Consider the following 57671-nt stretch of genomic DNA (forward strand, 5'->3'; position numbering starts at 1 on the left):
TCGAACTCACGTTATTTATAACTCTAACTAACTCCTAATTCCTAACCCCTAACTCCTGACATCTCACCAAATAGACCCAAGTGAAACAGCTTCCTTTTTCTGAAACACCACCAAAAAACGCCGCTCAAAAAGATACAGCCCAAAACGGAAGAGAGATAAGGATAAAAGTTGAAACTTAAAATTTCAGGCAAATTTCTCAGAATTGTTTTTTTTATATATCTTTGCAAACTTAAATATTTAACCGGGACGAGTTCCCATAACAATCAAACATTATGTCAGTAAAAATCAGATTACAAAGACACGGTAAAAAAGGTAAGCCTTTCTTTCACATCGTGGTTGCAGATTCCAGAGCAAGAAGAGATGGTAGATTCATCGAAAAAATAGGAACTTACAACCCAGTTACTAACCCTGCTACTATTGACTTGAACGTTGATGCTGCTGTAAAGTGGTTAAACAACGGAGCTCAGCCAACTGATACGGCAAGAGCTATTCTTTCTTACAAAGGTGCTCTTTACAAGAAACACTTACAAGGTGGTGTTGCTAAAGGTGCTTTTGATGAAGCTGAAGCAGAGAAAAGATTCAATGCTTGGCTTGATGCGAAAGATGCAAAAGTACAAGGTAAAGTTGATGGTTTGGCAGCTTCTAAAGCTGATGCGAAAAAATCGGCTTTAGAAGCTGAGCAAAAAGTAAATGAAGCTAGAATTGCTGCTGCTGCACAGGCAGAAGCAGATGCAAAAGCTGCTGAAGAAGCTGCTAATGCTCCAGCTGAAGAGACTGCTGAAGGTGAAGCTCCGGCTGCTGAAGCAGAAGGAACTGAAGAAACTCAGGCTTAATCTTTTTAAGAAATACAAAAAAGGCACGATTATTTCGTGCCTTTTTTATTTTAAACTTTCAGATTCACAAAAAATTTGATCGTTTCTCTTATATTTGCAATATGAAAAAAGAAGACTGCTATTTACTAGGAAAAATAACCAGAAGACATGGTCTTGCCGGAAATGTAATCCTAAAACTTGATACAGATCAACCAGAAATTTATAATAAACTTGATTCTATTTTTATAGAAATCAATGGGTTGCTGGTTCCTTTTTTTATTGCTAAATCTTCCTGGAGCAAAAATGATGCGTTGAATATTGCTTTTAAAAACTCCACTGAAGCATTGGTAGACCAGTCTTTAGGAAAAAATGTCTACCTACCCTTATCTACCCTTCCAAAACTTACCGGAAAGCAATTTTATTATCATGAAATTATTGGCTTTGAAATTTTGGATGATGCCGGAAACAATTGTGGCGTGATAAGATCTGTAAACGATCAGACTGCTCAAAACTATTTTGTAACTAATCTGGATGGAAAGGAATTGGTAATCCCGATCATTAAGGACTGGATTCTTGAAGTGAACAGAGAAGAAAGATTCATCAAAATGCAGCTTCCGGAAGGTCTTATTGATGTTTTTTTGGCTCCTTCTAAAAAGGACGAATAATTCAGTAATCTAAAACCACATTCCAGTTAATAATTTTTGTTCTAAAGCCTCAATCTGACGATACATTTTATTAAAGAATATTTTACGGTCGCGGTTGCCGGAGGTATTCAGCGATTTTGAATTTTTGATCTGGTGTTCAAAATAATTATGAGTTTCCTTACAGGTTTTCTCGTCATTAATTAAGAGATAACCAAACATATTTGTTGGAATTGCAAAAAGTGACCGTTGCGGATGATGAAAAAAAATGTCATTGGACAGATGCATCAGCTCATTTTCGTACAACTGGAATTTTGGATTGTTTTCTATTTTGTCTTCGATATATCTTATAAGTTCTTTCAGCTCAAAAAGGATAACTTGTGCTTCGTTCGTTTTCAGATGTCCCGTTTCCGCATAGAATATAATCTGTTGTAAAATACTAGACACCGTCATATCATTCCATAATTCAACAATATTCTGTTCTTCATATTTTTTCTTTAACTCCTGTGTGTCCAATTCAAAATCAGGTGGCGAAAATTCCAGAAAAGGAATAAAAACCTGCTTCGCATTCAGCAGATTCATCCATACATAAATTTTAAAACGGGAAAGCATGGAATCTGAAAGTGTATAAAAAAACGGAATGTCTTTAGCAGAATAATAAATCGTCATCTCTTCGGAAAGAGGAAGACTTTCAAAAACATTCAGATTATTCTGAAAAAAAGACTTTAGATCTTCTGTTCGTTTTACAGCTGTTGTTCTTTTAACCAAAATATGATGATAAGAATTTTGAAACTGATCCAGAGAAATCTGGAAATATCTTGCAAGTTCCAAAGCTTCTTCAAGACTGAACTTAGCCTTCAAAGATGTTCTTCTGTGTGCCGCATCATAACTGATATTAAGAATATTCGCAATTTCATCATTAAGAGATTTGCCGCCTATTTTTCTTCTAATTTCTTTAAGTAAAAGCTCCTGAAACACAATTTGTGATTTTCACAAATTTAGGCATTTATTTTAATTTTTTATCGCATTCATTTTTGTGCTTTCTGCCAATAATTTTGACTTATAAAATTTTAAAATTCTGAACTATGAAAAACTTTTTTTTAATTCTACTTCTTGCACTGTTTTTTAATTCCTGTGTTTCTTTTGATCGCAAATTGATTAAAGATGATATGACAACACTTAAAAAAGAAAATGTTTCATTGATTAATGGAGAGTTTGAGTTTAAAGGATATGAGCACATTAATGCAGGAAACCAGAAATCTGACAGACTGCGAACTGTTGCGGAAATGCTTAATATAAAAAATCCCAATATTTCAGAATCTGATAAAGTATCTGTAAAAGCTGTTTCAAATTTAAAGGATAAAAGCTATGAAGTACAATTCAGGATCTTAAAAAATGACTCACTCAAATATTCATTTAAATATGACGCAAAACTTAAGAAAGGAGTATTGGTATTAAAGAATCATACTGTAAAATGTCACGGAATCCCTTATTTGCTGGGCGGTTGTCTGGGATTTAAATCACGAATAGGACTTACCGGTAAGAACGATTTATTTATACAGGATTATTATAATAACGACGGAGCCTTTCTCTTAATTATGGGATCGGGATATAGCATCAATTATGTAGAAAAATATAAAAGAATCCAATAATGTTATTTTTTAAATAAAATATAAAACATGAAAAATATACCTTATATTCTCATTGCCACACGTTTCATTTTAGCCCCTGTTATACTCTTATTAGCTTATTTCCAGAGTGAAGATTCCCAATTTTTAATTTTAGCTTTAATGTACTTCGGCTTATTAACTGATATCTTTGATGGAATTATAGCCCGAAAAATTGGTGTTTCATCCGAAAAATTAAGAAGACTCGACAGTCAGGTAGATTTGTTTTTCTGGCTATCATTAGGTTTTGCAGCCTATTTCCTTAATCCGGAAATAATAAAAAACGAATGGAAAGGAATTGCTTTAATTTTCTTTATGGAAGCACTTTGTTATATCATAAGCTGGATAAAATTCGGAAAGGAAACCTGCACTCACGCATGGCTTTCAAAGTTATGGGGATTGAGTTTACTTTTAGCAATAACATATTTAATAGGGATGCAAAAAGCCGGCTGGACTTTCACCTTAACAATAATTCTGGGATTTATCTCTCACCTTGATGTTATTCTGATTATTTTAATTCTTCCAAAATGGCAATATGATGTTCCCAGCTCTTATCATGCATGGAAAATCAGGAAAGGAAAAGAGAGAAAGAAGTCTATCTTCTTCAACTGATTCATATTGAGAGCATAGTTTTTTCATCAAATAATGGATAAATAAATTGAATTAAAACAGCCTAATCCTCAAATTGCGCTGTTTTTTTGTAACTTTGCGCACATTAATTTTTAGACAAAAAATTTTATCATCAACAAATGAAAAAGCAGACAATTAAGGAAATCCTGCAGGATTACAAAAAAGTATTACATCATGACATTACGGTTTACGGCTGGGTAAGAGCTTTCCGTTCTAATCGCTTTATTGCGCTAAATGATGGTTCTACAATTAATAATTTGCAAATTGTTGTTGATTTTGAAAATTTCGATGAAGAAATAATTTCTAAAATCAGTACAGCAGCTTCTCTCAAAATTGTTGGTGAAGTTGTTGAGAGCCAGGGAGCGGGACAAACCGTAGAGATTCTGGCGAAAAAAATTACCATTTTAGGAGATAATTTTACCGAAGAAAGAGATAAAACAATTCTTCAGCCTAAAAAACACTCATTGGAAACTTTGAGAGAGCAGGCGCATTTAAGATTCAGAACCAATTTATTCGGAGCTGTTTTCAGAGTACGTCATGCGGTGAGTTTTGCCGTTCATTCTTTCTTCAACCAAAACCAGTTTTTCTACATCAACACACCAGTTATTACAGGAGCCGATGCGGAAGGAGCCGGAGAAATGTTTGGAGTGACCAACTTTGATCTAAATAATATTCCGAGAGATGAGCAGGGAGATATTGATTTTTCTCAGGACTTTTTCGGAAGAAAAACCAATTTGACGGTTTCCGGACAGCTTGAAGGAGAAACAGCAGCAATGGGATTGGGAAGAATTTATACTTTCGGACCGACATTCCGTGCAGAAAATTCAAACACAACACGTCACTTAGCAGAGTTCTGGATGATTGAGCCTGAAGTGGCTTTCAATAATCTGGAAGATAACATTGATCTTGCAGAAGATTTCTTAAAATATGTAATTCAATATGTTCTGGATCACTGCAAAGATGACCTGGATTTCCTAGACAAGCGTTTCGCAGAAGAACAAAAATCTAAACCTGAAAAAGAGAGAGCAAAAGAAGGTCTGATTGAAAAGCTTGAAAATGTAGTTTCTAAAAGATTCAAAAGAGTTTCTTACACAGAAGCTATTGAGATCTTAATGAACTCAAAGGAGAATAAAAAAGGAAAATTCCAGTTTCCGGTTGAAAATTGGGGAACCGACCTTCAGTCTGAGCATGAAAGATATCTGGTTGAGAAACATTTTGAAAGCCCGGTAGTATTATTTGATTATCCGAAAGAAATCAAAGCATTCTACATGAAACTGAACGACGACAATAAAACGGTTGCTGCAATGGATGTACTTTTCCCGGGAATTGGTGAAATCATCGGTGGTTCCGAAAGAGAAGCAAGATTAGATGTTCTAAAAACAAAAATGGCAGAAATGCACGTTGATGAGCATGAATTGTGGTGGTATTTAGATACCAGAAAATTCGGTTCTGTACCGCATGCCGGATTTGGATTAGGATTAGAAAGACTAGTTCTTTTCGTAACGGGAATGACGAACATCAGAGACGTAATTCCGTTCCCAAGAACACCAAAAAACGCTGAATTTTAATTTTAAAAATATACAATGTCTCTGAAATTCCAGAGACATTTTTATTTGCTGATTATTGAAATTAAATTAATTTTACTTTTTATTGTTAAATAAATTCAAACTTTGCTGGATAATTATAATTAAATTTTTACCAAATATTTAATGATCGGATTATTCAGCACTTGACCTATCGAAAGAATGACCAAAAACGAAACCTTCAGAAACTGGATTGATCAGTATTCGGCTCCTTTACTGAAACGTGCCGTTTTTCTACTTTCAGACAAAACAGAGGCAGAAGACATTGTACAGGAAGTTTTTGTTGCTGCCTTTCATTCTTATGAATCTTTTGAAGGCAAAAGCAAGCCTTTAACGTGGCTTATGGCAATTCTGCAAAGAAAAGTTTCTGATTTTTATCGAAAAAAATACAAATCTGAACCTCATATCAGTTTTGATCATTATTTCGATGAAACAGGCTCCTGGAGAAATGACGATGTATTGGCAGATTGGAATATTTCAGATAAAGAAAACGAGCTGCTAAATGATTCTGATTTTAATCAAATATTTGATAGTTGTATAGAAAATTTACCGGAAAGATGGAAAATTCCCGTAAAATTGTATTATCTTCAAGAAAAAAAAGGAGAAGAAGTCTGTCAGGAATTAAAACTTTCTGCGACTAATCTTTGGAAGATTCTACAAAGAAGCAGGCTACAGCTAAGAGAGTGTTTGGAACTCAATTGGTTTTTGTCTACATAAATGAACTGAAAATGCTAAAAAAACTAATTCATAAACTCTTTCTACCATGCAGCACCGCTACCCTGCTTATGGAAAAAAGTATTGCAAAAACCATCTCTTCCAAAGAACAAAAACAGCTCAATATTCATCTGAAAATATGCAGATGGTGCAGATCTTATCAGGAAAAATTAAAAATCCTGGATGATATTTTAAAAAGAAAAATTCAGTCTGAAAACTCAACTGATTCAGTTGACATTCAGAATTTTAAAGAAAAAACGATGAAAAAACTGAAAATATAGAAAAAAAACTGTCAGGATTTTATTCTTGTTCCGACTATACTTTTAAAAATAAAAGTATTCATTTAAAAACTAAAAAAAATGAGCGGAACAACATCAGTTAAAAACAAAACGTACCAAACAGGCTACACTATTTCCTTATTAGGAGCTTCTTTAATCTTGCTGTGGATAGGGCTTTTTAAATTCACTCCTACAGAAGCCAACGCAATAAAACCCTTATTGGAAAACCATTTCCTTACTTTTTTCGTTTATGATTATATAAATGTTCAATCGGTATCAAATGCTATCGGAACGATAGAAATTATCATTGCAATTGTATTAATGTTTAGTGCGAAATTTGCAGTGCTGAAAAGGTTTGCAGGAATCGGAATGATTGCAGTGTTCACCGTAACACTAAGCTATCTCTTCACAACTCCCGGAATATGGAAAGTTGTTGACGGATTTCCTGTTACAGATTTTTTCATTCTGAAAGATTTGATGCTCTTGGGATTTGGATTAATGATTTTAAATGATAAATAATGAATTTAAATAATAAGAGAAAAATGAAAAGTATATTAATGTTATTCGGATTAAGCTTCGGAATAGCTGTGTTTGCAGGAGGTTGTGGAGATGCAAAACCAAAATCCACAGAAAATAAAAAAGAAAATAACACCATTATGAACAGTAAAAACTTAAAAGAAATCTATTTTGCAGGAGGATGTTTTTGGGGAACCGAGCATTTTTTTCAACAAGTTCGAGGAGTGGTAAAAACTGAAGTAGGATATGCCAACGGAAATACTAAAAATCCTACTTATGAAGAAGTCGTAAGCCACACTACGGGTTTTGCCGAAACGGTAAAGGTACTTTATGATCCTGAGCAGGTAGATCTTAAACTTTTAATTGATCTGTATTTTAAAACTATTGATCCTACAAGTATAGACAAACAGGGAAATGACAGAGGAAACCAGTACCGGACAGGAATTTACTCAACAGACAAAGAGACTGAAGCGATTGTGAAAACTGAAGTGGAAAAACTAGCCAAAAACTACAGCAAACCTGTAGTGGTGGAAACTATTCCTTTGAAAAATTTCTATAAAGCAGAAGATTATCATCAGGATTATCTTGACAAAAATCCGGGAGGATACTGCCATATTGAGCCGGGTCTTTTTGAAATGGCAAGAAATGCAAACCCACTGCCTAAAAAAGAGGTAAAATACCAAAAGCAAGATAAGAAAGTTTTGAAAGAAAAATTGACTGCCGAACAATATAATGTAACGCAGGAAAACGGAACTGAAAAACCATTTCAAAATGAGTATTGGGACGAAACAAGAGAAGGAATTTATGTAGATATTACCACCGGAGAGCCTTTGTTTATCTCAACCGATAAATTTGAATCAGGCTGTGGATGGCCAAGTTTTTCTAAGCCTATTACCAAAAAGCTGATTGATGAAAAATTAGACCGTTCTCACGGAATGACCAGAGTTGAAGTAAGAAGCAAAACAGGAGATGCACATTTGGGACATGTATTTAACGATGGTCCTGCAGATAAAGGCGGACTTCGCTACTGCATCAATTCAGCGTCGCTGAAATTTATTCCGAAAGCAGAAATGGAACAGAAAGGATACGGAGAGTATATTTCGCTTTTAGACAAAAAATAATAGAGCTAAGATATTTAAAAAATTCGGCGCGCCTCTGCGAGGCGCGCCGAATTTTATTTTGTTCGCGGAAAAATTATTTCTCTTTTGATCTGTGTAAAACCTCATCTACCATTCCAAACTCTTTCGCCTCGGAAGAAGTCATCCAATAATCTCTGTCAGATGCTTTCTCTACCCATTCGTACGTCTGTCCGGAATGTTCAGAAATAATATCGTACAATTCTTTTTTTAGCTTAAGCATTTCTCTCAGATTAATTTCCATATCCGAAGCTACACCTTGTGCACCGCCGCTTGGCTGGTGAATCATCACTCTGGAATGCTTCAAAGCAGAACGTTTTCCTTTCTCACCGGCAACCAAAAGAACCGCTCCCATAGAAGCTGCCATTCCGGTACAGATGGTTGCAACATCAGGCTTAATGATCTGCATGGTATCATAAATTCCCAAACCGGCGTAAACACTTCCGCCCGGAGAATTGATGTAAATCTGAATATCTTTATTAGGATCAGAACTTTCCAGGAATAATAACTGCGCTGTTACAATATTCGCAACCTGATCATCTATTCCTGTTCCAAGGAAAATAATTCTGTCCATCATCAATCTGGAAAAAACGTCCATCTGCGCTACGTTCATTCTTCTTTCCTCCATAATGTAAGGTGTAAGATTGGTAGGATTGAATGCTCCCATATATTGATCGGTTACCAAACCGTTGTTTCCCAAATGTTTTACTGAGAAATCTCTGAATTCTTTTTTAATGTCCATATCTATTGGTATAATTTCTTAAAATTTACTGATACCTAAATTACAATTTTTATTCCTAAAATTTTATAGGACTTTTTGTCACAGGCGACCATCCTAACTTATCAATAATATGTTTAGAAAATTCTGTAAGCATCATGATTTTTTTAATGTTCTCAAAATATTTCTGCTGATCTGTATCACGGTACTGTTCCAATTCCTGTGTCATTTTTTTAATTATAAAATGAATATAGTAATATTTATGAATCAGAATATCAGCTTCTACTTCAGTAGAAATAAAATCACCGATATTTGGCGGAAAAATATTCCGGGTTGTCCAGTCACTCAGCTCATTTGGAATCATAAGAGCATCTGCAACCTTATGAGTAATATTTTCATCCATCATTTTAAGGAAAAAATTACCTGAACGCAGTTCTTCATTTTCAATTCCTTCTTTGATGGACTCAATAATTTTTTGGTTGATTTCTATTTGAAATTCATAGTTTTCCTCTTCAAAATGATGGAGAATTTCTTCAATCACCGTAATCTCGTACTCTTGTTTTTCTTCATTGGTGCGTTGCAGGACAACATCCCCAAACATCATCATCAGATTAATAAGTTTATTTTCCTGATGAAAAATATTAAACTGAACAGAATCAACTTCCAGCTCAGGCTTGGGAACAATTTCAAGCTTGGCAGGTTTTTGCTCTTTCTGCTGAACTCTTTGGTTTTGATTCTCGGTAACTTGCCGCTGCACATCCAGCTCGTTGAATAGACTCTGCTCAGACAGACCAAACTTGCTGGAAACTTCTTTTAAATAAATTTCTTTCTTTAAAGCATTCTGTACAAAAGAAACAGATTTTACGATATTTCTTATTGCTTCCGCTTTTTTGATCGGATCATTTCCAGCATCTTTCAGAAGAATTTCAGCTTTAAAATCTATAAAATCTGTAGCTTCGTTTTCGATAAATTTTTCCACATAATCCTGCGGATGTTTTCGGGCAAAAGAATCCGGATCATCGCCTTCAGGAAAAAGCAAAACACGAATATTCATTCCCTCTGCCAAAAGCATATCAATACTTCTGAAACTCGCTTTAATTCCTGCATTGTCCCCATCAAAAAGGATGGTGACATTTTCTGTCAGTCTTTTGATCAGCTTAATCTGTTCCGTCGTGAGAGAAGTTCCTGAACTCGCCACTACATTTTCAATTCCTGAAAGATGCAGAGAAATCACATCCATATATCCTTCCACCAAAAGGCAGACATCTTTTCTGGAAATCGCCTGTTTACTTTGGTTTAAACCATACAGAACATTAGATTTGTGATAAATTTCTGTTTCGGGCGAGTTGAGATATTTGGCAGTTTTTACATTGCTTTTTAAAATTCTGGCTCCAAAGCCTAAAACTCTCCCAGAAAAACTGTGAATCGGAAAAATCACTCTTTCCCTAAAACGGTCGATACCGCCGGGAGAATTTTCAGGAAAAATAGAAAGTCCGGATTTCTCCAGAACCTCTTTGGCATATCCTTTTTCGAGTGCAAATTCGGTAAAAGCATTCTTTTTTTCGGGAGAATATCCGAGCTGGAATTTTTTGATGATGTCGTCTTTCAGTTCCCGTTCTCTGAAATAAGACAAACCAATTGATCTTCCTTCTTCATTTTCCCAAAGAATATTCTGGAAAAACTCGTTGGCAACTTCATGAATTTTGTAGAGTAAATCTCTTTCCGACTGCGCTATTTTGGCTTCTTCAGAAAATTCCCGTTTGTCTTCTTCAATTTCAATTCCGTATTTTTTAGCTGCATGGCGAAGCGCTTCCGGATAAGTAAAATTTTCGATTTCCATTAGAAATGAAATCGCCGTTCCTCCTTTTCCTGTTGAGAAATCTTTCCAGATCTGTTTGCTGGGAGAAACGATAAAACTGGGTGATTTTTCATCATGAAACGGACTCAGCCCTTTAAAGTTGGATCCTGCTCTTTTCAGCTGCACATATTCACCAACAATCTCTTCTACCCTGATTGTGGAAAATATTTTATCTATCGTCTGCTTGGAGATCATAACCGCAAAAGTAGTGAAAATAGGAATTAAAGTAACAAATATGACAGTTTTGTTATAATTTTGCAACAAATAAAATCAATGAATTTCAGCATAAAAAACATCAACGACTGGCAAAAGGTCACAGATGCAATTTTACCTGAGCTGCAGCATAATATTCTTTTGTTAAAGGGGAATTTAGGAGCCGGAAAAACAACTTTTACCCAGTTTTTACTTAAAAATCTGGGGAGTACAGATGAAGTAAGCTCACCTACCTACTCTATCGTCAATGAATACAGTTCTCCGAAAGGAAAGATTTTTCATTTTGATTTATACCGTCTCAAAAATATTGATGAAGTTTATGACATTGGAATTGAAGAATATCTGGATAATTCTTTTTTGTGCATCATAGAATGGCCCGAAGTATACGAGGATGAACTTTACGGTCTGAAGTTTCACTCAATGAGCATACAGAATACCGGCGAAAGCAGAGAAATCACATTCGATTAAAAATTATATCTTTGCTGAACAAAATGGTAAGTCATAATTGAATAAAAATGAGTACTACAAATATTTTTACGCCTTTTTCAGAAGAAGAACTGATGCCGAAAGAGGAAAAGCTGGAAGTAATCAAAAAGGGCAAACAATTCAGTATCGGAATTCCAAAAGAAACGTGTCTCAACGAAAGGAGAACATGTATAACTCCCGATGCAGTGCAGGTTCTTATAGAACATGGCCACGAAATCATTGTAGAATCAGGCGCAGGACAAGGCTCATTTTTTACAGATTTACAATACTCAGAGTCAGGTGCCAAAATTACTCAGGATCCCAAAGAAGCATTTTCACAGGACCTTGTTCTTAAAGTAAATCCTCCTACTGAAGAGGAAATAGAATATCTGAAACCCAGTTCGTATCTTGTTTCTGCACTTCAGATCAATCTCCGTGACAAAGATTATTTCATGAAGCTTGCCGAGAAAAAAATCAATGCTATTGCTTTTGAATTTATTGCGGATGAATACAAACAGCTTGCTTTGGTAAGATTAATCGGAGAAATTGCAGGAAGCGTTTCTATTCTTTATGCATCAGAACTATTAGCTTTATCCAACGGATTGATGCTTGGCGGAATCACCGGTGTAAGACCAACCGAAGTTGTGATTCTGGGAGCCGGCATTGTCGGCGAATTTGCAACCAAAGCAGCCATCGGATTGGGAGCCAGCGTAAAAGTTTTTGATAATTCACTTTCCAAACTCAGAAGATTACATACTTTGGTAGACAGCCGGGTTCCGACTTCTATTATTGATCCTAAAGAACTCAGCAAAAGCATCCGAAGAGCTGATGTAGTAATCGGAGCTTTACCAAGACTCAACATGCAGCCTATCGTCACAGAAGAAATGGTGATGAAGATGAAAAAAGGCAGCGTAATTATTGATATTGTTATTGACAACGGTAAAGCGATAGAAACTTCCGAACTTACTACGATGGAAGATCCTTACATCATCAAGCACGGTGTTATCCACTGCGGACTTCCGAATCTTACTTCTAAAATGCCAAGAACTACAACCAAAGCGATTTCAAATTTCTTTTTATCATATATCCTGAATTATGACGAAGAAGGAGGTTTTGAAAATATGCTTTTACGAAAAAATGAAATGAAGCAAAGTCTTTATATGTACAAAGGCAGACATACTAAAAAAGTAATCTGCGACCGCTTTGGACTTACTTATCATGACATCAATCTTTTAATTTTCTAATGAAAAAGCTAAAATTCTTTATGATTGGTCTTGTTCCGGGGCTGATTATTGTTTTTTTCGTACTTAATAAAAAAGGTGTAAGCTGCAGCGGATATCTTCCTAACAGCCGTGTTATTGCCGAAACACTTTCTAAAGACTTTGAATATTCTGATCAGTTTAAATCTGAAATGAATGCTTTGAAAATAGATGAAAAGTTTTTGAAAGACAGCATCATCACGAACGGAAAAATTGATTTTGACCGCAGTAATGCCCAAAAGAAGCCATGTCCGGATTATCTTCTGTCTTATCCTGAAAAAAAACCTTCTTTTGAAATTACATTTGAAAAATGTGAAGAAAAGGCGGTTTTACTTTCCCTTAAAAAACTGAAATAACTTGAATTAAATCATTAACATGGTTAATCTCTATGCTAAATATTGGGAATTAAGTGTGGTTTTAAAATGACAAACAGTAAGTTTAAATTTTCTTTTACAGGATTGAAGTTATACAACCCTGTTCTGATCAGTTTAAAATAAAATTTATTCCGAGATCTTAATTCGGTAAATATCTGATGTATTTCTTTTAATCGACTTAACAAAAAAGCCACCTTCTTCGGGAATAACTTCCTTGAAATCAAAACTTTTACAATCCTTAGGTAAGCCTGAAAAAACCAATGTAAACCAGAAGTCTCTCATAAAAGGAACGGGAGTCCAGCTGGGATAAATGCTGATATTTTCTGCATGAATAAGCTTGCTTCTGTGTCCGGAAGTCTCATCAATAAGATAAGTGGTATTCCAAATTCTGATAAGATTTCCCCAAAAGGGAGATGCGGGAAAGCAACAGTGTACAATGACCTGTTTCTCCTCCTCTATTTTTGTCTGGAGAGATTCCAGCAGTTCTCTCGCAATAATTGGTTTTGTGATAACTTCTTCCATAGCAATGGGCAGTGAGTAATAATGTAGTATCACAAAATTACTCATTTTTTAAAACTACATCTTTACTCATCTTAGTATTTTAATTCTAATTTTTCCTTACTGTAGCTATCATTTGATTTGTCAACTCACTATTCTCGGAGAATTTTGTCCATAAAAAAATCATTTCAAATGCCAATATATATCAAATTTATATTTGTTTAACTTAACCGAAAATTCATAGTAAGGACTTCAAAGCATTTTTCTAAAAAGAATTGAAACAAAATTTTGCTGAATTCAAAAAGATGATGACAAACTATGCGACCAACTTAAAGAGTAGAAATTTAGTACACTATTCCTTTTGCTTTTTCATTCTATATTCATAGCCCCAATCAGCCATTGATTGCATGATAGGTGATAAGGTAAGTCCAAATTCAGTCAAAGTGTATTCTACTCTTGGAGGAATTTCTGCATAGATTTTTCGGTTAATAATTCCATCATCTTCTAACTCTCTCAGTTGAGAAGTGAGCATTGATTGGGTTATTCCTTTTACACTTCGCCTCAATTCTCCAAATCTTGCAGGAGAGGTATGATAAATAGCATTAATTAATATTGCTTTCCATTTTCCACCCAAAACTTTCATTGTTGCTGTTACGGGACAAGACTTTTCATCAAAAATGATTTTTTTTTCTGACTTATCTTCCTTGTTTTCAGCAATAGTACTGTTTTTCATACTTACACGTTTTATATGTCCTACTTTTTTTATTTAACTTAACTATGCATATTTGCAATACAAAAATAAATAAAACTAAACAAAATAGAAAATCAATTACTTCATTTCAATTCTTTTTATCATGACTAACAACTCTCACATCCGCCCTCTTGAAATTCTGCGCTTAGACAGCAGCTCGCGTTATGCCGATTCAGTGTCCCGACATCTGACCGACCACTTAGTCACTCGCTTGTTGCGGGAATATCCTGAGGCCAACGTTACGACCCGAGATTTAGCGGCAGGCTTACCACTCCCAAATGAGGCTTTTGTTGATGGAAGTCTGTATTCCATGCAAAACCCAACTTCAGTCATGCAGGAGGCTATGCAGATTTCTAACGAGATGGTTGCCGAACTTATTACCGCAGACGTAGTGGTGCTTGGCATGCCACTCTACAACTGGACTGTTCCTTCTACTTTTAAATCATACATCGACCATGTCAGCCGTCTCAATACGACCTTTGAATACGTAGACGGTGTTTCGCAAGGTCTACTCCGAGCCCGCAGCGTTTACATCCTGTTTACCAGCGGCGGTACTGGCATAGGCAGCGAAAAGGATTTCGCAACTCCGTATGCAAAGTATTTATGGCAGACATTGGGTATTCAACACGTCCAAATTATTGATGCTTCCGGACTTTTGTTTAATCCTGAAGAGAAAATACGCAATGCCAAGACCCAGATTGATCAGTTGGTGTTACCTGTATTTGAGTGATTTGTCAGCGAATTAAATCCTAAAAGGCATTTTCTTCCTAGAAACCCCATCATTTTCGTGCAAACTTTTAAAAGACTCCGCCGAAACACATAGACAATGCAGAACAGTTAAACTATAAGTAAACTTTACTAATTCTTAACAAACTAAAAAAATAAAAACAAATAAAATTTATAAAAATGGTCAATACTCTAAATTGGTTTGAAATCCCTGCAATAGATTTCGCTAGAGCAAAAACATTTTATGCTACAGTGTTAGATGCTCAAATTCATGAAGACCCTAATATGCAATATGCATATTTACCGTCTGATCCACAGAAAGGCGGATTTGGCGGAGCAATTGCTATCGGTGAGAACTTCGTTCCTTCAATGACTGGCACAACCGTATACTTAGATGGGGGAAACGACCTTTCGATTCCGTTAAGCAGAGTAGAAAGTGCTGGTGGCACAATTATTCTTCCGAAAACTAATATTGGTGAAAACAGAGGTTTTATTGCGCTTTTTATTGATACAGAAGGAAACAAAGTTGGATTCCATTCAATAGGATAAAACAGAATTCTCACTCATCTTTGTAATATAGCTGATAGAAGTGTTGTTCATTGATACTTTTATCAGCTTTGTGCTATATCCATAAAGACATTACTAAACATCAACAACAATATCGACAGACAAAACAATAGCACCAAAGGTTTTGTGGCAGTTAAAATACATTTATAGCACGAAGTTTAGCCCCAATAAAAAACATCAGCAATAATTTACTGATGTTTTTATTAAATTAAGCTAAAAGCTACTCTTGCAAACGATCTTTTAAACCGTGGTCTTCGCTTTCCAGCCAAGAGGTTTTATAAGATGGATCTTCAACTTTCAATGCTTCCTCAGTAATTTTTAATGGTTTGAAAGGATCTACCATTACGGCATATTCTTCGGTAAATTTCTTTCCGATACTTCTTTCCATTGCTCCCGGATGCGGTCCGTGAACAATTCCTCCAGGATGAAGCGTAAAATCCATCAGATCAATATGATTCCGGCTCATAAAATCACCCTCGGTATAAAACAAAACCTCATCAGAATCAATATTTGAGTGATTATAAGGCGCAGGAATTGCCTGCGGATGATAATCGTACATTCTTGCACAGAACGAACAAACTACATAATTGTGTCCTTCAAAATTCTGATGAACCGGAGGCGGCTGATGAATTCTTCCTGTTATCGGTTCAAAATTTTTAATATTGAATTTATACGGATAAAAGTATCCATCCCAGCCTACGACATCAAACGGATGTGTTGCATAGATGAAATCTGTAATCTGATTTTCTTTTTTAACCTTAATCAAAAATTCACCTTTTTCATCTTTTGGTTCAACAAATGTAGGTGCAATAATGTCTCTTTCGCAAAAAGGCGAATGTTCCAGCAGCTGACCAAACTCGTTTCTGTACCTTTTCGGGGTATAAATCGGAGAATGACTTTCCAGAACAAACAATACTGTATCATCAGAATTCAGCTCAACCTGATAAATCGTTCCTCTCGGGATAATCAGGTAATCACCTACAGAAAATTCCAGATTTCCGACAAAAGTTTTCAGAATTCCTGCTCCTTGATGTACAAACAAAAGCTCATCGCATTCTGCGTTTTTATAGAAATAATCCATTGACTTTCCCGGTTTTGACAGTCCCATCTTCAGGTCGTTGTTGACCATCAGAAATTTACGGCTGTCCAAAAAGTCGTCTTCAGGAGTTACATTCATTCCCTTAAACATCCTTGGAGTTACATTCTTCTCAATTGCAATTTTCGGAGCAACATCTTTTGCTTCCCCAATTGATTTGATCTGGGTGGGACGGTGAATATGGTATAAAAGGGAAGAAATTCCGTGAAAACCTTCCGTTCCGAAAAGCTGTTCGTAATAGAATTTGTCTTCTGGTGATTTGAAAATGGTATGTCTTTTTTGAGGGATATTTCCCGACTGATGGTATCTCATTTTACTTGCTATATGTGATTCTCAAATTTAACATTTTTAAATGAAATGAATGAAAACAATTTAAATCACATTTTTTAAGCATCAATTTCTGTAAAATTAATTTTGACAATATTTAGTTTTTATATTCTAAAAATAATTGTTAGCTTTGTCTAACAATTTTAATTTTATGAGGCAAATATTATTTCCATTTATGTTTTTGTCTTTATTTTGTTTCTCTCAGGAAACAGATAGCTTAGCTGCTCAACAATTAAAAAAAACAGATTCGGCTGCAATTCCTAAAAAGAAAGAGCTACATACTAAAGACATTGATGATGTTGTCATTACGGGAACAATAAAACCTGTCAGTAAATCAAAAAGTCCTGTTGCGGTAGAAATTTATTCCCAAAAATTCTTTCAGAAAAATCCGACTCCTAATATTTTCGAAGCCATCTCAATGGTAAATGGTGTGCAGCCACAGCTGAATTGTTCGGTCTGTAGTACTGGAGACATCCACATCAATGGACTCGAAGGACCTTACACGATGATATTAATTGACGGAATGCCCATTGTAAGCTCACTTTCCACCGTTTATGGTTTAAGCGGAATTCCAAACAGTTTAATAGACAGAGTTGAAGTTGTGAAAGGTCCGGCTTCATCTATTTACGGCTCCGAAGCAATGGGCGGAGTCATCAATATCATCACTAAAAATGCTTTGACAGCACCCAAATTAAGCATTGATATAATGACTACAAGCTGGGCAGAAAATAATCTTGATCTGTCTACTAAATTTAATTTGGGTAAAAATACAGCTTCATTACTAAGTCTGAATTATTTTAATTTCACCAAAAGATTTGACGAAAACAATGACAACTTTACAGACGGAGCTTTGCAAAACAGAATTTCGGTTTTTAACAAATGGAATTTTAGAAGAAAAGAAAACCGACAGGCAAGCTTTGCGCTGAGATACTTATATGAAGACCGTTTTGGAGGAGAAATGCAGTGGAACAAATCTTACCGCGGCAGTGACCAAATCTATGGAGAAAGCATTTACACAAATCGTTTTGAAGCTTTTGGTATTTACCAGCTTCCCTTTAAAGAAAATATTATGACGCAGTTTTCATATAATTTTCATGATCAGAATTCATTTTATGGGAACAACTCCTATCTCGCTACACAAAAAACAGCTTTCATTCAGACTTATTGGGATAAAAAAATACAAAATCATGATTTTATTGTGGGACTGACCTACAAAAAAACTTTTTATGATGACAATACACCCGGAACTTTATCTTCGGACGGACTAAATAATGAACCGATGAATTCACCAATTTTTGGCGCTTTCATTCAGGATCAGTGGGAAATCAATGAAAAAAATACGTTGCTTCTCGGGTATAGATTTGATTATGACAAAATACATCAGAGTGTACATTCACCAAGGTTTGCCTGGAAACTTTCACCCAATCCTTTTCATACATTGAGATTTAATTTCGGAACGGGTTTCCGGGTAGTTAACCTGTTTACCGAAGACCATGCTGCTTTGACGGGTTCCAGACAGGTAATAATTCAGTCTGATCTTCAGCCGGAACGATCAGTAAACGGAAATTTGAATTACATGTGGAAAATTCCTGCCGGAAATCAGCTGATCAATCTTGATGCATCGGCTTTTTATACCTATTTCAGCAATAAAATTGTGGGTGATTTTGACTCAGATCCTGAAAAGATTATCTATGACAATCTCAATGGCTACGGTATTTCGAAAGGCGTTTCTCTAAATGCAGATTTTGCCCTGAACTTTCCTTTGAGCATTAATCTGGGAATAACGTATCTTGATGTTTACCAAAAATTTGATGATGAAAGGCAAAAATCGCAGCAGCTTCATGCACCAAAATGGAGCGGAACTTACAGCTTAACGTATAAATTTAAAAATAATCTGACTGTAGATTTTACGGGACAATTGTATGGTCCTATGAGACTGCCGATTTTAGAAAATGATTACAGACCGGAATATTCTCCGTGGTATTCTTTAGCAAATATTCAGGTTTCAAAAAGTTTCAGATCTGGGTTTGAAGTGTATTGCGGAATTAAAAACTTATTCAATTTCACCCCAAAAGACCCTATTATCAGACCGTTTGATCCATTTGACAATCAGATAAACGATCCAATAAACAACCCGAACCGATATACATTTGATACAACTTACGGATTTGCGCCGATGCAGAGAATCAGAGGTTTTTTAGGCGTCAAATATAATTTGAAATAAGTTTTTAATGTAAAGATTCAATTTTGCAGCAAAGAAACTTCAATAACTAAAGTAATTGAGTTTTATTAAAGTTAAAAATATTGCTTTAAATAAGGTATGAAATTAAATATCAGTCAACATGAAATTATCACTCATTATAATGATAACCATTTCAGGATTTTATTTTTCACAGCTAAAAAAACATTCTTTTTCGGAGGTAGAGACTCTTCAAAAGAATAATCCCAAACCTGTAATTATTCACATTTATACCGACTGGTGCTCGGTTTGCAAAATTGAATCATTCAAACTCAATAAGGATAAAGAATTAACTCAGTTTATTAATGATCACTTTTACTTCATCAATTTTGAAGCAGAAAAAACAAAAGAAACAATCAGTTTTCAAGGAAAAGAATTTACATATTTACCCAATGGAAATTCAGGAATTCACGAGCTTGCCATGGCTTTAGCTAAAAACAAAAATCAGCCTGTTTACCCTTTGTGGATTATATTAGATAAAAATCAGAAACTTATTGATTACCATGAAGGATTGCTTACCCCTAAAAATATGGCAGAAAAACTGAAAAAGATTCTGTTACCTTAATTCATAAATTTTGATCCATTTGAATAATGATTCTGAACAATATTCAACTAATTTATTTTAAAAGCACAGCAATAATTGCTACAATTGCGGGCAGCGCCTGAACAAAGAATATCTTTTTTGTCGCAGAAACAGCACCATAAATTCCGGCTACCGCAACACATGCCAAGAAAAATAATGCAATGTTGGTTTGCCATTTCGGATCTTCAATAAAAAATGACCAGATCAATCCGGCAGCCAAAAAACCGTTATACAAACCCTGATTTGCTGCTAAACCTTTTGTTGGTTTAAACAATTCTGCCGGTAACGCTTTTTTAAAAACTTCCTTTCCTTTAGTTTCCCATGCAAACATTTCCATCCAGAGAATATAAAGATGTTCTGCAGCTACAACTGCAATCAGAATTTGGGCGACGATTTCCATTGTTGAGTGTTTTTGAACTGTAAAGCTAAAGAAATAAAATAAATCCGTTTCAAAAAATTTAGAACTTATTATTCAGTTTAAATATGAACCTATTCCTACAGAACAGAAGTAAAAATAGCTTTTCAAAAACTGAAAAGCTATTCCCTAATATAAAATTTAACTGATTTAAAATTATCTTACAGGAACACTGCTGAAATTGAGTGTTACTTTGATATTCATGTCTGAAGAAGTCTGATTCTTCAATTCATAAACCGTTCTTACAGAAAGTCCGGAACTCTTTACAATGCTGTCTAAAAATCCTGTTTCGCTGTTAAGATCTAAGTTTAAACTGGATGAATTGGTAGAAATATCATTTCTTGAAGCAACCAGTCTTTCACTTGTTCCGGTAGAAGAAATGTATACTTTTACTGATTTTAATGCGCTTAAATTTCCTCCTGTAGGAGAAACTACCGAAATTTTTGCATCAGAAATTCTTACATCTTTAATCTGAGCATTATTATTGCCTCCTACCCAAGTCTGCACATTGGAAGCCGTAGAGGTAGACGAAACTTCTTTATTGGCAGGAACTCCCGTTGATATAAGAACATTGGTTGTATACGGAAATGTATTCTGAACAATAGACTGTACTGCACCACAGCTCGTCAAAAAAACCGACGATACAATGGCTATTGAAAATACCTTTTTCATAAGTAGATTTTTAATGATTTAAATTGCGTGGAATTGTTTATGACGATTTATATCGCAAAGACCTATCCCTATTTTTGATTAAAATTCTAGTTACAGAAATTATACCAATTACTCTACCGTTACCGAAAAATCTCCTTCAACTGCTCCTTCAGCCATCAGATTTTTGCCAATGATCAGCCAGACTTCACCTTTATTTTTAATCTGGTAAGAAATTTCTTTTCCAAAGGGACCGTCATAAGTACCGTCAGGTAATTTGATCTGATTGAAGCGAACATTCATATTATTCTTTTGCGGGGAAACGCTTCCATGAATTTCAGGTTTGCTATAATTGGGAATCCTGATCACCAGCTTCTGAATTTTAGCATCAAATTTCTGATCAATGGTACACGGAAGTTTTTCGGCATTAAGAATTTTTACTGTTTCGCCTGCATTTTTTACCTGTTTTGTTTGTAAAGAATCTTCAACAATTGGTTTAGAAACAGAATCTTTCATTTTTAAATCTGTATTGACCACAGAAGTGAGTGAATCTTGTTTTTGTTGAGCTTCTGAACTTTGTTTGCTGCATGAAGCCATCAGTAGAGGAATAATTAAGAGAACTGACTTTTTCATATTGATATAGTTTTTAGTTTAGTGTTTTATAATACAGAATCTGAGAAAGAAAAGAAGCTGACTGATGCTCTTTGACTCTTTCTGAAATTTTATTTTTCAGCGATGTATCATTATGGTCTTCAGCATATTTCAAAAGCTGTTTTTCGCTGAAATTGATGCTGTTCAGATGATAATTTACCGCAAAATCTTTTCTTTTCATATTTTGGGAAGTGATGACACCACCCCAATTAATAAAACTGCATACTAAAATTATTCCATAAAAACTCCAGCTCATTGAATTGAAAAGGAATGCATTGGTTTTTCTATACTGAATCTTGATGAAAGTAAGCGTCAATCCGATCAATGACAAAAGCAGAAAAGCGTACACCCCAAGTCTTTTGTAGGTAAAACCATAATTGCTGATGTATTCTGAATTTTTTAAAATTGCCGAAAAAATCAGAACAACATTGAGCAGCAACCATACTTTGGCAAAGATTTTCAACAATCCCGCTTCAGAATCAAAATTAAAATTAGATTTAAAATAAAACATAATGACCAGAATTGCCATTATGATAGACAAAATCACTGCATTTACTCTCTCATGCGTCTCTTCAGAAAGCTGATTCGGAGTTTTTACTATTTCATAAAACTGCTCATAATTGTAGGTAATGATAAAGAAAATAAGAAGCACATTCAGAGAAATAAGAGAAATAATACCGCTCAATCTTTCAGTGTTCAAATCCAGAAATGAATATGTAGGTTTTGGTGTTTTATGCTTTTCCTGAAAATCATTGCTCAGTAAGCAATTTTGCTTATACAAAAACTTTTCTACCGCAAAATTGAAGTAATTGAACGCAATAAAAAAGCCTAAAGCTCCTAATGCAAAAATCTGAAACAGATTGACATCCAGTTCGACATCTTTGAAAATATTGGCAAAATGACTGCTTCCTACAGAATAAATTCCGAAAAATACGGCTACGAAAATAAAAGGAATCAACACAAAGGCAAAAATCTTCTTCCAAAGGTCTGAAGTATTTTGTTTTGGAAGCCATTCATCAAAACTGATAACCCTGCAAATAAAAGTAAAAACATTTACAACAAATACAGGAAGGAGAAAAAGACTTTTCATCTTTTTGTTTTTAGCTTTAAAAGACAGCAGCAAAAGCGATAAAACCAATGCCAGAAAAGAGGCAAAATCCACAAACCAGGCAAATGCAAGACTTGATAAAATGCTCGTCACAAAAAGCAACAGAAATACTTTGGTATAATTTCTTTTAGGCGTTTTGATTATTGTAAAAACTGAATAGGAAATTCCTAAAATTCCAAGATTAAGACCTATACTTTCGTTATAAAAAAGAATAACGAAAAGTACGGTCGAAATGAATATATAGTGATGTGTTTTCATAAAATTATAGTTAAAATTAAGGTTGAGACTAAAAAGCAACAGGTGCTTCTTTTTGCCTGATAAAATCTTTCAAATGGTCAAAATTCTGCCACAAAAGTTCTTCAAAATTCCAGTGGTGAAAGGTTCTCATATTTCTGCCTTTTTTATAAGCGTTGATGTATGTCTTGAAGTATTCCGGAAAAACAACAGTTCCCAAAGCCAAAACGCCTAAAAGATAAGCACTTCTTTTTCCGTTTCCGAAAAGCAGATACTGCATGGCAATTTCATCCTGAATATTGGTACTGCAATCGGTAATCAGATGATAAACATCGTGATTTTCCATTTTTGGAATCATCCTGAAACCATGCTTTTTGTAAAATTCGCCTAAGGTTCGTCCCAAAGAATCTTGTTTAAAGCTTAGCAGTTGTTCTTCGTTAAACTGCCATTGCCTTTTTTTCTTTTTAAAATATCTCCTGTACTGTTTTTGGGAGTTTTCGTACATGAATATGATAAATTTTGTTCGTAGTTTTTTCATACTATTTGATTTAAATTTTTAATAATATTCAGTAAAATATCTAACTATAATAAGAAACGGGATTAAAAAAGGAATAAGTAATGAGAACCCGAATCCGCTATTGAAAAGGTTAATTCTAAATTCTTCTACATTAGTTTTATTGAAAAATTTATCCGCAAAATAGCCTAAGCTGTAAAAAATATTGGCAATAAACACAAAAGCCAAATATCCCACAGATTGGAAAGCCATAGTAAATATTGTCACTTCAAAACTTTCATCATAAGGAAAAATTAGAAACTCACCTAAAAACCAATATAGATTGAATGAAACAAATCCTGAAAGTAATAATCCAACATTATATTTCGTTCTTCTTTTAAACCACCATTCTCTAATTTGAGATTCTGTGAAATTTATTTCTTTTTTCATTTTTATAACATCATAGTAATTATATAGAGGACAAATAGTATCGGAAAATTGAAAGAAAGTAGAATTGCTGAGTTTATAAATTCAGTTTTATTTTCAGGAAAAACATAATACAAAACAAAAAGAAGTATAATCGAAAAAAGATTTATAATTAAATTGAATGCAGATAAAAACAATAAATCATAAACAAAGTCATCTTGTGTCTTTAAAATTACGAGTATAATAATCAAAATTCCTATTAGCCAACTTACACAGAAATAAACCAATACGATATTATTTACTTTAAATTTTTTCATTCTTTACACAGTTTAAAAACCGTAATTTCCGGACGAACCACAAATCGTACCTGAAAAGAATGTCCCAAAGCACGGTTGATATAGAGCATTCTTCCGTCTTCAAGATCAATCTCGCCTGAAATATATTTCTTGTTTTCCACAGGAAGAATCGGAGTGATCACTCCCGGAATTCTGCATTGTCCACCGTGAGTATGACCACTCAAAATCCAGCCCTGATAATCGTTCCAGACATCTTTATCGCAAACATCGGGATTATGACAGAGTATCAGATTTGCTTTTTCCGGATCATAATCTTTCATGACTTCCATCGGATCAAAATTGGGTGACCATAAATCATCAAAGCCGATAAAATTTAATCCGTGAGATTCTGTCTGCTGATTTTTCAGCATCGTGATACCATTATTTTCTAAAATGCGGCAAATTTCTTCCGAAGAACCGAGATCTTTCCAGTTTTTTCCGTAATCGTGGTTTCCTAAAATTCCGAAAGTTCCCAGCTTTCCGTAAACTGCTTTTTCCATCACTTTCTGCAAACTTTTGTGATCTTCCGGAGTACCGTGATTGACGTAATCACCTGTGTACACCACAAAATCAGGATGAAAGTTTTGAGCTTTTGCGAACGATTCAATCAGAAAATTCCAGTCGAATCTGTTTCCTACATGCAAATCTGAAATCTGCATTAAAATTTTTCCTTCAAGTTCTTTTGGTAAATTTTTAATCGGAAGTTTTCGCTGCACAAATTCTACCCAAAACGGCTCAATCTGCCATGAATAGAGAAAAGGCAAAGCTCCGACTGCAGAAAGCTGCAAAAGTCTTTTTAAGAATTTCTTTCTGGTCATTTTCTTTTTTTAGTTTCCTGCGAATGGGCTTCCAAAGATTCCTACTGCCAATTCTATCCATGTCAAAACAAGAAATACGACAATTATAAGACTTAATAAGATTCTGTAATTTCTGTTTTTTATGAAAGTCCGTATCAAAAAGATTAGACCCGCTGTTCCGAAAAGTAAGACTGCGGCAACAAGGAAATCAAATCCTGACCAGTTCCAGCCATCTACAAAAAGATTTCCTAAAAATGCTGCTGCCAATAAGAGTGCGGGAACAGCAAAAATTGCTAGTGTTGTGTTTCTGTGTGTCATTTTAATATAAATTTTATTATAAAGTACTTTGTATTTCAAAGTTTAAATTTAAAAAAATATCGAAGTTATTTTCCCAGGAGTTTTTCCAAAGCATTCAAATGCTCTGTGAAAGCAGTTCGGCCATTTTGAGTAACCCGATAAGACGTTTTTGGTTTTTTACCTACAAATTCTTTTTTTACTTCGATATAATTTGACTTTTCAAGCGCATTACTGTGGCTTGCCAGATTTCCGTCTGTGATTTCCAACAAACTTTTCATTTCAGAAAAATCAACCCAATCATTCACCATAAGAACGGACATTATGCCCAATCTTACACGGCTTTCGAATTCTTTATTGAGTTTTGAAATGTTGATCATTGATATTAAATTTGCTTGAGACTAATTATTTTTCTTCTTAAAAAATACATTTCCAAATTTTTTAGATTTAAAAACGTAATAAAAATTCCACTTATTTCTTACTAATAAAGGTTCATTATCTACTATTTGATGCTCTGGTTTTACATTACTTAATCTTAAATGCGGACTAGCGTAGCCTTCAATAAATTCTACATTTCCTGTGTGCTTTCTATTAATTTTTCCATCATCATAATATTCATAAAAATAAAATGTTCCACTTTCTTTAATTTCAAAACTAAAATGTTGAAATTGCCAATCAGCATTCTTTCCTCTGAACATATCTTTATCAACTTCGTATATTCCGTAAATATCTTCTTTATCAACAGTAGTTGGACTATTAATAAAACCGACTACAAGCAAACTCACAAATGATAAAATAAAAAACAACCAATATCCTATAAATAATTTTTTAAAGACTTTATTTTTAGTTCCATAATATAATAAAAGGAAGATGAGAGAAATCCCACATATCATAACAAAAAATATGAACTGAATGAGCATCATTACTTATACTTCATATGCATAATCCATCCATACACAATATGCAGCACACCAAAACCGATTGTCCAGGCTACTAAACCCCAACCAAGAAACATAAATGAAAGTAATCCTAAGATTATCTGACAATATCCTAAATATTTTATATCCGTTAAAGTATATCTTTCTGCACTCACCAAAGCAAGTCCATAAAAAATTAAAGTTGCCGGAGCCACCAAAACGAACAAATGATGATACAGAAGCAACAGACAAAACAATCCTCCGGTTACTAAAGGCACTGCAAATGTTACCAATAATCTTCTTGTGGTAGCATCCCAGATTTTAAGTCCTTTCTTTTTGCTTTTGCTTGCAGTAAAAAAATATCCGCACAAAACAGCAACAACCAAAATCACAAATCCCGTCATCACCAATTCTTTTACCAGTTCTTTTCCAAAAATATTTCTGTCGCCTTCAAAATAGTCAATTCCTTCCCGCTGAAAAGCAAAGTAAACATATACTGCGCCAATGATCGCAGCAAGTCCTGCAAAAACTCCGGATAATCCGCTTAATGAAATAAACCTTGAAGATCGCTCCATCATAGAACGAATGTGTGATAAGTCTTCGTGAAAGTTTTTTGATTCCATATAAAAGAACTTTGAATTACAAAGTTATTAATTTTATTGAATTTTCCAAATATTTATTTTAAAATAAAAAAAGACTGAAGAATTTTTCAGTCTTTGATTAATATTAAAGTTAGTTTATTTGCTCCATTTGGCTACTTTACCTACAGTAAGTCCCTGAATAAGAATACTGAACAAAACAGTACAATAGGTAGCAACCAGCAAAACTTCTTTAGAAGAATTGTGAGGAAGTGATAATACCAATGCAAGGGAAAGCCCGCCCCGAAGTCCGCCCCAGGAAATAATTCTTGCGTCTACTCTATTCAGATTAAAAAATTTAGGAAAGATACTTAATGGAAGATACACTAAAAATGCACGGGTAAAAAGAATTATAAGCACTGATACAATGCCCAGAATTACATATTCAATCTTAAAATCAACTTCAATAAGGACGAATGCAATAAGAATAAAAAGCAATGCATTGAGAACCACATCTACCAGTTCCCAAAATTTATTGACATATTCCTGGGTAGTATCACTCATTGAGAGACTCGTCCGGAAATTTCCGACCATCAACCCCATTACAACCATAGACAAGGCTCCCGAGATATGAAAATGATTGGCAAGATAATATCCTCCCATAACAAAAGCAAGGGTAATCAGGATTTCTGTTTCATAATGATCTACAGCTTTCAGCAGCAAATGAAGGAAATACCCATACACAAGACCAAGCAAAATTCCACCTACGGCTTCCTGCATAAAAAGCAGACCAAAATGCCCCAAATCAAATTCTCCTACACGGAGCGTATCCAGCAATGCAATAAACAACACCACCCCGATTCCGTCATTAAACAAACTTTCTCCCACGATTACAGATTCCGTTTTCTTGGGAACTCCTGCCTGTTTTAAAATTCCAAGGACCGCAATCGGATCGGTAGGTGAAATTAAAGCTCCAAAAATAAGACAGTACACAAAACTGATATCAATTCCCAATAAGCCGGCAATAAAATAAAAAAGACCGGCAATAATAACTGTAGAAAGAATTACTCCGCCCAAAGCAAAGCTTGCAATAGGCTTAATCTGAGAACGCAGATTGCCCCAATTCGTATGGAGTGCACCTGCAAAAAGTAAAAAACCGAGAAAAACATCAATAATCAGCCTGTCCAGGTGTGAGTTTTCCAGATATTTTTCCAGCCCTTTTACATCAATATCAATCCATAATTGGGAAGTAAGTACGATAACAGATAAAGCTGTTGACAGAAAAAATAATCCTATCACAAAAGGCAGCTTCAGAAACTTCTGATTAATAAAAGCAAATCCTGCTGAAAGACATATCAGCAAAATGAAAATTTCGTAAGAACCCATTTTAGTTTATTTTTTTAAATATAGTCAAGTTTTTATAAAAAAACCGTTGACGATTTTACAACGGTTTTTCAAGGAAATCAAAAGAAAGAATATCTATTTAGCCCTTAATTTTTCTTTAATTGCCTCAATATTTTTCTTTGCAGATTCTTCAAGAATCAGGCTTGCGCTCATGTGAATTCTTGCCGGCATCAATTCATCAAAATGTTCAGTTCCTTCCCACGAAACTTTTTTAATTAAAGCCAGAGCCTCTTTGCTTCTCGAAGATAATTTTTCTAAAAATTTTTCCAACTGAGAATCCATTTCTGCAATCGTAGGTGAAACGGAATGATAAATATTATGCTGTTCTGCCCATTCTGCAGATCTGAAATCTGCATCAATTGCCATTGCCGAAAATTGTGATTTTCCTATTTTTCGTTCAACATACGGTCCTATCACAAATGGTCCGATTCCTAAATTGATTTCCGTTAACGCTAAGGCAGAATCGGTAGTCGCAAAACAGTAGTCCGCTCCACAAGCCAGACCCACTCCACCACCTGTAGTTTTTCCCTGAACTCTCACCACAACAATTTTCCCGCAGTTCCTCATTGCATTCAGAACTTTTGCAAAGCCACCGAAAAACCGAGTTGATTTTTCCAGTTCCTCAATTTCCAAAAGCTCATCAAAACTGGCACCTGCACAGAAAGCTTTTTCACCTTCGCTTTTTATTAAAATTGCTTTCACCTCATCTTTAGCGCCTTCATCAAGTATGGTCTGCGCCAATTTTTCGAGGATTGCTCCCGGAAGGGAATTACTTTTTGCTGTTCCGAATGTTATTTCGGCAATATTATTTTTAATTTCAGATGTTACAAAATCGCTCATTTTTACAATTTAAGGTGGATTTTTACAAAAATACTAATAACAGAGTTTTTAGAAAAATAAAAGTGAAAATATGATTCAAAAATAAATCAACCGTTACTCTTCAAAGCCAAAATATATTTGTCGATGTACATTTCTTTCTCCTTAGATTTGTATTGCTGAATATATCTGGGATGTTCCAAAACGGTCATTTTACTAAAAAGATTTGCTTCCTGATTTAATTTTGAAATAAAATCTGCGTTCTTTTTTCCTAAAATAAAAACTTCCGAAGTTTGGAGATTTAAGCTTAAATGTTTTTGTAATGAGCTGATCATAAATTCTTTCACATCATTAAACAAACCTTTATCGTCATAATAATTGGCATTGATCCAACTGCCTTTCGATTTCCTGACAATTGCTAAAGGAAACGGCGAATTGATGTAAACCTCTTTATAAAATTCTTCCACTCCGCCATATTGTTCAATCATATCATACATGAAAACCGAAGAAACTTCATGAGTCCGGGCAGATTTCATCTGAATTCCGCAGACGCTTTCCAATCGTTTGGTATCCGTAAACGGAACTCCTGTAACTCCTGCTCCATGACGACTCGGATTAATTCCTATTAAAAATTTTCTTTGATTGGAATCGTTGTAAAACTTTTGATAAAATTTCTCCATGACGAGCAGCGTTTCAGGATTATCAAGATATGGATTAAGCACCTGAAAATCTTCGGGAAGTTTTCCGGAATATTGTAATTTTTTATTGAATTCAATTACTTGCTGAGCAAAAGTTTTCATAAAATAAATATAATGATTTAACAGATGTATTTTTATGATTGTAGAATTTAAAATAAAAAACAGCGCAACAAAATTGTTACACTGTTATATCGGTACATTGATTATTTGAATTTTAAATCAATCCAAACTGCTCAAAATGATGCGTAAAATGCTTCCTATGCATCAGTTCCCACATTTCCTTATTCAGTTTTCCGAATACGAAATTCATGTGTTCTGCCTGTGGATTTTCTTTGTAATAAATTACAAATCTTTTTAAATTATCAATGAAAGACTGTTTTGCAGCTTCAAGATTTTTATGTTTTAACTCTAATAGTTTTTCATCATCCGCCAAAAACGGTGCAGGGAAATCTTTCGGCATTTTTCTGTGGTTATATAAAGAATCCTGCCATTTTTCTAACTGTTCTTCAGGAGTGAAGCACTTATCAGCTTCCGGTTCGCCAAGACTTACCAAAACCCCGTGCTCCAGATGTTCTATCATTTGCTGAGGAGACATTTTTCCCCAGTTTGGCTGAGTAGAATCTGTTAATCCATTCAGTATTTTCTGAATATTTTTTAAGTTTAAGTCAATAAAAGGAGACTGTTTTGCCACCAACGTTAAAATAGTTGCCACACAAACGATCTCGTCTCTTTGATTTACGACCTCAACTAACCATTTCACAACACCTGAAGGAATATTTCTGCCTTTTACGCCTCTGTTGATTTTTTCTTTCGCCGTTAAATACACCGTAATCGTATCTCCTGCATAAACCGGCTTGAAGAACGAACAGTTTTCCAGTCCGTAATTTGCAATAACGGGACCTTTTTTTCCTGAAACAAACAATCCTGCCGCTGCAGAAAGGATGAAATATCCGTGAGCAACGGTTTTATCGAAAATAGTTCCGCTTAAACTTGTAGCATCTGTGTGAGCATAAAAATGATCCCAAGAAACATTGGAGAAATTTACAATATCTGCATCAGTAACCGTTCTTCCTGCGGTTTCCAGAGAATCTCCGACCTCAACTTCCTCAAAATATTTCTGGAACGGATGTTTATCTGAATATTTTTTCTCCGCACCTTGCTGATATACTTTTGTGATCGCCGTTAAAATATCCGGAGAACCCTGAATTGCCGTTTTCTGAAGGAAGAAATGAAGACCATTTAATCCGCCCATTTCTTCACCGCCTCCTGCTCTTCCCGGACCGCCGTGCATTAAAGTAGGAAGCGGAGAACCGTGACCTGTACTTTCTTTCGCATTATCTCTATTTAAAACAAAAATTCTTCCGTGTTGAGAAGCCATTTTCCATGAAGTTTCTGCAACAAATTTCTCATCGTGAGAAATAATGGAGCCTACCAAACTTCCTTTTCCTCTTTTCGCCAACGCTGCAGCTTCTTCCGCATCTTTGTAAGGCATCAACGTAGAAACCGGACCGAAAGCTTCGACATCGTGAGAGATGTTTTTTTCGAAAGGTTTATCATTCAGGAACAATTTAGGACTCATAAATGCTCCGTTTTCGTAATCGGCATCTACCAATTCATGCTTTCCGTCGTAAATTAGCTCTGTTTCAGCTTTTAATAAATTGACTTTTCTTACGACTTCATCATACTGCTGCTTTCCGACCAAAGATCCCATTCTTGTTTCCCTGTTCAGTGGATTTCCGATTTTAGTCTGGTCTAAAGCTTTAGATAAAGCATTCTGAACATCTCCAATTAAATTTTCAGGAACAATAATTCTACGGATTGCCGTACATTTTTGTCCTGCTTTTGTCGTCATTTCGTTACGGACTTCTTTGATGAATAAATCAAATTCCGGAGTTCCCGGTTTTGCATCCAATCCAAGAATAGAACAGTTCAAAGAATCTGCTTCCATGTTGAAACGAACGGCATTTCCTGCAACTGATGGTAAGGATTTTAATTTTCTACCTGTTGTTGCAGAACCTGTAAACAAAACAGAATCTCCATCCTGAACATAATCCAGAATATTTCCCGGTTCACCACAAACCAGCTGAACAGCACCTTCCGGAAGAATGCCGCTTTCAATCATATCCTGAAAAACTGCATTCGTTAAATATGAACCATAAGGCGAAGGCTTCACAATACTTGGAACACCCGCCAATAAAGAAGTGGATAATTTTTCCAACATTCCCCAAACCGGAAAGTTGTAAGCGTTGATTTGTACTGAAACACCTTCACTTGGTGTTAAAATGTGAGTTCCCAAAAAAGTTCCGTTTGCCGAAATTTTCTGAGTATCTCCATCCACCCAAAAGGGTGTATTTGGAAGCATTCTTTTTGCTAAACCTGAATACGTGAAGAATGTACCAAAACCTCCTTCAATATCTACCCAGGAATCAACGTGAGTTGCTCCTGTTTTATACGATAGTTCGTAATATTTTTTCTTTCTTTCAAGGAGATAAAGTGCTACTTTTTTCAGCATTTCACCACGATCGTAGAACGTCATGGATGAAAGGTTTTTGTAACCTACTGTTCTTCCGTAATCCAAAGCCTGCTCAAAACTCAGACCTTCCGTGTCAGAAATAGCAACCTGTTCTCCATTAACAGCGTTGTATAAAGGAATTCCGTTTCCGTTTCCTTCGATCCATTCGCCGTAGATATAGTTTTTTAACTTTTCCATATGATATTTAATTTAACGATGTATCAATCTTTTACACAGATACATTTTTATATTGTTACATTTTTAATTTTTCGGTTCCTGATACGGAAACAATTTTCCCAAACCTTCATACAAACTTCTGTGTAGGATTCTTGCATGATTGTCTGTTTCCATCATTTTATATTCCACTGTCCAGTTTTTCTTGTTTGATTTTTTTAAAACATCAAATAAATCTTCTGCATCTTTTACCATTACAGGATGTTCTCCTTTTCCAACGGAAATGTAAATAAATTTTTTATTATCCTTAATTTTAGATAATAATTGAGGAGCCTGTCTTAGAAGACTTTCATCATCCCACCACAAACTCGGACTGATAATAAAGTAATTATTGAACAGTTCAGGCTTTTTCAACAAAATTTCGGTTGCTAAAAGTCCGCCGAGAGATTGTCCGAATAAATAGTTGTCGGTGGTTTTGAACTGATTTTCGATATAAGGTTTCAGCTCTTTTTCTAAAAATCCAATAAACTTATCCGAATGTCCTGTTGTAGGGTAATCTTTCTGCAAATCTTTTAAATCTGTATGAAAAGTAAAGTCTCTCTTTCTGTCAATATTCGCAATTCCAACCACAATTGTTTCCGGCATGGAATACATCTGATTAAAGAACTGAACCAAGCCTGTCACATGAATAAAATCTTCATTCATACTTCCATCCAAAAGATAAATGATTGGATAAGATTTTGTTTTGTCGAATTTTTGTGGAAGATAGATATTCAAAATTCTTTCTTCATTCAAAATTTTAGATTGTATCGTTCTGATTTCTCCAATAATCAGTGGTTTTACATTTTCAGTCTGGGCGAAAACCAAAGACTGAAAAGCAAACAGAATACTGCAGAAAATGAGAAGTTTTTTGATCATAATAATTTTAATTATTTCACATCATCCCAAATACTGTAATCAACAATTTTGGTCGGAATCTGCTTAACATATTCTGTAAAAGGTTCACAAGGCAAAATAGCATCTTTTCCTTCTCTTGCCAGTTCCTGATATAATTTTGTTCCTTCCGTTTTCCATTTAATCATTTCATCGGAAACATCGCGGATAATCTTTGCAGGGCTTCCGACAATTAATTTCCTGGCATCACATCTGAAGTTTGCCGGAACAAAAGCTAAAGCGCCGATGATACATTCATCTCCGATGACCGCTTTATCCATCACGACAGAATTCATTCCAACCAGACAGTTTTTGCCGATATGTCCGGAATGAATAATCGCTCCGTGACCAATGTGTGCAGATTCTTCCAAAATGGTTTCAATTCCCGGAAAAACGTGAAGGGTACAGTTTTCCTGAACATTGGCGCCATCTTTTATAATAATTTTACCCCAGTCGCCACGAATAACTGCGTTGGGACCAACATAGACCTCTTCGCCGATTTCCACATTTCCGATGATTACCGCTTGTGGATGAACATAAGCAGAAGGTTTGATGATGGGGCGAATTCCGTGATATGAGTAGATATTCATAATTTTAATTTGGAAATAAATCAATTTGGAAATTTGAGAATGTGCCAATTTGAAAATTAAACCGCTATAAAAACATTTTCAAATTCTCAAATTAGTACATTTTCAAATTAAACTCTTTCAATCACCATCGCGTAACCTTGTCCGACACCGATACAAAGCGTACACAATGCATATTTTTTATTTTGTTTCTGTAGTTCCATTGCCGCAGAACCAACGATTCTGGCTCCGGAAACTCCAAGTGGATGACCGATGGCAATGGCTCCTCCGTTTGGATTTACTCTTGAATCATCATCCTGTAAACCTAAACTTCTTGTTACTGCTAAAGCCTGAGCTGCGAATGCTTCGTTCAATTCGATGATATCCATATCGTCTAATGAAAGATTCAGTCTTTTTAATAGTTTTTGAGTGGCTTCTACAGGTCCGATTCCCATAATTCTTGGCTCAACACCTGCAACAGATGATCCTAAAATCTTAGCTTTTGGTTTTAAACCATATTTTTTTACAGCTTCTTCACTTGCTAAAATTAAAGCTGCTGCTCCGTCATTCATTCCGGATGCATTTCCTGCGGTTACCGTACCTTCTTTTCTGAAAGCCGGGCGAAGTTTTCCTAATCCATCCATTGAAGAAGTCGGTTTGATAAATTCGTCGGTATCAAATATTTTCGGTTCGCCTTTTTTCTGTAGAATTTCAACTTTTACAATTTCTTCTGCCAGTCTTCCGCTTTCCTGAGCCTTAGTGGCTTTCTGCTGAGACCAAAGAGCAAATTTATCCTGATCTTCACGACTGATATTGTGGATGTCTGCTAAATTTTCTGCAGTTTCCCCCATTCCGTCAACGCCGTACATTTCTTTCATTTTCGGGTTGATGAATCTCCATCCGAAAGTGGTATCAAACATCTGGCTGTCTCTTCCGAAAGCTGTACTTGGTTTTGACATTACATAAGGAGAGCGTGTCATATGCTCCACTCCGCCTGCAATATAAATTTCACCTTCTCCTGCAGCAATTGAACGGAAAACATTTGCCACCGCAGACATTCCTGAAGCACACAATCTATTCACCGTTTCCCCTCCGATTTTATATGGAAGTCCTGCCAATAAAAGTCCCATTCTGGCTACGTTTCTATTATCTTCTCCCGCCTGATTAGCGCACCCGAAAATAACGTCCTCAATTTCCTCAACAGGAACTTCAGGGTTTCTTGCTACAATTTCTTTAATAACAATGGCAGCCAAATCGTCGGCTCTTACTTCAGAAAGCCCTCCGCTTAATTTTGAAATCGGAGTTCTTATGTAATCTATGATGTATACGTTGTTCATTTTACTTAATTTGAAAATGTGTTAATTTGATAATTTGAAAATGAAAAAAAGCATTAAAAAATAATTTTCAAATTGCTTCATTCTCAAATTTCCAAATTTTATAATTCTGTTACTTTTTTTCCTATTTTATACACTGTTCCGACAAATTTCGCAACCAAATCATCGCTTTGATTGGTAATCTTAATGTCGTAAACAGCGGTTTTTCTTGTTTCATTGACCAAAATACTTTCTGCCCTGAAAATATCGCCTTCTCTTCCTGCTTTTGTAAAATTGATGATGCAGTTTAATGCAACGGCTGCATCTCCGGAATTGTTAGACGAAAATGCTAATGCAGAATCTGCAAAAGCAAACGTAACACCTCCGTGAACTGTCTTCAACCCGTTAATCATTTCTTTTTTGACGGGCATTTCTATTAAACAATAATTTTCTTTCACTTCAATCAGTTTGATATTCATCCATTGGGAAAAATAATCTTGATCGAACATATATTCTGCAACCTGTCTCGGATTCATTTACTCTTATTTAAATTTTTAAATCTAATCACATCTTTCCATGTGTATTCTCTGCCGTCCAAAATGAAAAAAGCTAAAAACATAAAGACGAAATAAACAATAAAACCATAAATATTGATGCTTTTTTCATCGTCCCATCCCAAATAATAAAAAAGAAATTTGATAAGAGAAAATCCAACTACAAAAATAACGGCATTCATGAATGAGCGTAAAAAGTTCTTTTTTGTGAAAATTCGTTTAAACATGGCTTAAATTTCAGATTAATGTGTTATTTCTTCATACAATTCATTAGCTAGCTTGTCGTAAACCGCCATGGTCTTTCCAAGAATGATTTGATTGTATGAAAGATTTTCGGAATTTGATGGATTTTCTGCTTGAAAACGTTCATGTAAATCAATTCCGGATTCATTCGCTAATCTTTTAATCAGTTCTTTATATTTTTCATTGAATTTGCCTAATAATTCAAGCTTTTCCTGATAATCATGTATCGAAGACAGTTCCTGACTGATGTATTCTTTTTCAATGATAAGCCTTGTTTCAAGTTCGGCTCTGAATAATTCTATTTCCATAATTTTAATTTGAAAATTAAATCAATTTGAGAATTTGAAAATCAAAACCTACTGTAATAAATTTTCAAATTAGCACATTTTCAAATTTTTAATTCAATTTACGAAGCAACGGGCTTTGTCTGTATCTTTCTTCCTGATATTCTTCGTACAGATTCTGCAAAGTTTCAGAGATTTTAGCATATCCGATTTCTTTTCCCCAAGCCAATAAACCTTTGGGATAATTTACGCCCTTCTGCATTGCCAGTTCCAGATCTTCGTCATTTGCTACGCCTAATCTTTTTGCTTCTACGGCTTCGTTAATCAACATAGAAATAATTCTCATGAATATCTGTTGATAAAGCGCATCATCTTTCACTGGTTCTGCTTTAGAAGCTCCTTCCGAATAATCGTAAAAACCTTTTCCTGTTTTTCTGCCGTGAAGTTTTGCCTCCGACATTCTTTGCTGAAGAAGAGACGGTTTGTATTTCGGATCGTAGAAATATTCGTTGTACACGGTTTTAGTCACCGAGAAATTCACGTCAACTCCTATTAAATCCATTAATTCAAAAGGTCCCATTTTAAAGTTACCTAAAGTTTTCATCGCATCATCAACCTGTTCTACCGTTGCGATGTTTTCTTCAACAATTCTCAATCCTTCCCCGTAAAACGGACGAGCAATTCTGTTCACGATAAATCCCGGAATATCTTTAGCAATAACAGGAGTTTTACCCCAACCTTTCATCAGATTGTAGATTTTTTCCGCTAAAGATTTTTCTGTTAATAAGGATGGAATAACCTCAACCAAAGGCATCAAAGGAGCCGGATTGAAAAAGTGAATTCCGATGAAACGCTCCGGTTTCTGTAATTCTGCACCAAGAGAGGTGATGGAAATGGATGAGGTGTTGGAACCAATCACACAGCTTTCAGAAACATGTTTTTCTAATTCTGTAAAAACTTTGGTTTTGATTTCTTTGTTTTCGATGATGGCTTCAATGATCAATTCACAATCTTTGAAGTCCTTCAATTCTGTAGCGATGGAAATATTAGATAAAATTTCAGTCATTTTCTCTGCCGAAATTTTCTGTTTATCAACCAATCTGGTTAATGTTTTTTCCAAACCTAGGGTTGCCGTTTCTACTTGTTTTGCATTGGCGTCATAAATCCAGACTTTGCATCCGTTCGTTGCGGCTACTTGTGCAATGCCGATTCCCATAGTTCCGGCACCGATAATTCCTACATTCATATTTTTAATTTGAAAATTTGGAAATTTGGAAATGAGTTAATTTGAAAATTATTTAAGCTTCGAACTTGAAATAATTTTAGAGAGAATTAATAAAATTTCTTTTAAATGTAAAATTAATTTTTCATTGGGCGATTGCAAATGTGGAGACTTTAAACACAGTAAAAGCCAATATTCTGTTTCATCAGCTTCTTTAGCGGCAATTTTCAATTTATGGATAAAATCTGCTTTGCTTTCTGCATTTTGAGCTTCTCTAACATTATCTCCAATAGAAGTTTCAGATTTGAAAATCTGATTTGCTAATGGAAATTTTTTAGATTCATACAAACTTTCTGAGAATTCAATGATGTCTAAAGCAAAATCAAAAGTCTTATTTACAATAATATTCTCTTTATCATTTCTCATTTTCAAATTCTCAAATTAACTCATTTTCAAATTAATTATTTCCCTTTATATTCAGGTTTTCTTTTCTGTAAAAAGGCACTTACTCCCTCTTTAAAATCGTCTGTTTCTGCGGCTTTCTGTTGCAGATCGCCTTCTAATTCCAACTGCTGCTTAAGCGTATTGTCGTAAGAATGAGCAAATGCTTTTTTGGTTAATTTTAAACCAACAGTCGGCATATTGGAAACTCTTTCCAAAATTTCCATTGATTTTGAACTGAATTCTTCCTCAGTGAAAACTTCAGCAACCAAACCGTATGATTTAGATTCTTCCGCGGATAATTTTTTTCCTGTAAACGCTAAATAATTAGCTAATTGTCTTCCCAATAATTTCGGTAAAAAGTAAGTTCCACCCGTATCAGGAATTAAACCGATATTAGAAAATGCCTGAGCAAAATACGCTTTGTCTGTTGCCAAAACAAAATCACAAATTAATGCCAACATTGCACCGGCTCCTACTGCAGGACCATTCACCAAAGCAACAACAGGTTTTTTACAATGGGTAATTTCCGTCACCAAAGGATTGTAATAATCTGTCACAATTCTTCTGATAATATCATTATCATGATGTTCATTACCCTGTACAAAAGCATCATCTAAATTCTGACCTGAACAAAAAGCTCTTCCTCTTCCTGAAATGGCAACACATCTTACCGTAGGATCTTCGCTGCATTCTTTAACAAAGTCTCTAAGATCTGATAAAGACGGTTTTGTAAGCGCATTCATCGTGTCGGGTTGATTCAGATAAGCAATTTTCAGTTTTCCTTCGAAATGCGACTCAATATCGAGTTGTGTATACATAGTTTATAATTTTTTAATTTGAAAATTAGACAATTTGAAAATTTTAGTTTCCCACTAATTTACTCATTTTCAAATTAGCATATTTTCAAATTGTTTAGTGACATTTAAAATAGTCAAAAGGTTCTAAACAGTCTAAACACTGATACGAAGCCTTACATAGTGTAGACCCGAATCTGCTGATCTGTTTTGAGTTCATCGAACCGCAACGAGGACATTTTTTCGGTTTCCCGATGTGGTTTTCATCTGCTCCTTTTTCGGGAGGTGTAATTCCGTAAACACGAAGTTTTTCCCTCGCTTCATCCGTTAACCAATCTGTTGTCCAGATCGGAAACATTTTGGTCACAACTTTAGCATTCCATCCGTTCTCCTTCATGATTTTGATGATGTCTTCCTCAATGGTAAACATGGCAGGACAAGCCGAATAAGTAGGCGTAATGGTTATTTCACAAGAATTCTCGCTCGTAACTTTCACTTCTCTTACAATGCCTAATTCCACGATATTAATAACCGGAATTTCCGGATCGGGAATCATTTCTAATATTTCTAAAGGATTTTTCAATCTTTTTTTATCTAATATTTTTTAACGCAAAGTGCGCTAAGTTTTTTTTGACCATTAAATGTTTTTAAGATCACAAGGCGTTTCACTTAGCAAAGTCAACTAAATATAAATCTAACAGTTGCAAATTATCTATAAATAAAGTTATCATTAGCATCAACTAAATCGTGAAACTGATGTTCGCAATGCCTTAAATAATCTCCAATTATAGCTTTTTCATTTCTGACTACTTTTCTTCTAGGAATTACTCCTATATAATTGTTTTCATCTTCAAGAAGAAAATAATTATCGTAAATTTCTTTAATCCTTATTTTTTTCCTAAATGTTGTCGAATGAAAAACCAGACATTCACCAATTTTTGGTTGTTCTTTGTGACCTATTGGAGAAATTTTATACAGTCTGATGTTTTTTTCTTCTCTATTTTTAAGCACTTCGGAACTTAATGAATTTTTAGAATTAATATTTGAAAAAACTATCTCTTCATTGTCAAAGCGTTTTTCTTCAAGATTTTCAATAATTCTTTGTTCAATTTCCCAAAATAAATTTGAATGTACGGATTTTAAAACCGCTTTTTTAACAGGAAAACCGTTTTCCACATTATCTAATTCAATAATTATCCCATAATTTGTGAGAATGTTTGAATTGATAACTTCATGTTTTACTTTGGAATCCATATTAATCCTACCACGTACACCCCGGATACGCTCTCTGCATATACTGCAATTCACAAAGGATATATCCGAAATATTCAGTGTGATATCCTGTTCGCGATTTTGGCTGCATAAAAGGATTGGTAGGATATTCTAAGTAGAAATCTGCAAAATCTTTTTGGGTGATTGCTAAAAATTCTTCATAAAGAGCATCGGTATTCGGAGCAATATTTAAAGCTACCAAATCATCTTCTCCTTCTGTTTTTGCAAATAAACCTTTAGTGTATTCCCAGATGTTTTCAATGGCTTTTTCCAGACGGCTCTTACTTTCTTCCGTTCCCTGAGCGAAAATTTTCATCCAGGATGCAGCGTGCGTGTAATGGTATTTTACCTCTTTTAGTGATTTTTGAGCAATAGCCGCCAATTCTTCATTTGCGGAATTGGACAATGCTTCGTACATCAGTTTCTGATACACTGCAAAAACATACACTTTTAAAATGGTCTGGGCATAATCTTCGTTCGGAAGTTCTGTCCAGTGTGCATTTACATATTCGTGTTCGTATCTTAAAAAAGCGATATCATCTTCAGATTTTCCGCCGTCTAAAAGTCTTGAAGCGTAAACGTAAAAGTTGTTCGCCTGACCAAGTTCATCCAACGCAATATTCGTTAATGCAATATCTTCCTCCAGATAAGGACCTTCTCCGCACCACGCAGACAAACGCTGCCCCATAATGAAACTGTCGTCTGCCAATTTTAATAGATAATTATATAATGGGTTCATTGTTTAGTAGATTTCAGATCTCAGACATTAGATTTCAGATTAACAATAAGTCTGTTATCTCTGCTATCTCACATCTTGAAATCTTTATTAATTACATATTTTTCACATCGTTCGGTATCTCGTAAAACGTCGGGTGACGGTATAGTTTGTCATCAGCCGGATCGAAGAATGCTTCTTTATCCACTCCTTCTGAAGTTACAATGTATTTACTTGGAACTACCCAAACAGAAGTCCCCTCTTTTCTTCTTGTATAAACGTCTCTTGCGTTCTGCAAAGCCATTTCTGCTGTTGGTGCCTGTACAATTCCAACGTGTTTGTGAGATAATCCCGGTTTAGTCTGAATAAACACTTCCCACATATCTAAATTTGCCATATTCTAATTTGAAAATTTGAGAATTAGTTAATTTGAAAATTGATGAATCTGAGTAATTGAAAATTTGAGAATAATAAACGTGGTTAAGGTCATTTTCAAATTTTCAAATTAGCACATTTTCAAATTATATTACTTCCTTTTGTTGTTTTTCTGCAAAAGCTGCTGCCGCTTCTTTTACCCAAGCATTCTCTCTCTGCGCCTTTCTTTTGGTTTCGATACGCTTTTTATTGGCAGGACCATTTCCTTTTAAGATTTCCATGAATTCATCCCAAGGAAGCTCTCCGAAATCATAATGCTGTCTTTCTTCATTCCATTTCAGATCTTTGTCCGGAATAGTTAATCCTAAAAATTCAGCCTGAGAAACGGTAACATCAATAAATCTCTGACGAAGACTGTCGTTACTCTCTCTTTTCACTCTGTAATTCATAGAGATTTTAGAGTTTGGTGAGCTATCATCATTCGGACCGAACATCATTAAAGCCGGCCACCAGAAACGGTTTAACGAAGCCTGAGCCATTTCTTTCTGTTGTTTTGTACCGCGGCAGAGTGCCATTAGAATTTCATAACCCTGTCTTTGGTGGAAAGATTCTTCTTTACAGATTTTCACCATCGCTCTTGAGTAAGGACCGTAAGAATTCCCCATCAACATTACCTGATTCATAATCGCTGCACCATCAACCAACCAGCCGATTGCACCGATATCGGCCCAGCTTAAAGTCGGGTAATTGAAAATACTTGAATATTTTGCCTTACCTGAAAGCATATCTTCATAAGTTGCATCTCTGTCTGCTCTGATCGTTCCATCACCTAAAGTTTCGGTTGCAGAATAAAGGTATAAACCGTGACCTGCTTCATCCTGAACTTTAGCCAAAAGAGCCATCTTTCTTCTCAGTGAAGGCGCTCTGGAAATCCAGTTAGCTTCCGGCAACATCCCAACAATCTCAGAATGGGCGTGCTGTGAAATCTGACGAACCAATAGTTTTCTGTAATCATCGGGCATTACATCTTTTGGTTCTACTTTATTTTCGTCGTGTACGTATTGTACAAATTTTTCTAAATCCATTTTCTTGTTTTTTGTAAAATGTAAAAAGTATTTATGTATTCATGAATACGTTTTACATTAATCATTAATACAATTTAAACATCATAATTAAGCATCACCACATTCGTTGTCGGGTGACATTGGCAAGTAAGAACGAAGCCTCTGGCTATTTCTTCTTCGGTAAGCGCGTAGTTTTTCTCCATGAAAACTTCACCTTCCAAAACTTCGGCTTTACACGTACAGCACACTCCTCCTTTACATGCAAAAGGTACAGGAAGATTGTCTTTCAATGCTTTATCTAAGATACTCTCTTTTTTTGAATTCAAATGGAAAGAATATTCATCATCATCAATGATTACTGTTACCATACTTTCGATATTGGCAATGGCTTTAAACTCATCGCTCATTTCCTCCGTATTTTCTTCGTCAGGAGCGGTGAAATATTCAAATAAAACCTGAATTGCCGGTACTTTTTTATCTTTCTTTAAATAATCTGCAATTCCTTTGATCATTTCCGAAGGTCCACAAATAAAATAAGTAGCCTCTTTTACATCAATATCTGCATATCTTTCAAACAAAAGTTCAAGTTTGTCCGGACAGATTCTTCCTTCAAAAAGCGGATCTTCATGTTTTTCACGGCTTACCAGATAAACTACTTTCAGTCTGCCGTTAAACTGTTCTACCAGCCTTTCAATTTCCGCCTTTTTCATTACATGATTCATGCTTCTGTTGCTGTAAAACAGGTAAGCATTAGAATTCGGTTCCTGATAAAGACTTTCTTTAATATTTGATAAAACCGGAGAAATTCCGCTTCCTGCTGCCAAACCAACGTAAGTTTTCACATTTGTCGGGTGATAAGAAGTGTTGAAACCGCCCATTGGAGGCATTACTTCCAAAACTTCATCCATGTGAAGATGTTCGTTGAAATAACCGGAAACTTTTCCGCCTTCCAGTAATTTCACCAAAACTTCCAGCGTGTTGCTTTTTTCGCTCGGCGCATTGCAAATGGAGTAAGAACGTCTTTCTTCGTTTCCGTTGATCATCAATTTAAAATTGAGATACTGACCTTGCTTGAATCTGAATTTATCTTTCAGCTCTTCAGGAACTTCCACAGCTACACTTACAGCATCGTTGGTATCTTTCTCGACCTTAACGGTTTTTAGTTTATAAAATGAATTCATTATTTTTATAAAGTAATCTTTAATTCTTAGTTTATATTAAAACTAACTAACACTTGTTAGGTTGTAAATTTAAAAATAATTTTACTGATAGCAAAATTTATCTTGAATCTGCGTTATTGATTTTTTTAATCTTTAAAATTTCAGATTTATGTAATGTATCCGTCACCTGTCCTGTTCTTGCAAAGTCTGCCCAAAGTGCACGGATTTTTTTACCTTCCTGAAAAAGATATTCCCACGAAATATTTTTTAAAAGTGCTGAATTTTTCCATGCTGTTTTATTGGCAAATATCAAAGGAAGATCTATACAATGAGAAGCTCCGGTATAACTTTCGGCAGATAAAGAAGAAATTTTATATAAATGGATATTTCCTCCGCCATTAGCATAATTGTGTGCAAAAACCTGAGCCGGTTTTTCATAGATTGACTTAGTTGTAGATCTTACAATGCTGTTCAAAATTCTTTCAGGCAGATAAGTATAGAGACCGTTCTCTGCAGTTTTTACATAAAATGCAGTTTCATCATGATTTGAACCAATCAGAACATCATATTTTGAAGCATTTTTTCTCCATAAATCCAAACTTTCTTCTTCTTTACACAAAGGAGAAAAACCGTATTGAGTGCAAAAAGGCATTGAAGTCTTTAGTCCGTATTTTCTGAATGATGGTAAAAACGTTTCATAACTGTTCACCATTTTCAGGACATCATTTTCATTTTTAAGCTCATCTGTTTTAAGGAAAAACTCTTTTGTCATTTTTTGTCTTCTATGCCTGAAACCAAGCGGTGCACTTTGGATAATTGCCCGGTGAAACAATCCTTCCACACCTTCTGAAATCATCAGATGAGCAATAGCATCACCACCAGAAGACTGTCCGAAAAGCGTAATATTGTTCTTATCACCATCAAAATTTTCAATATGATTCTGAATCCATTTCAGAGCTTCTATTATATCAAACAAACCTAAATTGGCTGGTCTTTCATCAGTTCCGCCCAAAAAGCCAAACAAACCCAAACGATAAGAGACCGAAACTACCACCACATTTTGTTCCTTTACCCAGACTGAAGGATCTGAAGTGGGAAGACTTCCGCAACCAATTTCGTAAGAACCACCATGAATCCAGACAATGACAGGGAATTTTCCGGTATTTTCTGAAATTTCAGGACGGGTAATGGTAAGAAATTGTGGAGATTCATCAGGAATAAAATCTTCCGGATCTGTTTTTTGAATCAATCTATCTAAAAAAGGACTTAATTTTTGCGGACAAACCGGAGTTTTATCTAAAATTTGCTCAAAACTATCTTTTAATCTGACAGGATGTTTGAATCTTTCTGATCGGGCGTAGCGAATATTCTTAATTTTTATAACACCATCTTCATGAAATGCAGGAATATTTCCGAGTGAGGTTTGAAATGTATGGGATTTTATTTGATCGTGAATATTCATTAAAAATTAAATTTCAACTATAAATATAAAACTGATTTTTATTTTAACACCACAATTTTTAATCGTTTTTTTATGCAAAGAATTTTGTTTAAAATTATTTTATCAAATACTGTATTAATCCATCGTAACTATTAAAAACAGCAATTGATTTTTAAAAATTTCAATTAGAAATTCATATCTTCTGGCTCATAAAAAAATCCTGAAAATATTTACTTTTCAGGATTAGTTTAATTTACAGTTCCGGATAATTTATTCTTTAATCAACTTCTGATAAGATACAGATCCGTCGTTTAAAGTAATCTCCAAATAGTAATTTCCTGATTTTAAATCAGACACATTTATTTGTTGTCCGTCAAATTTCACCGATTTTACCTTTCTTCCCGCAGACTCGTAAATATCTATAGATTTTATTTTATCTGCGTTCTTGAAACTCACCTTTTCCTTTGCAGGATTTGGATATAAAGAAATATTTCTGCTTTCTTTTGCTAAATCTGATGTTCCCAAAAGAGCAGATCTTGTTAACACTGCATAGCCACGATTTCCGCCATGATAGTTACTTGCCAATGTGGCACTAGGACCTTTAGCATAAAAAATATTGATACTGCTGCTTGTATTGGTGAAAGGCGTATCTCCTGTTCCTCCCGCAAGAGATCTTGTGGCAACAACTGTTCTTATTCCTGAAGCCACTGTGTTTGAAGTAACCGTCCAATCTTGTGTAGGATCTGCATTTGGCGTGCTCCCCACTCCGGCAAAAGAATAATCTAAATTGGTATTGGTAGTAGAAAGCGAATTGTATATAAATCCGTCAACACCGTTTGCCATTCCTCCTGAAGACCCCGTTCCGCCAAACCCGATTCCTAAATAAGAAGTGTCCGCGCCGGTAAGAGTTATTGTTGCTAAGGTTGCAGATGTATCTAATTTTACAGTCATTCCGGTAGATCCCAGATTCACTGTTCCTGTTGTAAACTGTGCCATTGCAAAATTTGCAAATATTACACTAAGAGAAAATAAAATTTTTTTCATGTTAATTAATTTTTTAAGAGATTGATAATGTCTTTGTTGTTTGTTTGTAGTGCATATTCAAAAGGAGTCATTCCCTGAGAATCTTTGATGGTTTTATCTGCCCTGTGTTTTAATAATAATTCTACTAATTCTTTGTTTCCGAATTTTACTGCCCAAAACAAAGGTGTTGCTCCTGTAGAATCTACAATATTCGGATTTGCATTTTTATTGAGTAACCGTTCTACCAAGTCTCTGTTGTATTTTACGGCAAGTCCTGCAAGAGCTGTCCCTTCGTTACTTTTGTAATTCACATCTTTTACATTGTCGATTAGAAATTCAGCCACTTCAATGTTACTTCTGTAGCAAGCCAGAATTAATGGTGTAAAACCACTTTCGTTGGTTTCGTTAATAATATCCGGATTCTGTTTCATCAGTTCCTGTATCTCTGCAACTTTTCCGTTTCTTGCAATATCAAAAATAGATTTTGCTTTTTCCTGAGCCGACATAAGGGTAAAGCCCAGAATAAAATTTAAAATAAGTAATATTTTTTTCATTGTTTCAACATGATATAGTTATATTCAACATTTACATTTTCTGCAACTTTTTTAGTAACCATTTTAGGAATAGTCACTTTAAAATCAGCGGGTTTTGCAATAAAACCTCCCTTCATGTAGATTTTTCCGTCTTTAGAATAAATAACAGCAGTAGAATTTATTGTTTTATCTACTCCATGAAAATTCAATGTTCCCTGTATTATATATTTTTGAGGCGTATCAGTAAGTTTTGTTTTATCAAAATTTACAATCTTACCTTTGAAGGTTGTTTTGGGATATTTTGCAGTCTCAGCATAGCTTTCGTTAAAATGTTCTTCCATTAATTTAACCTTGAAATGAAAATTCTTTACTGTAGAAATAGAGGCAAAATCGCCATTATCAGTATTCAGAATAGCGATATTACTCTCATCCTGTGCAAAAACATCTTCAAATAAAGGTACAGATGCTTCAAATGTAACTTTACCGGTTTTGGTAGAATATTTCTGAGCCGAAACGAAATTTCCAAAACTCAATGTGATGATTAAAAATAGTAGGTTTTTCATTTTTTTATTTTTAATTCTCAGAAAGTCCATCGGCTTTCCATTTGGTGATAATTGTGATTTGGGATGGTGACAAACTCCCTCCTTGCGGCATTTTCAGAGGATCTCCATTTGGTCTGCTTATTCTGTCGATAATTTTGTCGATATTATTTTTCACCTGGGAATAATTATTCCATGGCTGAAATGAAGCTGAACCTCCTGCTGAGTGACAACTTATACAGCTAGCCTCAATAATCGGTTTAACATCTTTATTGTATGTTACCAATTCTGCAACCGGAGTTTTATCTGAAATCTCTTCATAAGTCCTGCTTTCACAAGTAATTGCCAGAACTGCTAATGAAATTATACATATTATTTTTTTCATCATTAAAAAACTCTGTAAAGATTAAACCCAAAGAAAACCTGACCTTTCTCCCACTTTCCTGAAGCATTTGTAAGATAGCCAATGTCAGAATTGAGTTGGGAATTGGTAAATAAAAGCTGAAACACATGCCCTCCGGTTTCTATATCCATGCCTATTGACAGTGGATTTTTATAGAAACTGTGATTGTCGAAATTCACAAAATATTCCGCATTGATCGAAATCCTTTTTGAAATTTTATATCGTCCGCCTAAACCTGTCAAGAACTGATCTTTATCTTCAATTGTTGGTTCATAAAGGTTTTTATGAACGTAAGATGGTGTTAACTGCAGCGAAAAATTTTCATTAAACCTTCTTGAAATCAGTGTCTGAGTAAGATACGAAAGTCTATCTCCGAATTTCAAACCCGGATAATTGTCTTTGCTGAGGTCTGTATTTACTGCCATTACATTGTAACCAACAACATCAACAGGAAAGTTTTCACCTTGCTTTACTAATCTGTACTTTACGCCACCTTCAAAAGTTTTAAGATTGGTTTCTCTGGAAAGACTTAAAGAAAGTCCATCTGTGACACCATAAATTACACCCAATTTAGTTGATGCATCATCTAATCCGAAAAAATCTTTAAATCCTTTACTCACATCACCGAAACGGTGTGCTATTACAACATACCATTCGTTTTTGGCAGTGAGTTTTGTAGACTGACCGGTAACGATCTGCAATGCTTTAAAAGCTGGTGGTGAAATTTCTTTGTTTTTTGTCTGAATAGTATCAATATCTTTCAAGAGGTCTTCCTGAGAAAAGGCAAAACCCGAAGCAAATATTGACAAAAAAAGTAGAGTTTTTGTCATACACATAATTGTTTATTATTCGTACAACAAACTTATATACTTCTGATTCTAAAATTTGGTGATAAAAGTCACCTGTTAAATTGTTTTTATCAATCGAAATTGTTAAAAGCATTAAGTGTATTTATTAGCCTAATCTAACATTTTCATTTGTAAGCACTTTTATTCCTTCTTTTGTCTGAATAATTTCGCCTTCGTTTTCTACTTTTTTTAAAACTCTGCTTACTACTTCTCTTGAAGTTCCCAAATTATTCGCAATTTCTTTGTGGGTAAGTTTTACAGGATTGTTTCCGCTGATAGAAATCTGCTGTTTAATATAATTTAAAATCCGTTTATCAAGCTTATGAAAAACCGCATCATTTACCATATTCATTACATCAGCAAAACGTTTTTCGTATTCACCGTAAAAAAGCCTGTTGATTTGAGGAAACTTTATCAGCCATTCATGAACAACCGAAACAGGTAATAATAAGACTTCGGAATCTTCTTCAGTAACTGCATAAATTCTGCTTATATAATCTGAAAAAATTGACGAAAATGTCATGAGACAACTGTCATTAGGTCTTATGTAATAGTAAATAAGCTCTCTGCCGTCGTTTAAAGAATAAACTTTGATAGAACCCTTTATTAAAAAAGGAATATATTTATTCTTTTGCCCTTCCCGTATAATTTCCGTTTTTGTTTTAATGTCAGAAATCACAGCATACTTTTGCAATTCATTTAAAAAATCACTACCCAGAAAGCCAAATTTATTTGAAATAAATTGATTATTTATCATTTTATTGAATCATATCTAATAACAAAGATATACAATTGAATAATCCGTATTATAATTTTATGAAATTATTTTTATTACTACTTAACTTTGGATTTACTTGGGTTAAATTGATATGGCTTTTAATATAAAAAATGCCCCAGTAGAAACTGAGGCATCTTTATTTTGATTAAGAAAATCTTAAGCGTTTACGTTGTTTCCACCTAAAACGAAAGGCTCAACTTCTTTGATTTCTCCAAATTGCTGCTCATAATTAGCAACATTTTGCTGAAGTGCAGCTAAAACTCTCTTAGCGTGAAGAGGAGCCAAGATTACTCTTGATCTTACATTTGCTTGTTGTACACCCGGCATTAACTGGATGAAATCTACAACGAATTCAGATGGAGAGTGGTTTACTAAAGCTAGGTTACAGTAAACTCCTGAAGCGATCATTTCGTTTAACTGGATGTTGATGTTTCCGTCTTGTGGATTTTGATTTTGATTGTCCATTTTTTTGTTTGATGTTTTTGTTTTTAAAATTCAAGGTTCAAAAATAAATAAAACTTTGAACCCCGAACATTAAATTTTAAATTATTTTAATAAGATTTGTGCTTCGGGATACTATTTTGTATTCCGAAGCACAAAGTCTTTTTTATTAGTTTAGATCTTCGAATTCTTTTTTAGAACCTACAATAACATTCTGATATTCTTTAAGACCCGTTCCTGCAGGAATTCTGTGTCCTACAATTACGTTTTCTTTAAGACCATTCAGTTCATCAACTTTACCAGCAACTGCTGCTTCGTTAAGAACTTTTGTTGTTTCCTGGAATGATGCTGCAGACATGAAAGATTTCGTCTGAAGAGCCGCTCTTGTAATACCCTGCAATACTGGTGTAGCGGTTGCAGGCAATGCATCTCTTACTTCAACCAAAGCCTGATCTTCACGCTTCAGTTTAGAGTTTTCGTCTCTCAACTCTCTTGCTGTAATCATCTGTCCTGGTTTGAAAACTTTAGAATCTCCTGCTTCAGTAACTACTTTAAGACCGAATACTCTGTTGTTTTCTTCCAGGAAGTCATATTTATGTTCAAGAGCTCCTTCAAGGAATTGAGTATCACCTCCATCAACGATAGATACTTTTGTCATCATCTGTCTTACAATGATTTCAAAGTGTTTGTCGTCAATTTTCACCCCCTGAAGACGGTAAACTTCCTGAATTTCATTTACTAAATATTCCTGAACCGCAGTTGGACCTTTGATCTTCAAGATGTCATCCGGAGTAACTGAACCGTCAGAAAGTGGCGAACCAGCTCTTACGAAGTCATTTTCCTGAACAAGGATCTGATTTGATAATTTAACTAAATAAATTTTTCTCTCTCCGGTTTTAGCCTCAACAATCAATTCTCGGTTACCTCTCTTGATTTTTCCGTAAGAAACTACCCCATCAATTTCTGTAACAACCGCTGGGTTTGAAGGATTTCTTGCTTCAAATAATTCGGTAACTCTAGGAAGACCTCCGGTGATATCCCCTGCTTTTGCAGATTTTCTCGGGATCTTGATTAAGACTTTACCTGCTTTAATTTTTTCACCATCATTAACCATTAAGTGAGCTCCTACCGGTAAGTTGTACCCTTTTTGTTCAACTCCTTTAGAGTCTACTACTTTCAAGGTAGGTACCGCTTTCTTATTTCTAGATTCAGAGATTACTTTTTCTTCGAAACCAGTTTGCTCGTCGATTTCCAATTGGAAAGAAACCCCCTGAATAATATCTTCGTACTCAACTTTACCTGCAGTTTCAGCAATAATAACGGCATTATAAGGATCCCATCTACAGATCATATCTCCTTTGCTTACTTTATCTCCTGGTTTTACAGCCAAGATAGCACCATAAGGAATGTTGGCAACCATCAACGGAGTTCTTGCTTCGTTATCAGCAACCAATCTGAATTCTGTTGAACGGGAAACTACAACCTCAGCTGTATTACCGTTTTCATCTTCAGAAGTAATGGTTCTTACTTCATCCATTTCAACGATACCGTCTCTTCTTGCAACAATTGAAGGGTTTTCTGAAACGTTACCTGCAGTACCTCCTTGGTGGAAGGTTCTCAACGTAAGCTGAGTTCCCGGTTCACCGATAGATTGTGCTGCAATTACACCTACTGCTTCACCCATGTGAATCATCTTACCTGTTGCTAAGTTTCTACCGTAACATTTCGCACAGATACCTTTTTTAGTTTCACAAGTAAGTGGTGAACGTACTTCAACTGCTTCTAATCCTGCTTCTTCGATTTTCTTAGCCAGCTCTTCAGAAATTACCTGATCAGCATTTGCAATCAACTCGTCAGTTTCAGGATCATAAATATTATGGAGAGATACTCTACCTAAGATTCTTTCAGAGATTCTTTCAACGATTTCGTCGTTTTTCTTCAATGCAGTAACTTCGGTTCCTCTTAAAGTTCCACAGTCTTCTTCTGTAACGATAACATCTTGTGCAACGTCTACCAGTCTTCTCGTTAAGTAACCAGCATCGGCAGTTTTAAGAGCGGTATCCGCAAGACCTTTACGGGCACCGTGGGTAGAGATAAAGTATTCTAAGATTGAAAGACCTTCTTTAAAGTTCGCAAGGATCGGGTTTTCGATGATTTCCGCACCAGTAGAACCAGCTTTCTGTGGTTTTGCCATCAAACCTCTCATCCCTGATAACTGACGGATCTGTTCTTTAGAACCCCTCGCTCCGGAATCAAGCATCATGTATACAGAGTTGAAACCACCTTGGTCAACTTTCATTCTGCTCATGATCATTTCAGTTAATCCTGCATTGGTATTTGTCCAAACGTCAATTACCTGATTATAACGTTCTGTATCTGTAATAAGACCCATGTTATAGTTGGCTCTAATCTCGTCAACAGCTTCAATAGACTGTGCAATCATCTGCTTTTTCTCAACAGGAACTACGATGTCACCTAATGAGAAAGAAAGACCTCCTTTAAATGCATTTGAATAACCTAAATCTTTCATTGCATCCAGGAACTTCACTGTTGTAGGGAAATCTGTATCAGCAAGGATTTTACCGATAACGTTTCTCAATGATTTCTTCGTTAAAAGCTCATTAATATATCCTACTTGCTTAGGTACAATCTGGTTGAATAAAATTCTACCTACAGAAGTTTCGATCAATCTTGTAACGATTTCTCCGTTTTCTTTGATCGGAAGTCTACATCTTACTTTAGCATTTAAAGATACTCTTCCTTCAGCATAAGCGATTTCCGCTTCTTCAGGAGAATAGAATGCAAGACCCTCTCCTTTTACTTTCATATCTTCTGTAGAGCTCAATTCTTTAGTCATGAAATAAAGACCAAGAACCATGTCCTGAGAAGGTACCGTAATTGGAGAACCGTTTGCCGGGTTCAAGATGTTTTGAGAACCTAACATCAATAACTGAGCTTCAAGGATCGCTTCTGGCCCTAACGGTAAGTGTACCGCCATCTGATCACCATCGAAATCGGCGTTGAATGCCGTTGTTACCAACGGGTGCAGCTGGATTGCCTTACCTTCGATCATCTTAGGTTGGAATGCCTGAATACCCAGTCTGTGAAGCGTAGGTGCTCTGTTCAATAGAACAGGGTGACCTTTCATCACATTTTCCAGGATATCATATACTACCGGCTCTTTTCTGTCAATAATTCTCTTTGCAGATTTTACTGTTTTTACAATCCCTCTTTCAATCAGTTTTCTAATAATGAATGGTTTGTAAAGCTCTGCAGCCATATCTTTAGGAATACCGCATTCGTGAAGCTGTAAGTTTGGACCTACAACAATTACCGAACGCGCAGAGTAATCTACCCTTTTCCCTAATAAGTTCTGACGGAAACGACCCTGCTTCCCTTTCAATGAATCTGAAAGTGATTTCAATGGTCTGTTTGATTCAGATTTTACAGCTGAAGATTTTCTTGTATTATCGAACAATGAATCTACTGATTCCTGAAGCATACGCTTCTCGTTTCTCAAGATTACTTCCGGAGCTTTGATCTCCAATAATCTTTTCAAACGGTTATTTCTGATAATTACTCTTCTGTAAAGGTCATTCAAATCGGAAGTTGCGAAACGTCCCCCATCCAACGGAACCAATGGTCTTAATTCTGGTGGAATAACCGGAAGTACACGCATAATCATCCACTCTGGTCTGTTGATCATTCTTGTATTGGCACCTCTTAGTGCTTCTACAACGTTCAATCTTTTCAGAGCTTCTGTTCTTCTTTGTTTTGAACCTTCGTTGTGAGCTTTGTGTCTCAAGTCGAAAGACAAGGCATCAAGATCAATTCTTTTTAATAATTCTTCAACCGCTTCAGCACCCATCTTAGCGATGAATTTGTTTGGATCAGAATCATCAAGATATTGATTTTCGATCGGAAGAGTTTCCATAATATCAAGGTATTCTTCCTCAGTAAGGAACTCCATGTGATCGAAATCTGAACCGTCTAATTTTTTAGCAATACCTTGTTGGATCACTACATATCTTTCGTAGTAGATGATCATATCCAATTTCTTGGAAGGAATTCCTAAAAGGTAACCGATTTTGTTTGGCAACGAACGGAAATACCAGATGTGAGCAATTGGGACTACCAGATTGATATGCCCGATTCTCTCTCTACGTACTTTTTTCTCCGTAACTTCTACACCACAACGGTCACAAACGATCCCTTTATAACGAATTCTCTTGTATTTACCACAAGCACATTCGTAATCTTTGATAGGACCAAAGATTTTTTCACAGAACAAACCGTCTCTTTCAGGCTTGTGGGTTCTGTAGTTAATAGTTTCCGGTTTAAGAACCTCCCCTCTTGAATCCTGAAGTATGGACTCCGGTGAAGCTAAACCGATGGTTATTTTATTAAATCTACTTGATTTATTTTTATTTGACATTTGTTAGATTTTAAATTTTAGATTTTAGATTTTAGATTAATTTCTGAATGTCTCCATTCAGCATTTATAATTTAAAATTTAAAATTATTCCTCTAGTCTTACGTCTAATCCAAGACCTTGTAACTCATGCAGCAATACATTGAAAGATTCCGGAATACCAGGTTCTGGCATTGCTTCACCTTTTGCAATCGCTTCATAAGTTTTTGCTCTACCAATCACGTCATCCGACTTCACAGTAAGAATTTCTCTAAGGATATTGGATGCTCCGAATGCTTCAAGAGCCCAAACCTCCATCTCTCCAAATCTCTGACCACCAAACTGAGCTTTACCTCCTAATGGCTGCTGAGTAATTAATGAATAAGGACCGATAGAACGTGCGTGCATCTTATCATCAACCATGTGACCCAGTTTCAGCATGTAGATTACACCTACTGTAGCAGCCTGTGTAAATCTTTCTCCTGTACCACCGTCATAAAGGTAAGTGTGACCAAATTTAGGAAGACCTGCTTTATCAGTATATTCTGTAATCTGATCAAGAGTAGCACCATCAAAGATCGGTGTAGCGAACTTCATTCCTAATTTCTGACCAGCCCATCCCAGAACTGTTTCGTAGATCTGACCGATGTTCATACGCGAAGGTACCCCAAGTGGATTCAAAACGATATCTACCGGTGTTCCGTCTTCCAAGAAAGGCATATCTTCTTCACGAACGATTCTTGATACGATACCTTTGTTACCGTGACGTCCTGCCATTTTATCTCCTACGTTCAGTTTACGCTTTTTAGCAATATAAACTTTAGCCAACTTCATGATTCCTGCAGGAAGCTCGTCTCCGATAGAAATTGCAAATTTCTCACGGTTTTTAACTCCCTGAATATCGTTGTACTTGATTTTATAATTGTGAATCAACTGTTTGATCAATTCATTCTTATCAGCATCAACCGTCCAGTCTGCACCGCTTACGTTTACATAATCTTCAACTGAAGTCAATAACTTATGAGTGAATTTCACCCCTTTACCGATAATTTCTTCATCTAAGTCATTAGTAACTCCCTGAGAAGTTTTACCGCTAACTAAAGTGTTTAATTTTTCGATTAAAGTATTTCTCAACTCGTCAAACTTAGCTTTGTAAGTATTTTCAATCTCTTCAAGCTTAAGTTTTTCTTCAGTTCTTTTCTTTTTATCTTTAATGTTTCTTGAGAACAATTTTTTGTTGATCACAACACCTCTTAATGAAGAATCTGCTTTCAATGAAGCATCTTTTACATCACCGGCTTTGTCACCAAAAATGGCTCTCAAAAGTTTTTCTTCAGGAGTAGGGTCAGATTCACCTTTTGGAGTGATTTTACCAATCATGATATCTCCAGGCTTCACTTCAGCACCAATTCTGATCATACCGTTCTCGTCAAGATCTTTCGTAGCTTCTTCAGAAACGTTCGGAATATCTGCTGTCAATTCTTCCATACCTAATTTGGTATCACGAACTTCCAAAGAATACTCATCTACGTGGATTGAAGTAAACCAGTCTTCACGAACAACTTTTTCGTTGATTACGATTGCATCCTCGAAGTTATAACCCTTCCAAGGCATGAACGCAACTACCAAGTTTCTACCAAGAGCCAATTCTCCTTTTTCAGTAGCATAACCGTCGCAAAGCACCTGTCCTTTTTCTACTACATCACCTACTCTTACGTTTGGTCTTAAAGTAATGGTCGTACTTTGGTTGGTTTTTCTAAACTTAGTTAAGTTATATGTTTTTGTAGCGGATTCGAAAGACACTAAATCTTCGTCTTCGCTTCTTTCATATTTAATAATAATCTTATCTGCATCTACATACTCTACAGTACCTCTTCCTTCTGCATTGATCAAGATTCTTGAATCTTTAGCAACCTGCTGTTCCAGACCTGTACCTACAATCGGAGCCTGTGGCTTCAACAAAGGAACTGCCTGACGCATCATGTTCGATCCCATCAACGCACGGTTTGCATCATCATGTTCCAAGAATGGAATCAATGAAGCTGAAATACCGGAAATCTGGTTCGGAGCAACATCTATTAAGTTAACTTCAGAAGGTTCAACAACCGGATAATCACCGTCAAGACGGGCAATAATTCTGTCTGTTTCAAAACCACCATTATCATTCAACTCAACATTCGCCTGAGCGATTACTTTATCTTCTTCATCTTCTGCATTTAAGTAAATCGGATCTGCATTCAAATCAACTTTACCATCTGCTACCTTTCTGTACGGAGTTTCGATGAAACCTAAAGTGTTGATTTTAGCATAGATACCTAAAGATGAAATCAAACCAATGTTTGGTCCTTCCGGAGTTTCAATAGGACAAATTCTTCCGTAGTGTGTATGGTGAACGTCACGAACCTCGAAACCTGCTCTTTCTCTTGATAAACCACCAGGTCCTAGTGCAGAAAGTCTACGCTTATGCGTGATCTCTGACAATGGGTTGGTCTGGTCCATGAACTGAGAAAGCTGGTTGGTACCAAAGAATGAATTAATAACTGATGTTAAAGTTTTAGCATTAACAAGATCAAGCGGAGTAAAGATTTCGTTATCTCTAACGTTCATTCTTTCCTTAATTATTCTTGCAATTCTGGAAAGACCTACACCAAACTGTCCTGCCAACTGCTCACCAACAGTTTTAATTCTTCTGTTTGATAAGTGGTCGATATCATCAACCTCAGCTTTAGAGTTTACCAATTCGATCAAGTGTCTTACAATCGCAATGATATCTTCTTTTGTAAGAACCTCAGTCGTAGTAGGAATATTAAGACCTAACTTTTTGTTCAATCTGTAACGTCCAACTTCACCAAGGGAATATCTTTGCTCAGAGAAGAATAATTTTTCGATAATTCCTCTTGCAGTTTCCTCATCTGGCGGATCTGCATTTCTTAACTGACGGTAAATATATTCTACCGCTTCTTTTTCAGAGTTGGTAGGGTCTTTTTGTAAAGTATTCTGAATAATAGAGAATTCGTTTGAATTTTCTTTGTGAATCAAAATAGATTTCACACCAGCATCCAAAATAAGATCTAAATGTTCTTTTTCAAGAATCGTTTCTCTGTCTAAGATGATTTCGTTTCTTTCGATAGAAACAACTTCACCGGTATCTTCGTCTACGAAATCTTCAAACCAAGTGTTCAAAACTCTCGCAGCCAATGTTCTTCCTTCTACTTTTTTAAGCGCAGCTTTAGAAACCTTCACTTCTTCTGCAAGGTCGAAGATCTGAAGAATGTCTTTATCAGATTCAAAACCGATTGCTCTTAATAGTGTAGTTAAAGGTAATTTTTTCTTACGGTCGATATAAGCGTACATTACGCTGTTAATATCGGTTGTAAATTCCATCCAAGATCCTTTGAAAGGAATAATTCTTGAATAGTATAGTTTGGTTCCGTTTGCGTGATAAGTCTGTCCGAAGAATACACCCGGAGATCTGTGTAACTGAGTTACAATAACACGCTCTGCTCCATTAATGATAAATGAACCAGAAGGAGTCATATAAGGTACCGGACCTAAATAAACATCCTGTACAACTGTCTGAAAATCTTCATGTTCAGGATCTGTACAGTACAATTTAAGTCTTGCTTTAAGAGGAACGGAGTACGTTAAACCTCTTTCCACACATTCGTCAATCGAATAACGCGGAGAATCTACCAGATAATCTAAGAATTCCAATACGAATTGGTTTCTGGAATCGGTAATTGGAAAGTTTTCCTGGAAGGTTTTGTGCAAACCTTCTTTCTTTCTGTCTTCAGGAAGTGTGTCTAACTGGAAAAACTCTCTGAATGACTCTAATTGGATGTCCAAGAAGTCAGGAGTGATAATCTTTCCTTTAGCCGAAGAGAAATTAATTCTCTCTACTCCCTTAGTTGTTGATGTTGTTTTACTCATAAAACTTTTAAGAAAGGGTTAAAAAATATTTTGTTTTTATTAAAAAATATCAGAAAAAGCTTTGAAGAGAAAAGAGGCAAGAGAAAGACATTTGGTGTTTGGCGCTATCAGAAGTGGTCTTTGTTCTTAATTCTTAATTCTAAATCTAATTCTAACTGCAACACTGGTATATCTTTTCACAGTGTAGTGCAAAATATTTTTATGATATCTTATGGGATTAAAATAACAGAATGA

General features: G+C 35.3%; 61 protein-coding genes. 16 read left to right on the forward strand and 45 right to left on the reverse strand.

The window, feature by feature from the left end:
* Positions 1-272 precede the first annotated feature (272 nt).
* Positions 273-833 (forward strand): 30S ribosomal protein S16, encoded by a 561-nt coding sequence (locus AC0NBN_RS05515; protein ID WP_160813855.1) that lies wholly within the window; start codon positions 273-275, stop codon positions 831-833.
* Positions 834-934: 101 nt separating this feature from the next.
* Positions 935-1477 carry a ribosome maturation factor RimM gene (gene rimM, locus AC0NBN_RS05520; RefSeq protein WP_160813854.1) on the forward strand — a complete coding sequence of 181 codons (543 nt, stop codon included), beginning with the start codon at positions 935-937 and terminating at the stop codon, positions 1475-1477.
* Positions 1478-1486: 9 nt separating this feature from the next.
* Here rimM and AC0NBN_RS05525 read toward each other — a convergent pair whose 3' ends face one another.
* Positions 1487-2431 (reverse strand): XRE family transcriptional regulator, encoded by a 945-nt coding sequence (locus tag AC0NBN_RS05525; RefSeq protein WP_160813853.1) that lies wholly within the window; start codon positions 2429-2431, stop codon positions 1487-1489.
* Between the two features lie 191 nt (positions 2432-2622).
* Here AC0NBN_RS05525 and AC0NBN_RS05530 point away from each other — a divergent pair, with 191 nt between their 5' ends.
* The 7 genes from AC0NBN_RS05530 (at position 2623) to msrB (ending at position 7962) form a co-directional block, all read left to right on the forward strand.
* Entirely contained in the window at positions 2623-3105 is a 483-nt protein-coding gene (locus AC0NBN_RS05530; protein WP_474467447.1) for a hypothetical protein, read from the forward strand.
* 27 nt (positions 3106-3132) lie between these two features.
* Positions 3133-3732 (forward strand): CDP-alcohol phosphatidyltransferase family protein, encoded by a 600-nt coding sequence (locus AC0NBN_RS05535; protein WP_160813851.1) that lies wholly within the window; start codon positions 3133-3135, stop codon positions 3730-3732.
* Positions 3733-3869: 137 nt separating this feature from the next.
* On the forward strand, positions 3870-5318 hold the full coding sequence (gene asnS / locus AC0NBN_RS05540; RefSeq protein WP_160813850.1) for an asparagine--tRNA ligase: 1449 nt from the start codon (positions 3870-3872) through the stop codon (positions 5316-5318).
* A gap of 177 nt (positions 5319-5495) precedes the next feature.
* Positions 5496-6050: a sigma-70 family RNA polymerase sigma factor gene (locus AC0NBN_RS05545; protein ID WP_160813849.1), complete on the forward strand. Its 555-nt coding sequence runs from the start codon at positions 5496-5498 to the stop codon at positions 6048-6050.
* Between the two features lie 11 nt (positions 6051-6061).
* Positions 6062-6328, forward strand: a complete 267-nt coding sequence (locus AC0NBN_RS05550) for a hypothetical protein (protein ID WP_160813848.1) — start codon at positions 6062-6064, stop codon at positions 6326-6328.
* A gap of 78 nt (positions 6329-6406) precedes the next feature.
* Complete coding sequence (locus AC0NBN_RS05555) at positions 6407-6844, forward strand: DUF417 family protein (RefSeq protein ID WP_160813847.1); 438 nt, start codon at positions 6407-6409, stop codon at positions 6842-6844.
* Positions 6845-6867: 23 nt separating this feature from the next.
* Positions 6868-7962 carry a peptide-methionine (R)-S-oxide reductase MsrB gene (msrB, locus tag AC0NBN_RS05560; RefSeq protein WP_474467456.1) on the forward strand — a complete coding sequence of 365 codons (1095 nt, stop codon included), beginning with the start codon at positions 6868-6870 and terminating at the stop codon, positions 7960-7962.
* A 73-nt stretch (positions 7963-8035) separates the two neighbouring features.
* Here msrB and clpP read toward each other — a convergent pair whose 3' ends face one another.
* Positions 8036-8719: an ATP-dependent Clp endopeptidase proteolytic subunit ClpP gene (gene clpP / locus AC0NBN_RS05565; protein ID WP_160813846.1), complete on the reverse strand. Its 684-nt coding sequence runs from the start codon at positions 8717-8719 to the stop codon at positions 8036-8038.
* Between the two features lie 55 nt (positions 8720-8774).
* Positions 8775-10748 (reverse strand): DNA primase, encoded by a 1974-nt coding sequence (dnaG, locus tag AC0NBN_RS05570; protein ID WP_160813845.1) that lies wholly within the window; start codon positions 10746-10748, stop codon positions 8775-8777.
* A 78-nt stretch (positions 10749-10826) separates the two neighbouring features.
* Here dnaG and tsaE point away from each other — a divergent pair, with 78 nt between their 5' ends.
* Genes tsaE through AC0NBN_RS05585 form a run of 3 tightly spaced genes read left to right on the forward strand, consistent with a single transcriptional unit; the run spans position 10827 to position 12846 of the window.
* Entirely contained in the window at positions 10827-11234 is a 408-nt protein-coding gene (gene tsaE / locus AC0NBN_RS05575) for a tRNA (adenosine(37)-N6)-threonylcarbamoyltransferase complex ATPase subunit type 1 TsaE (RefSeq protein ID WP_143884173.1), read from the forward strand.
* Between the two features lie 47 nt (positions 11235-11281).
* A complete protein-coding gene (locus AC0NBN_RS05580; RefSeq protein WP_160813844.1) occupies positions 11282-12475 on the forward strand; it encodes an alanine dehydrogenase in 1194 nt (397 codons plus the stop codon).
* Positions 12475-12846: a hypothetical protein gene (locus tag AC0NBN_RS05585; RefSeq protein WP_143884175.1), complete on the forward strand. Its 372-nt coding sequence runs from the start codon at positions 12475-12477 to the stop codon at positions 12844-12846. The genes AC0NBN_RS05580 and AC0NBN_RS05585 overlap by 1 nt, the downstream gene beginning before the upstream one ends.
* A 144-nt stretch (positions 12847-12990) precedes the next feature.
* Here the strand turns inward: AC0NBN_RS05585 and AC0NBN_RS05590 are convergent, their stop codons facing one another.
* Together AC0NBN_RS05590 and AC0NBN_RS05595 are read right to left on the reverse strand one after the other, a co-directional pair.
* Positions 12991-13431: a hypothetical protein gene (locus AC0NBN_RS05590; RefSeq protein WP_312346253.1), complete on the reverse strand. Its 441-nt coding sequence runs from the start codon at positions 13429-13431 to the stop codon at positions 12991-12993.
* Positions 13432-13714: 283 nt separating this feature from the next.
* The gene (locus AC0NBN_RS05595) at positions 13715-14095 is read right to left on the reverse strand and encodes a winged helix-turn-helix transcriptional regulator (RefSeq protein WP_160813843.1); all 381 of its coding nucleotides are present in this window, start codon (positions 14093-14095) and stop codon (positions 13715-13717) included.
* A gap of 121 nt (positions 14096-14216) precedes the next feature.
* On the opposite strand from AC0NBN_RS05595, the gene AC0NBN_RS05600 reads away from it, so the two are divergent.
* Together AC0NBN_RS05600 and AC0NBN_RS05605 are read left to right on the forward strand one after the other, a co-directional pair.
* Positions 14217-14843 carry an NAD(P)H-dependent oxidoreductase gene (locus AC0NBN_RS05600; RefSeq protein WP_160813842.1) on the forward strand — a complete coding sequence of 209 codons (627 nt, stop codon included), beginning with the start codon at positions 14217-14219 and terminating at the stop codon, positions 14841-14843.
* 176 nt (positions 14844-15019) lie between these two features.
* The gene (locus tag AC0NBN_RS05605; RefSeq protein WP_160813841.1) at positions 15020-15388 is read left to right on the forward strand and encodes a VOC family protein; all 369 of its coding nucleotides are present in this window, start codon (positions 15020-15022) and stop codon (positions 15386-15388) included.
* Positions 15389-15626: 238 nt separating this feature from the next.
* Here AC0NBN_RS05605 and AC0NBN_RS05610 read toward each other — a convergent pair whose 3' ends face one another.
* Positions 15627-16814, reverse strand: coding sequence for a homogentisate 1,2-dioxygenase (locus tag AC0NBN_RS05610; protein WP_160813840.1), 1188 nt, complete (start codon positions 16812-16814; stop codon positions 15627-15629).
* 166 nt (positions 16815-16980) lie between these two features.
* On the opposite strand from AC0NBN_RS05610, the gene AC0NBN_RS05615 reads away from it, so the two are divergent.
* Together AC0NBN_RS05615 and AC0NBN_RS05620 are read left to right on the forward strand one after the other, a co-directional pair.
* Positions 16981-19053, forward strand: coding sequence for a TonB-dependent receptor domain-containing protein (locus AC0NBN_RS05615; protein ID WP_160813839.1), 2073 nt, complete (start codon positions 16981-16983; stop codon positions 19051-19053).
* Between the two features lie 118 nt (positions 19054-19171).
* The gene (locus tag AC0NBN_RS05620; RefSeq protein WP_160813838.1) at positions 19172-19633 is read left to right on the forward strand and encodes a thioredoxin fold domain-containing protein; all 462 of its coding nucleotides are present in this window, start codon (positions 19172-19174) and stop codon (positions 19631-19633) included.
* 52 nt (positions 19634-19685) lie between these two features.
* Here the strand turns inward: AC0NBN_RS05620 and AC0NBN_RS05625 are convergent, their stop codons facing one another.
* The 39 genes from AC0NBN_RS05625 to rpoB all read right to left on the reverse strand — a co-directional run bounded on the left by AC0NBN_RS05625 (position 19686) and on the right by rpoB (position 57437).
* Positions 19686-20051, reverse strand: coding sequence for a DUF1304 domain-containing protein (locus AC0NBN_RS05625; RefSeq protein ID WP_160813837.1), 366 nt, complete (start codon positions 20049-20051; stop codon positions 19686-19688).
* 171 nt (positions 20052-20222) lie between these two features.
* Positions 20223-20738, reverse strand: a complete 516-nt coding sequence (locus tag AC0NBN_RS05630) for a hypothetical protein (RefSeq protein WP_143884183.1) — start codon at positions 20736-20738, stop codon at positions 20223-20225.
* Between the two features lie 108 nt (positions 20739-20846).
* The gene (locus tag AC0NBN_RS05635) at positions 20847-21347 is read right to left on the reverse strand and encodes a hypothetical protein (protein WP_160813836.1); all 501 of its coding nucleotides are present in this window, start codon (positions 21345-21347) and stop codon (positions 20847-20849) included.
* 13 nt (positions 21348-21360) lie between these two features.
* On the reverse strand, positions 21361-22731 hold the full coding sequence (locus AC0NBN_RS05640; protein WP_160813835.1) for a DUF4153 domain-containing protein: 1371 nt from the start codon (positions 22729-22731) through the stop codon (positions 21361-21363).
* A 28-nt stretch (positions 22732-22759) separates the two neighbouring features.
* On the reverse strand, positions 22760-23245 hold the full coding sequence (locus tag AC0NBN_RS05645; protein WP_160813834.1) for a Coq4 family protein: 486 nt from the start codon (positions 23243-23245) through the stop codon (positions 22760-22762).
* Positions 23246-23263: 18 nt separating this feature from the next.
* Positions 23264-23650, reverse strand: coding sequence for a hypothetical protein (locus AC0NBN_RS05650; RefSeq protein ID WP_160813833.1), 387 nt, complete (start codon positions 23648-23650; stop codon positions 23264-23266).
* A gap of 289 nt (positions 23651-23939) precedes the next feature.
* On the reverse strand, positions 23940-24779 hold the full coding sequence (locus tag AC0NBN_RS05655; RefSeq protein ID WP_160813832.1) for a metallophosphoesterase: 840 nt from the start codon (positions 24777-24779) through the stop codon (positions 23940-23942).
* Positions 24780-24788: 9 nt separating this feature from the next.
* On the reverse strand, positions 24789-25076 hold the full coding sequence (locus AC0NBN_RS05660) for a hypothetical protein (RefSeq protein WP_160813831.1): 288 nt from the start codon (positions 25074-25076) through the stop codon (positions 24789-24791).
* Positions 25077-25141: 65 nt separating this feature from the next.
* On the reverse strand, positions 25142-25432 hold the full coding sequence (locus AC0NBN_RS05665) for a winged helix-turn-helix domain-containing protein (protein WP_143884188.1): 291 nt from the start codon (positions 25430-25432) through the stop codon (positions 25142-25144).
* Positions 25433-25453: 21 nt separating this feature from the next.
* Complete coding sequence (locus AC0NBN_RS05670) at positions 25454-25975, reverse strand: hypothetical protein (RefSeq protein WP_143884189.1); 522 nt, start codon at positions 25973-25975, stop codon at positions 25454-25456.
* Positions 25975-26592: an ABC transporter permease family protein gene (locus tag AC0NBN_RS05675; RefSeq protein WP_160813830.1), complete on the reverse strand. Its 618-nt coding sequence runs from the start codon at positions 26590-26592 to the stop codon at positions 25975-25977. Before AC0NBN_RS05675 ends, AC0NBN_RS05670 begins: the two co-directional genes overlap by 1 nt.
* 114 nt (positions 26593-26706) lie before the next feature.
* Entirely contained in the window at positions 26707-27933 is a 1227-nt protein-coding gene (locus AC0NBN_RS05680) for a cation:proton antiporter (protein ID WP_143884191.1), read from the reverse strand.
* A 93-nt stretch (positions 27934-28026) separates the two neighbouring features.
* Positions 28027-28791 (reverse strand): enoyl-CoA hydratase/isomerase family protein, encoded by a 765-nt coding sequence (locus AC0NBN_RS05685; protein ID WP_160813829.1) that lies wholly within the window; start codon positions 28789-28791, stop codon positions 28027-28029.
* Positions 28792-28877: 86 nt separating this feature from the next.
* Positions 28878-29567: an SMUG2 DNA glycosylase family protein gene (locus AC0NBN_RS05690; RefSeq protein WP_160813828.1), complete on the reverse strand. Its 690-nt coding sequence runs from the start codon at positions 29565-29567 to the stop codon at positions 28878-28880.
* 112 nt (positions 29568-29679) lie between these two features.
* On the reverse strand, positions 29680-32175 hold the full coding sequence (gene paaZ / locus AC0NBN_RS05695; RefSeq protein WP_160813827.1) for a phenylacetic acid degradation bifunctional protein PaaZ: 2496 nt from the start codon (positions 32173-32175) through the stop codon (positions 29680-29682).
* 63 nt (positions 32176-32238) lie between these two features.
* On the reverse strand, positions 32239-33069 hold the full coding sequence (locus AC0NBN_RS05700; protein WP_160813826.1) for an alpha/beta hydrolase-fold protein: 831 nt from the start codon (positions 33067-33069) through the stop codon (positions 32239-32241).
* 11 nt (positions 33070-33080) lie between these two features.
* Positions 33081-33674, reverse strand: coding sequence for an acyltransferase (locus AC0NBN_RS05705; RefSeq protein WP_160813825.1), 594 nt, complete (start codon positions 33672-33674; stop codon positions 33081-33083).
* Between the two features lie 107 nt (positions 33675-33781).
* Positions 33782-34987 carry a 3-oxoadipyl-CoA thiolase gene (gene pcaF / locus AC0NBN_RS05710; RefSeq protein ID WP_160813824.1) on the reverse strand — a complete coding sequence of 402 codons (1206 nt, stop codon included), beginning with the start codon at positions 34985-34987 and terminating at the stop codon, positions 33782-33784.
* 98 nt (positions 34988-35085) lie between these two features.
* Positions 35086-35499, reverse strand: coding sequence for a PaaI family thioesterase (locus AC0NBN_RS05715; RefSeq protein ID WP_160813823.1), 414 nt, complete (start codon positions 35497-35499; stop codon positions 35086-35088).
* Positions 35500-35759: 260 nt separating this feature from the next.
* On the reverse strand, positions 35760-36068 hold the full coding sequence (locus tag AC0NBN_RS05720; protein ID WP_160813822.1) for a hypothetical protein: 309 nt from the start codon (positions 36066-36068) through the stop codon (positions 35760-35762).
* An 88-nt stretch (positions 36069-36156) separates the two neighbouring features.
* Positions 36157-37290: a 3-hydroxyacyl-CoA dehydrogenase NAD-binding domain-containing protein gene (locus AC0NBN_RS05725; RefSeq protein ID WP_160813821.1), complete on the reverse strand. Its 1134-nt coding sequence runs from the start codon at positions 37288-37290 to the stop codon at positions 36157-36159.
* 48 nt (positions 37291-37338) lie between these two features.
* Positions 37339-37692, reverse strand: coding sequence for a four helix bundle protein (locus AC0NBN_RS05730; protein ID WP_160813820.1), 354 nt, complete (start codon positions 37690-37692; stop codon positions 37339-37341).
* A gap of 35 nt (positions 37693-37727) precedes the next feature.
* Positions 37728-38528 carry an enoyl-CoA hydratase-related protein gene (locus tag AC0NBN_RS05735; protein ID WP_160813819.1) on the reverse strand — a complete coding sequence of 267 codons (801 nt, stop codon included), beginning with the start codon at positions 38526-38528 and terminating at the stop codon, positions 37728-37730.
* Positions 38529-38622: 94 nt separating this feature from the next.
* Positions 38623-39060 (reverse strand): 1,2-phenylacetyl-CoA epoxidase subunit PaaD, encoded by a 438-nt coding sequence (paaD, locus tag AC0NBN_RS05740; protein ID WP_160813858.1) that lies wholly within the window; start codon positions 39058-39060, stop codon positions 38623-38625.
* Between the two features lie 152 nt (positions 39061-39212).
* Complete coding sequence (locus tag AC0NBN_RS05745) at positions 39213-39758, reverse strand: hypothetical protein (protein WP_160813818.1); 546 nt, start codon at positions 39756-39758, stop codon at positions 39213-39215.
* 7 nt (positions 39759-39765) lie between these two features.
* The gene (gene paaC / locus AC0NBN_RS05750; protein ID WP_160813817.1) at positions 39766-40515 is read right to left on the reverse strand and encodes a 1,2-phenylacetyl-CoA epoxidase subunit PaaC; all 750 of its coding nucleotides are present in this window, start codon (positions 40513-40515) and stop codon (positions 39766-39768) included.
* 91 nt (positions 40516-40606) lie between these two features.
* Complete coding sequence (gene paaB / locus AC0NBN_RS05755; protein ID WP_002981782.1) at positions 40607-40888, reverse strand: 1,2-phenylacetyl-CoA epoxidase subunit PaaB; 282 nt, start codon at positions 40886-40888, stop codon at positions 40607-40609.
* 124 nt (positions 40889-41012) lie between these two features.
* On the reverse strand, positions 41013-41951 hold the full coding sequence (gene paaA, locus AC0NBN_RS05760) for a 1,2-phenylacetyl-CoA epoxidase subunit PaaA (RefSeq protein WP_160813816.1): 939 nt from the start codon (positions 41949-41951) through the stop codon (positions 41013-41015).
* Positions 41952-42025: 74 nt separating this feature from the next.
* Positions 42026-43111 carry a 2Fe-2S iron-sulfur cluster-binding protein gene (locus AC0NBN_RS05765; protein WP_160813815.1) on the reverse strand — a complete coding sequence of 362 codons (1086 nt, stop codon included), beginning with the start codon at positions 43109-43111 and terminating at the stop codon, positions 42026-42028.
* A 97-nt stretch (positions 43112-43208) separates the two neighbouring features.
* Complete coding sequence (locus AC0NBN_RS05770) at positions 43209-44552, reverse strand: carboxylesterase family protein (protein ID WP_160813814.1); 1344 nt, start codon at positions 44550-44552, stop codon at positions 43209-43211.
* A 249-nt stretch (positions 44553-44801) separates the two neighbouring features.
* Positions 44802-45575 (reverse strand): T9SS type A sorting domain-containing protein, encoded by a 774-nt coding sequence (locus AC0NBN_RS05775; RefSeq protein ID WP_160813813.1) that lies wholly within the window; start codon positions 45573-45575, stop codon positions 44802-44804.
* A 5-nt stretch (positions 45576-45580) separates the two neighbouring features.
* Positions 45581-46108: an ankyrin repeat domain-containing protein gene (locus tag AC0NBN_RS05780; protein WP_160813812.1), complete on the reverse strand. Its 528-nt coding sequence runs from the start codon at positions 46106-46108 to the stop codon at positions 45581-45583.
* Positions 46105-46650, reverse strand: coding sequence for a YceI family protein (locus AC0NBN_RS05785; protein WP_160813811.1), 546 nt, complete (start codon positions 46648-46650; stop codon positions 46105-46107). Before AC0NBN_RS05785 ends, AC0NBN_RS05780 begins: the two co-directional genes overlap by 4 nt.
* A 10-nt stretch (positions 46651-46660) precedes the next feature.
* Complete coding sequence (locus tag AC0NBN_RS05790; protein WP_474467493.1) at positions 46661-47014, reverse strand: hypothetical protein; 354 nt, start codon at positions 47012-47014, stop codon at positions 46661-46663.
* Positions 47014-47859, reverse strand: coding sequence for a DUF5777 family beta-barrel protein (locus AC0NBN_RS05795; protein ID WP_160813810.1), 846 nt, complete (start codon positions 47857-47859; stop codon positions 47014-47016). The genes AC0NBN_RS05790 and AC0NBN_RS05795 overlap by 1 nt, the downstream gene beginning before the upstream one ends.
* Positions 47860-47983: 124 nt before the next feature.
* The gene (locus AC0NBN_RS05800) at positions 47984-48634 is read right to left on the reverse strand and encodes a Crp/Fnr family transcriptional regulator (RefSeq protein WP_160813809.1); all 651 of its coding nucleotides are present in this window, start codon (positions 48632-48634) and stop codon (positions 47984-47986) included.
* 177 nt (positions 48635-48811) lie between these two features.
* Positions 48812-49120: a DUF3467 domain-containing protein gene (locus AC0NBN_RS05805; RefSeq protein ID WP_089745554.1), complete on the reverse strand. Its 309-nt coding sequence runs from the start codon at positions 49118-49120 to the stop codon at positions 48812-48814.
* A gap of 145 nt (positions 49121-49265) precedes the next feature.
* Positions 49266-53531: a DNA-directed RNA polymerase subunit beta' gene (gene rpoC, locus AC0NBN_RS05810; protein ID WP_143884210.1), complete on the reverse strand. Its 4266-nt coding sequence runs from the start codon at positions 53529-53531 to the stop codon at positions 49266-49268.
* Positions 53532-53615: 84 nt separating this feature from the next.
* Positions 53616-57437 carry a DNA-directed RNA polymerase subunit beta gene (gene rpoB / locus AC0NBN_RS05815; RefSeq protein WP_160813808.1) on the reverse strand — a complete coding sequence of 1274 codons (3822 nt, stop codon included), beginning with the start codon at positions 57435-57437 and terminating at the stop codon, positions 53616-53618.
* Positions 57438-57671: the final 234 nt, after the last annotated feature.

The sequence above is a fragment of the Chryseobacterium sp. L12 genome (assembly GCF_056133985.1).

What these genes read in the sequence shown, in the direction of transcription:
- AC0NBN_RS05515 (WP_160813855.1), top strand. Translation starts at nt 273, where the DNA reads ATGTCAGTAAAAATCAGATTACAAAGACACGGTAAAAAAGGTAAGCCT.
- rimM (WP_160813854.1), top strand. Translation starts at nt 935, where the DNA reads ATGAAAAAAGAAGACTGCTATTTACTAGGAAAAATAACCAGAAGACAT.
- AC0NBN_RS05530 (WP_474467447.1), top strand. Translation starts at nt 2,623, where the DNA reads ATGACAACACTTAAAAAAGAAAATGTTTCATTGATTAATGGAGAGTTT.
- AC0NBN_RS05535 (WP_160813851.1), top strand. Translation starts at nt 3,133, where the DNA reads ATGAAAAATATACCTTATATTCTCATTGCCACACGTTTCATTTTAGCC.
- asnS (WP_160813850.1), top strand. Translation starts at nt 3,870, where the DNA reads ATGAAAAAGCAGACAATTAAGGAAATCCTGCAGGATTACAAAAAAGTA.
- AC0NBN_RS05545 (WP_160813849.1), top strand. Translation starts at nt 5,496, where the DNA reads ATGACCAAAAACGAAACCTTCAGAAACTGGATTGATCAGTATTCGGCT.
- AC0NBN_RS05550 (WP_160813848.1), top strand. Translation starts at nt 6,062, where the DNA reads ATGCTAAAAAAACTAATTCATAAACTCTTTCTACCATGCAGCACCGCT.
- AC0NBN_RS05555 (WP_160813847.1), top strand. Translation starts at nt 6,407, where the DNA reads ATGAGCGGAACAACATCAGTTAAAAACAAAACGTACCAAACAGGCTAC.
- msrB (WP_474467456.1), top strand. Translation starts at nt 6,868, where the DNA reads ATGAAAAGTATATTAATGTTATTCGGATTAAGCTTCGGAATAGCTGTG.
- clpP (WP_160813846.1), bottom strand. Translation starts at nt 8,719, where the DNA reads ATGGACATTAAAAAAGAATTCAGAGATTTCTCAGTAAAACATTTGGGA.
- dnaG (WP_160813845.1), bottom strand. Translation starts at nt 10,748, where the DNA reads ATGATCTCCAAGCAGACGATAGATAAAATATTTTCCACAATCAGGGTA.
- tsaE (WP_143884173.1), top strand. Translation starts at nt 10,827, where the DNA reads ATGAATTTCAGCATAAAAAACATCAACGACTGGCAAAAGGTCACAGAT.
- AC0NBN_RS05580 (WP_160813844.1), top strand. Translation starts at nt 11,282, where the DNA reads ATGAGTACTACAAATATTTTTACGCCTTTTTCAGAAGAAGAACTGATG.
- AC0NBN_RS05585 (WP_143884175.1), top strand. Translation starts at nt 12,475, where the DNA reads ATGAAAAAGCTAAAATTCTTTATGATTGGTCTTGTTCCGGGGCTGATT.
- AC0NBN_RS05590 (WP_312346253.1), bottom strand. Translation starts at nt 13,431, where the DNA reads ATGAGTAATTTTGTGATACTACATTATTACTCACTGCCCATTGCTATG.
- AC0NBN_RS05595 (WP_160813843.1), bottom strand. Translation starts at nt 14,095, where the DNA reads ATGAAAAACAGTACTATTGCTGAAAACAAGGAAGATAAGTCAGAAAAA.
- AC0NBN_RS05600 (WP_160813842.1), top strand. Translation starts at nt 14,217, where the DNA reads ATGACTAACAACTCTCACATCCGCCCTCTTGAAATTCTGCGCTTAGAC.
- AC0NBN_RS05605 (WP_160813841.1), top strand. Translation starts at nt 15,020, where the DNA reads ATGGTCAATACTCTAAATTGGTTTGAAATCCCTGCAATAGATTTCGCT.
- AC0NBN_RS05610 (WP_160813840.1), bottom strand. Translation starts at nt 16,814, where the DNA reads ATGAGATACCATCAGTCGGGAAATATCCCTCAAAAAAGACATACCATT.
- AC0NBN_RS05615 (WP_160813839.1), top strand. Translation starts at nt 16,981, where the DNA reads ATGAGGCAAATATTATTTCCATTTATGTTTTTGTCTTTATTTTGTTTC.
- AC0NBN_RS05620 (WP_160813838.1), top strand. Translation starts at nt 19,172, where the DNA reads ATGAAATTATCACTCATTATAATGATAACCATTTCAGGATTTTATTTT.
- AC0NBN_RS05625 (WP_160813837.1), bottom strand. Translation starts at nt 20,051, where the DNA reads ATGGAAATCGTCGCCCAAATTCTGATTGCAGTTGTAGCTGCAGAACAT.
- AC0NBN_RS05630 (WP_143884183.1), bottom strand. Translation starts at nt 20,738, where the DNA reads ATGAAAAAGGTATTTTCAATAGCCATTGTATCGTCGGTTTTTTTGACG.
- AC0NBN_RS05635 (WP_160813836.1), bottom strand. Translation starts at nt 21,347, where the DNA reads ATGAAAAAGTCAGTTCTCTTAATTATTCCTCTACTGATGGCTTCATGC.
- AC0NBN_RS05640 (WP_160813835.1), bottom strand. Translation starts at nt 22,731, where the DNA reads ATGAAAACACATCACTATATATTCATTTCGACCGTACTTTTCGTTATT.
- AC0NBN_RS05645 (WP_160813834.1), bottom strand. Translation starts at nt 23,245, where the DNA reads ATGAAAAAACTACGAACAAAATTTATCATATTCATGTACGAAAACTCC.
- AC0NBN_RS05650 (WP_160813833.1), bottom strand. Translation starts at nt 23,650, where the DNA reads ATGAAAAAAGAAATAAATTTCACAGAATCTCAAATTAGAGAATGGTGG.
- AC0NBN_RS05655 (WP_160813832.1), bottom strand. Translation starts at nt 24,779, where the DNA reads ATGACCAGAAAGAAATTCTTAAAAAGACTTTTGCAGCTTTCTGCAGTC.
- AC0NBN_RS05660 (WP_160813831.1), bottom strand. Translation starts at nt 25,076, where the DNA reads ATGACACACAGAAACACAACACTAGCAATTTTTGCTGTTCCCGCACTC.
- AC0NBN_RS05665 (WP_143884188.1), bottom strand. Translation starts at nt 25,432, where the DNA reads ATGATCAACATTTCAAAACTCAATAAAGAATTCGAAAGCCGTGTAAGA.
- AC0NBN_RS05670 (WP_143884189.1), bottom strand. Translation starts at nt 25,975, where the DNA reads ATGATGCTCATTCAGTTCATATTTTTTGTTATGATATGTGGGATTTCT.
- AC0NBN_RS05675 (WP_160813830.1), bottom strand. Translation starts at nt 26,592, where the DNA reads ATGGAATCAAAAAACTTTCACGAAGACTTATCACACATTCGTTCTATG.
- AC0NBN_RS05680 (WP_143884191.1), bottom strand. Translation starts at nt 27,933, where the DNA reads ATGGGTTCTTACGAAATTTTCATTTTGCTGATATGTCTTTCAGCAGGA.
- AC0NBN_RS05685 (WP_160813829.1), bottom strand. Translation starts at nt 28,791, where the DNA reads ATGAGCGATTTTGTAACATCTGAAATTAAAAATAATATTGCCGAAATA.
- AC0NBN_RS05690 (WP_160813828.1), bottom strand. Translation starts at nt 29,567, where the DNA reads ATGAAAACTTTTGCTCAGCAAGTAATTGAATTCAATAAAAAATTACAA.
- paaZ (WP_160813827.1), bottom strand. Translation starts at nt 32,175, where the DNA reads ATGGAAAAGTTAAAAAACTATATCTACGGCGAATGGATCGAAGGAAAC.
- AC0NBN_RS05700 (WP_160813826.1), bottom strand. Translation starts at nt 33,069, where the DNA reads ATGATCAAAAAACTTCTCATTTTCTGCAGTATTCTGTTTGCTTTTCAG.
- AC0NBN_RS05705 (WP_160813825.1), bottom strand. Translation starts at nt 33,674, where the DNA reads ATGAATATCTACTCATATCACGGAATTCGCCCCATCATCAAACCTTCT.
- pcaF (WP_160813824.1), bottom strand. Translation starts at nt 34,987, where the DNA reads ATGAACAACGTATACATCATAGATTACATAAGAACTCCGATTTCAAAA.
- AC0NBN_RS05715 (WP_160813823.1), bottom strand. Translation starts at nt 35,499, where the DNA reads ATGAATCCGAGACAGGTTGCAGAATATATGTTCGATCAAGATTATTTT.
- AC0NBN_RS05720 (WP_160813822.1), bottom strand. Translation starts at nt 36,068, where the DNA reads ATGGAAATAGAATTATTCAGAGCCGAACTTGAAACAAGGCTTATCATT.
- AC0NBN_RS05725 (WP_160813821.1), bottom strand. Translation starts at nt 37,290, where the DNA reads ATGAATGTAGGAATTATCGGTGCCGGAACTATGGGAATCGGCATTGCA.
- AC0NBN_RS05730 (WP_160813820.1), bottom strand. Translation starts at nt 37,692, where the DNA reads ATGAGAAATGATAAAGAGAATATTATTGTAAATAAGACTTTTGATTTT.
- AC0NBN_RS05735 (WP_160813819.1), bottom strand. Translation starts at nt 38,528, where the DNA reads ATGTATACACAACTCGATATTGAGTCGCATTTCGAAGGAAAACTGAAA.
- paaD (WP_160813858.1), bottom strand. Translation starts at nt 39,060, where the DNA reads ATGATTCCCGATCCGGAAATTCCGGTTATTAATATCGTGGAATTAGGC.
- AC0NBN_RS05745 (WP_160813818.1), bottom strand. Translation starts at nt 39,758, where the DNA reads ATGGATTCCAAAGTAAAACATGAAGTTATCAATTCAAACATTCTCACA.
- paaC (WP_160813817.1), bottom strand. Translation starts at nt 40,515, where the DNA reads ATGAACCCATTATATAATTATCTATTAAAATTGGCAGACGACAGTTTC.
- paaB (WP_002981782.1), bottom strand. Translation starts at nt 40,888, where the DNA reads ATGGCAAATTTAGATATGTGGGAAGTGTTTATTCAGACTAAACCGGGA.
- paaA (WP_160813816.1), bottom strand. Translation starts at nt 41,951, where the DNA reads ATGGATTTAGAAAAATTTGTACAATACGTACACGACGAAAATAAAGTA.
- AC0NBN_RS05765 (WP_160813815.1), bottom strand. Translation starts at nt 43,111, where the DNA reads ATGAATTCATTTTATAAACTAAAAACCGTTAAGGTCGAGAAAGATACC.
- AC0NBN_RS05770 (WP_160813814.1), bottom strand. Translation starts at nt 44,552, where the DNA reads ATGAATATTCACGATCAAATAAAATCCCATACATTTCAAACCTCACTC.
- AC0NBN_RS05775 (WP_160813813.1), bottom strand. Translation starts at nt 45,575, where the DNA reads ATGAAAAAAATTTTATTTTCTCTTAGTGTAATATTTGCAAATTTTGCA.
- AC0NBN_RS05780 (WP_160813812.1), bottom strand. Translation starts at nt 46,108, where the DNA reads ATGAAAAAAATATTACTTATTTTAAATTTTATTCTGGGCTTTACCCTT.
- AC0NBN_RS05785 (WP_160813811.1), bottom strand. Translation starts at nt 46,650, where the DNA reads ATGAAAAACCTACTATTTTTAATCATCACATTGAGTTTTGGAAATTTC.
- AC0NBN_RS05790 (WP_474467493.1), bottom strand. Translation starts at nt 47,014, where the DNA reads ATGATGAAAAAAATAATATGTATAATTTCATTAGCAGTTCTGGCAATT.
- AC0NBN_RS05795 (WP_160813810.1), bottom strand. Translation starts at nt 47,859, where the DNA reads ATGACAAAAACTCTACTTTTTTTGTCAATATTTGCTTCGGGTTTTGCC.
- AC0NBN_RS05800 (WP_160813809.1), bottom strand. Translation starts at nt 48,634, where the DNA reads ATGATAAATAATCAATTTATTTCAAATAAATTTGGCTTTCTGGGTAGT.
- AC0NBN_RS05805 (WP_089745554.1), bottom strand. Translation starts at nt 49,120, where the DNA reads ATGGACAATCAAAATCAAAATCCACAAGACGGAAACATCAACATCCAG.
- rpoC (WP_143884210.1), bottom strand. Translation starts at nt 53,531, where the DNA reads ATGTCAAATAAAAATAAATCAAGTAGATTTAATAAAATAACCATCGGT.
- rpoB (WP_160813808.1), bottom strand. Translation starts at nt 57,437, where the DNA reads ATGAGTAAAACAACATCAACAACTAAGGGAGTAGAGAGAATTAATTTC.